Origin of the sequence: Williamsia sp. CHRR-6, from assembly GCF_018474015.1 — a bacterium.
Lineage (GTDB): Bacteria > Actinomycetota > Actinomycetes > Mycobacteriales > Mycobacteriaceae > Williamsia_A.
In genome coordinates this window covers 229612-287282 of sequence record NZ_JAHCSG010000002.1, presented here as the reverse complement: position 1 = coordinate 287282, position 57671 = coordinate 229612, and the positions used below count along the sequence as shown (strand labels likewise).

Genomic DNA, 57671 nt, shown 5'->3' with positions numbered 1-57671 from the left:
TTGATCATCAGCCGCACCAGGACCACGGCGGCGGCCACGCCGAACAGTCCGGCCAGCCCGCAGCCGGCGCTGCGCACCGCGGTCGGCGCCCAGTCGGGAAGCCCGAGGCGCTGCGCGATCGCCCGGCCACGGCCACGCGCCACCCCGATGACCGCACCCAGCCCGTGCACCGCTGCCGTGCACGCCAGCGCAAGGGCCACGTTGGGTGCCCGTACGGTGACCGCCGACGACCCGTCCATCACCAACGCCGAGGCCAACACGGTCAACACCAGCGGGCCACCCACTGCCGCGCCCACCACGGCGCGCAACTCGTCGGGGGTGCGCCCCCGCGCGGCGCTCGCGGTCATCCGGGCCACCGCGGCGACCACCGCGATGGTCGGGGCCAGCGGAAGGACCCCGATGGTCACCTCCGACACCGACAGCGGTACCTGATGAACCGCGAGCCAGATGGCACCGATGGCCGCGGTGAGCCCGGTCAGGTCGCCGTCGGCGGTGACCAGGGTGAGCAGCGCGACCACCGCGACCAGTAGGAACACCGCAACCGGCACCCCGAAGGCGACCACCACCAGCTCGCGCGTCGAGCTGACGGTGCGCGCGGCAGCGGAGCGCTGCACGCGTCGCAGCTCGCGCAGGCGGGTGGAAAGGGACTCATCGGTCGACACAGCCATTGTCCATCGAGGGTGACATCTGCGGCGCGTGCCCGGAATCAGGCGCGCCGCACCACCGCCGTGTTGTGACCGACCGGGCCAGTTGTGACCGACCGCGAGTCGTGACCGGCAGCAACGACGAACCCCGCCACCTGACGGTGACGGGGCTCAGTCGAATGCTCGATCCGGCTACTGTCCGGACTTCTTCTCCTGGCTGGGGAACGCCGTGGTGGCGTCGTACGCCGAGGGGGCTGAGGACTGCTCGCCTGCGGTGGGCAGCCCTGCGGCACCGGCCGACTCCGCCGACGCGCTGGGTGCGGCCGGGGTCGGGGTCGGGGTGGACGGTGTGGGAGCGGCGGCCGGGGTCGGGGTGGCCGGTGTCTGATATCCGGACTGCTGGTAGCCGGCGTGCTGCTGGTAGCTCTCCGCCGATCCGTAGGACGCCGACGAGCCGTACCCCTGCCCGTAGGCGGCGGCCGAACCGGCGGCATCAGCCTGCTGGCCGGCCTGTCCGTAGCCGTAGGCCGCTGACTGGTTCTGCGCAGCGGCAGCATCGGTGGTGCTCGGGTAGGCGGTCGCGGTAGCGGCCGCAGAAGTGGAGTCTGCGGTCGGCGTCGCAGTCGCGCCGTCGGCCGGCGCAGTCTTGAGGACACCGCCGTCGACCAGCAGCCAGGTGATCGCGACCGCAGTCTGGATGAGGGCGAATACCAGCACAAGGATGAGGCCGATCCCCGCGCTGGCCGCACCGGGCACCGTCACCAGCAGGAAGGCCGACACCAGCAGACCCGTGACCGAGAGACCGGCGACGATCGGGCTGTAGGTGGACGAGGTGAACTTGGGCAGCAATGTCGCGAGCGCGATGAGACCGGCCGCAGCCAGGACCACCACCGCCGAGCTGCCGCTCGTGTTGAAGACCGATTGGCCGTCGGCGCCACCGTATTCCGCAGCGCCGTCGTACTTCCACCCGGTGACGAAACCGAGGAACAGGTTGATCAGGCCGAGTGCGCCGACGCCGTAGGTGAGATAGGTGGTGATCTCGGCAGGTAGGCCCTGGCGAGGCGGCTTGGGCGCGGGTGCGGGCTGCCCGTAGCCCTGCTGGCCATACCCCTGCTGCGGGTAGCCGCCGTACTGCTGGCCGTACCCCTGCTGGGGGGCGGCCTGCTGGCCGTAGCCCTGCTGACCATAGCCCTGAGCGGCCTGCTGCTGACCGTAGCCCTGCTCGCCGTACCCCTGCTGGCCGTACCCCTGCTGCGGGGCGGCCTGCTGACCCTGGCCTGGCTGCGCGTAGCCGTGCTGGCCCGATCCGTACTGGCCGTAGCCGGCCTGACCCTGCTGCGGGTAGGAGCCATAGCCCTGTTGCGCCTGCTCCGACCCGCCCTCGCCACCGGGCGAGTAGGAAGGTCCGCCGGACTGATACGTCATCGTGTCTCCTCACGGTGTAAGCGCTGGCAGTCGCCGATCTCACGTCCCTGACGTCCGACCGGCAATCTCAGTTGTCCACGCTAACCTACCTGCGACCTCTGGCAACCCCCCACGCCCGGCGTGGGGGGGTTGCCACGGGCCGATCAGCTGTACCAGGTGGGTTCGGGCAGCTCACCGACGAGAAGGTGGCGGCCCACCTCGCGCCGCTTGTAGGCCACCGGGTCGTGCAGCGAGTGAGTGCGGACGTTGCGGAAGAACAGATCCAGCCCCACCGACGAGGCGGTGGCGCGCGCGCCAGTCACCTCGAAGATCCGGGTGGTGATGTCCAGCGCCACGTCGGTCGCCTGGGCTTTGACCGCCGCCACCCGCACCTCGTGCACGCCGCGTTCCTCGGCGGTCACGTCCCAGGCGTTGTCGTGGATGATCTGCTGCTCGGCCGCCACGGCGTCGGCGAGCGCCTCGACCGCCCACAACTTGCTCAGCAGGTCGCCGTAGGTGTCGATCACGTACGGCTCGTCGGTCGCGCGCTCGTGGCCGCCGTGCAGCCAGGGCCGCGTGGTGGATCGGGTGTAGTCCACCGCGGTCTCCAGCGCGCCGCGGGCGATGCCGAGGTAGAAGTTGACGAACACCAACTGGATGATCGGGACGTTGAGGGTGTTGTAGACGCGCGGGGTGAAGACCTTGTCGACGTATCCCGCGGCCGACGCCCAGTCGGTGGTGACGTTGTCGATGGTGACGCTGCCGCTTTGGGTGAGGCGCTGGCCGAGGTTGTCCCAGTCGTCGTGGAAGACGAGTCCGTCGCTGTTGCTCGGGACGATGGCGAAGATGTGCTTGTCGGTGCCCTCCAACACCCCTTCGAGCACGGTGACGTCGGAGATCCCCGATCCGGTGGAGAACGACTTGCGCCCGTTGTAGCTGATGGTGTCGCCGTTGTCGGTGATGACCACGTCGGCATCACGCGGGTTGACCGCCCCGCCGAAGAACCACTTGTTCTGTGTGGCCGCGGTTTCCACCGCCTCGATCTGCTCGCGGGTACCCACCAGGCGCGCCGCCCAGAACCACAGCAGGTGATAACCCAGCAGCTGGCCGATGGAGCCGTCGCCGGTCGCGACCGCGCGGATCACCTGGTAGGCGGTGACCCAGTTCTGTCCGCCGCCGCCGTGCTCCACCGGCCCGAGCAGGGTGACCAGGCCGGATTGTTTGAGCAGGTCGACCTCGGCGTGCGGTGCGGCGCCGGCCCGATCGCGTTCCACCGCATCGGCGGCGAGGATCGCGGCCACCTCGTGGGCGCGTGCGATCCAGCCGGCGGCGTCGGTGGGTGTGGTGGTGGCCCAGTCGGACCGGTCGACGGTGAGTGTGGAATTGAGTGTGGATGTCATGGCGGTCATGTCACCAGGGGTGCGGGGCCGTGTGACCCCTTGGGACCGCGATGGTTTCAACTCTGGGGTCGGCTCACCACGAGTGGTCGGCGCCGCGGGCGGCGTACCAGTCGATCAGCGAGGCGTCGTCGACCGAGCGGGGATCCAGGGACACGTCCGTGCGGCCGGCCAGGATGCCGGTGATCGGCACCTCCAGCTTCTTACCGGTCCGGGTGTGCGGGATACCGGGCGCGAGGATCACCTCGTCGGGCACATGCCGCGGCGACAGCCGCGCCCGGATGTCGGTTCGGATGCGCGACACCAGGTCTGGATCAAGCGTCGCATCGTCGTGTCGGGCGGCGGCGGCGGGGACGAGGGTGACGAACAACGGCATCCAGTAGGCGCCGTCGGGGCCGTCCACCCCGACCACGAACGCCTCGGCGATCTCGTCGATGGCCTCGACCACCTCGTAGATGTCGGCCGACCCCATCCGAATACCGTTGCGGTTCAACGTCGCATCGCTGCGTCCGTGGATGATCACCGAGCCGCGGTCGGTCAGGGTCACCCAGTCGCCGTGGCGCCACACATTGGGCACCACACCACGGCCGGTCCACTCGTGATCGAAGTAGGCACTGCGGTATCGCGTGCCGTCGCCATCGCGCCAGAACGACACCGGCATCGAGGGCATCGGGGTGGTGATGACCATCTCGCCCACCTCGCCGACGAGGTCGCGACCCTGCGGCGACCAGCTGTGCAGGTCGACACCGAGATAGCGCACCGACAACTCGCCGGGCACCACCGGCACGCCCACCGACCCGCCGGCGAACGCGGTCGACACGTCGGTGCCACCGCTGATCGAGGAGACGGTCACCCCGACATGGTCGGTCACCCACTCGAACAGATCGGGGACCAGCGTGGAGCCGGTGCTGCCGACGGTGGTCAACGCGGCGAGGTCACGCGTGGCGCCCGGGGTGAGGCCGGCTTTGCGGGAGGCCTGCAGGTGCCCGGGGCTGGTACCGAAGTAGGTGACCCGCTCGGATTCCACGATCTCCCACAACCGGTCGGCACTCGGGTGCAGCGGATGTCCGCTGTAGCTGACAATTGTTGCGCCACAGAGCAATCCACTGGTGCGGTAGTTCCACATCATCCAGCTCAGCGCGGTGTGCCAGAAGAAGCGGTCCGCGCGCCCCAACCCCGCGTGCAGGGTCATCGACTTGACCAACTCCAGGGTCACCCCGCCGTGGCCGTGCACGATGCCCTTGGGCTTGCCGGTGGTGCCGGAGGAGAACATCACCCACAGCGGATGGTCGAAGGCCACCGCCACCGGCTCCGGGGCCACCGGGGTGGCGACGATGTCGGCCATGGCCAGCACCGTGCGCCCGGCCAGGTCGCCGGAGAAATCCGGCCCGCCGGGCTCGGCGATGGTGATCACCGTGCTCACCGAGTCGATGGCGGCAGCGAGTTCGGTTGCGTCCCCACGCTTGTCCACCCAGGAACCGTTGAACCGATAACCGTTGGCCACCACCAGCACGGTGGGGTCGAGCTGTCCCAGTCGGGCGGCGGCCCCATCGGGGGCGTAGTCGGCACCGCACGCCGACCACAGGGCGCCCAGGCTCGCAGTCGCCAGGAAGGCCGTCACGGCATCGGCGACGTCGGGCAGGTAGGCGACGACCACGTCGCCGGCGCTCACCCCGGCCGCGCGCAGAGCCGCAGCGGTGGCACCGACGCGCCCGGGCAACTCACCCCAGGTGATGACCGTCCGGGTCCCGGTCTCGTCGACGGCGATGATGGCGGGGCGCTGCGGGTCTCGATCACCGTGGTGCGCAGCATGATCGAGGATCAGGTCGACGTAGTTGAGCTCCACCCCCCGAAACCAGCGGGTGCCGGGCATGTCGCGACTGGCCAACACGTCGGTGTCGGCGTCGCCGAGCGGGGTGGCGGCGCGGTTACGGATCCCGGAGTGCTCCCACACCGCACGCCAGAACGCGGCCGGGTCGTCGACCGACCACCGCCAGACACTGTCGTAGTCCGGGCCCACCCCGTCGGGCAGCGACGCCGCGAAGTCGGTGAAGGCCGCCAGCCGGCGGGCGTCGGTCTCGGCTCGCCGATCCACGTCGTTGTTCACAATCCCAGCATCTCCGTCGCTTGTTCCCGCATGGCCACCTTGCGCACCTTACCGGTGACCGTCATCGGGAACTCGTCGACCACGTGCACGTACTTCGGGATCTTGTGCCGCGCGATCTGGCCGGTCGCGAACTCGCGCAACGATTCTGCAGTCAGTTCCGCTGATCCCTCACGCAGGCGCACCCACGCCATCAGCTCCTCGCCGTAGCGTTCGTCGGGCACCCCGATCACCTGGGCGTCGAGGATGTCGGGGTGGGTGTAGAGGAACTCCTCGATCTCGCGCGGATAGATGTTCTCCCCGCCGCGGATGACCATGTCCTTGATGCGCCCGGTGATACAGACGTAGCCCTCGTCGTCGATGACGGCGAGGGCGCCGGTGTGCATCCAACCGTCGTCGTCGAGCACGGCTGCGGTCTTCTCCGGCTCGCCCCAATAGCCGGCCATGACGCTGTATCCCCGGGTGCACAGTTCACCGGTGTCACCGCGACGAACAGTGGCACCGTCGGCGTCGACGACCTTGATCTCCAGGTGTGGACCCACTCGTCCCACGGTGGCGACCCGGCGGTGCAGGGGATCGTCGACCCGGGTCTGGGTGGACACCGGCGAGGTCTCGGTCATCCCGTAGCAGATGGACACCTCGGGCATGTGCATCCGCGAGACCACCTGGCGCATAACGTGTTCCGGGCATGGCGAGCCGGCCATGATCCCGGTCCGCAGGCTGCTCAGGTCGTAGTTCGCAGCGTCGACGCGATCGAGCAGGGCGAGTTCGGCGATGAACATCGTGGGCACCCCGTAGAGGCTGGTGCAGCGTTCGTCACTGACCGCGGCCAGCGTGGCCGCCGGATCGAAAGCGGGTGCGGGGATCACCATCGCGGCCCCACACGAGGTGGCCGCAAGGTTGCCCATCACCATCCCGAAGCAGTGATAGAACGGCACCGGCAGACAGATCCGGTCGGTCTCGGTGTAGCCGAGCAACGACCCCACGACGTAGCCGTTGTTGCCGATGTTGGCGTGGGTGAGGGTGGCACCCTTGGGGAAACCCGTTGTACCCGAGGTGTACTGGATGTTGATCGGGTCGTCGTGGTGCAGACCGGCGGCGATGTCGGCCACCTGCTGCAGTTCCTCGGCGGTCGGCGTCGCGGTCAGCTGCGCCCAGTCGGGGGAATCGAACACGATCACCTCGCGCAGGGCCGGACACGCCGCACGCGCGGTGTCGAGCATCGCGGCGTAGTCGGAGTCCTTGAACGACGGCGCTGCCACCGCCACGCTCGCCCCGGACTGGTTGAGTGCGTACTCCAGCTCGGCTTGCCGGTAGGCGGGGTTGAGGGTGACCAACACGACGCCGATCTCGGCGGTCGCGTACTGCACCAGTACCCACTCGTGGCGGTTGGGCGACCACAGACCCAGTCGGTCACCGGGTCGCAGGCCACCGCGCAGCAGGCCGGCAGCCAGCCCACGCACCGCGGTGTGGAACTCGGCGTAGGTGAGCCGAACGCCCGACGCGCGGTCGACGAGGGCGTCGCGCTGCGGCACCCGGGCGGCGGTGGCGGCCAGTACAGCGCCGATGGTGTCGGTGAGCAGCGGCGGGGAGTCGGGTCCACGGGTGTGCGCGGCAACGGCGGCATCGACGGTTGTCATGACGTCCATCATGACCGCCCCGAGGCGCTTGTGACAGCTGGATCACAGTGCGCGGCAGATGTGCTCCACGTCTCAGCAGACGCTAGGGTTGAGGACACAAATCCACATCGTTTCGCGCCACCCACCACCCCCGGGGGCCCGAACCCAGAGAAGTCCAGGTGACCCCATGACCCTCGCCCCCGATCGACCCGCCTCGAATCGTCAGAGTTCGGAGCCGTTCTCACTCGACGACCGCTACACCCGTACCGACGGCTCGATCTATCTGTCGGGCATCGCCGCGCTGGTCCGCATGGTCGCCGACCGCGCCCGCCTCGATCGGGCCGCCGGGTTGCGCACCGGGTCGTTCATATCCGGGTACGAGGGGTCACCGCTGGCCGGTTACGACCTCGAGATCGCTCGACGGCGACGCCACCTCGACGGTCTCGACGTGGTGCACCGCCCCGCCCTCAACGAGGAACTCGCCGCCACCGCCATCATGGGTTCGCAGGTGGCGGCCCGCGTGGCCCACCTGGCCCCCGACGCCGACGGCCATCCGCGCGACGGTGTGGTCGGTTACTGGTACGGCAAGGCACCCGGACTCGACCGCGCCACCGACGCCCTGCGCCACGCCAACCTCATCGGCACACATCATCGCGGCGGCGCGGTGGCGCTCGTCGGCGACGACCCGGGCGCCAAGAGCTCGACGGTTCCGTGTGCATCGGAGATGTCGCTGGCCGACCTGTATCTGCCCACGCTGTACCCGGCCGAGTCCCAGGACATCCTCGACTTCGGCGTACACGCGGCGCTGATGTCACGGGTGTCGGGACTGTGGACGGCGTTGAAGATCTCCGCGCACGTCGCCGACGGCGCCTCCACCGCGGTCCTCGCCCCCGATCGGATCTCACCGGTCTACGGCGACCTCGGAACCAGCCCACACATCCCGAGCGGAAAACTGTTGGGCGCCAACCTGATGGAGCTCGAACAGAATCAGCTGACCATACGCAAGCCGCGGGCATTGGAATACGCGCGGCTCAACGGCCTCAACCGCATCGTGGTGCGCAGCGGCGACGACCGCATCGGCATCGTCGCCGCGGGCAAGACCTACCTCGATGTTCGCGAGGGGCTGCGGCTGATCGGCATCTCCGATGCCGACCTCAGGGCGCTGGGAATCCGAATCCTCAAGCTGGGCATGGTCTACCCCTTCGAACGCTCCATCCTCGATCAGTTCGTCGACGGTCTCGACGAGGTGATTGTCGTGGAGGAGAAGCGCGACTTCATCGAGACGATGATGCGCGAGATCCTGTTCGACCGGGCCCGGGCGGGAACCATCGGCCGGATCGTGGGCAAAGAACACGAGGACGGCTCCACGTTGTTCTCCCGATTCGGTGAGCTGGACGTAGACGCGGTGACCGTGGGCCTGGCGCAACGACTCTCACGACATCCCGGGATGGACGCGGCCCGCACCTGGCTCGATCGACGCAATCGCCGTCGGGTCCGTATCGATCTCCCGCTGGCCGTGCGCAGCCCGTTCTTCTGCTCCGGATGCCCACACAACAGCGCCACCAAGGTCTCCCCCGACACCCTGGTCGGCGCCGGGATCGGTTGCCATGCAATGGTGTTGCTGATGGACCCAGCGCAGGTCGGCGACATCACCGGAGTCACCCAGATGGGCGGCGAGGGCACCCAGTGGCTGGGGATGGCGCCCTTCGTCGACGAGAAACACTTCGTGCAGAACCTCGGCGACGGGACGTTCATGCATTCGGGCTCGCTGGCGCTGCGCGCGTCGGTGGCCGCCGGATCGAACGTGACCTACAAACTGCTCTACAACGGCACCGTCGCCATGACCGGCGGACAAGACGCGGTGGGTGCACGCGGCCTACCCGAACTGGCCGCGCTGCTGCAGGCCGAAGGGGTGGCGCGCATCGTGATCACCAGCGACGATCCGAAACGAACTGCCGCCCTTGGTCTTCCCAGCGGTGTGCAGGTTCGCCACCGTGACGACACCCTCGCGGTGCAACGTGAGCTGGCCGCGGTCGCCGGCGTCACCGTCCTCATCCACGACCAGCACTGTGCCGCCGAGAAGCGCCGTAAGCGCAAGCGGGGCGACTACCCGGTGGCCACCCAGCGCGTGATGATCAACGAACGCATCTGCGAGGGCTGCGGCGACTGCGGCGAGAAGTCGAGCTGCCTGTCGGTGCATCCGGTGGCCACCGAGTTCGGCCGCAAGACCCGCATCGACCAGAGTTCCTGCAATGTGGATCTGTCGTGCCTCAACGGCGACTGCCCGTCGTTCGTCACCGTCACACCCGGTCAGACGCCTGATCGGACCGGCACCGCTCGTGCGGTGGTGGCCGATCTGGCCGCCGACGCGATACCGGCCCCACGATCGACGGCTCTGTTGCCCAACGGCTTCCGGCTACGTGTCACCGGCATCGGCGGCACCGGTGTGGTGACGGTCAATCAGATCCTGGCCACCGCCGCAGTCATCGACGGTCACGACGCCCGCACCGTCGACATGACCGGCCTGGCTCAGAAGGGCGGGGCGGTGGTCAGCGATCTGAAGGTCACCGCCGGCCCGACCGGGCACCGGGTGGAGCAGGCCGCCAAGATCGCCACTGGCGACTGCGACCTGTACCTGGCCTGCGATCCGCTGGTGGCCACCGACCCGGTGCACCTGAAGGTGGCCACCGCCGACCGCACCGTCGCGGTGGTCTCGACCAGCGAGATCCCGACCGGGGCGATGGTGGTCGACACCTCGGTGGGATTTCCCGCCGCCACCGCCATCCATCAGCGGATCGACGAAAACAGTTCGCGCGCAGTGTATCTGGATCCGGCGCAGCTGAGCACCGCACTGTTCGGTGACGAGCAGTCGGCCAACATGATGATGGTGGGTGCCGCGGTGCAGACGGGGTCGATGCCCATCTCGGTGTCGGCCATCGAACAGGCCATCGAGGTCAACGGGGTGGCCGTGGACGCCAACATCCAGGCGTTCCGACGCGGACGTCAGGTGGTGGCCGACCCGGAGTCGTTGCGGGCTGCGATCGCCGCGCTTCACCCGGCCGACACCACCTGCGAGCCATCGGCCGTCGCGGTCAGCATGGTCGATCGGCTCGGCGGGCTGCCTGAGGAGCTGCGCGATGCCCTCCTGGTGCGCACCGACGAGCTGATCGCCTACCAGGATCAGCGATACGCACGCCGCTACGTCGATGACGTCGCGCGGGTCCTTGACGCCGAGAGAGTATGTGGCACATCGAGTCTGAGTTTGGCTGTGGCCCGTAATCTGTTCAAGCTGATGGCCTACAAAGACGAGTACGAGGTAGCTCGCCTGACGTGCGATCCCGCGTTCTCAGCGCAGGTGGCCGAGCAGTTCGGCGACGACGCGAAGGTCGCGGTGCGGCTGCATCCGCCGACCCTGCGGGCGATGGGCATGCGCAACAAGCTGTCACTGGGCGGCTGGGCGCGCCCGGCGCTCGTGGGCCTGGCGCGGGCGAAGAGGTTGCGGGGCACCCGGTTCGACCCCTTCGGTCGAGCGCAGGTGCGTCGCACCGAACGCGACCTGATCGTCGAATACCGCGGCGTGGTGGACGGGCTGATCGAGGCGCTGGCGTCCGGGGCCATCGATCGTGACCGCCTCGAGGCCGCGGTGGCACTGGCTGAGCTGCCTGACATGGTCCGGGGGTACGAGTCGATCAAGATGGCGAACGTCGAGCGCTATCGTGACGAACTGTCACGGAAGCGAGATGCGTTGGGGGTCTGAGCCCTATCGCACCGGATGGGTGGTGAACACCTGCCCGGTGTCTCGGTGGGTCCAGGTGATCGAGCGGTGACACGAGAAAAGCCTGTCGATGCCTAAGACAACTCTGCCCACGCAAAGACAACGCACCCCGACACGTCAGCCGACGTAGCCACTTCCGTTCCAGCGCAATATCTTCGAGGTGATGGTACCGGCGGCGCAGGCCGGGTTGCAGTCGTTGCTCGACGCCATGATCGGGTACTGACCCGATGCGTCTGGACCCTGCAGCACCGCGTAGTAGTACCGCAATGGCCCCCGGCATAGCCGGTTGCGACCCGGTGACCTTTCTGCCGGTGCACGCGGCAGGGGCGCCCTCGGTCGGTGGGCGGTCAGGCAAACCGCCCAGTACCGCCGGGGTGTCGGATCTCGGGGTGTCAGGGGCGGTTCCGGCGTCGGTCCCAGCAGAGGATGGCTGGGCGGTGTGCCGTAGCGTCGCGGTCATGCCGTCATCTGCGGGACCCGCCCCGGTCGCCACCGGCGTCACCGACGCCGCACTGGCCGGTGTGCGGCGCTGGAACATCGGGTTGACCGTTGTGCACGCCGCCCAAGCAGCGGCCGTGCTGCTGCTGGCCAACGGTTTCGCCATCACCGTCACCTCCACGTTCCCGGTCGGACCGCCCGGTACCGCAACACCTGCGCCGCAGCGTCTGGTCGATGTGGCCATCGGTCCGGCCATCGCGGTGTTCCTCGCGCTGGCCGCCGTCGACCACCTCGTCACCGCGACCGTGGGTCGCAGCGTCTACGACAACGATCTACGCCGCGGGATCAACCGGTTCCGCTGGATCGAGTACTCGCTGAGCGCCTCGATCATGATCGTGATGATCGGCTTCTACTTCGGCGTCACCAACATCGACGCGGTGATCGCCGTGTTCGGCGCGAACGTCGCGATGATCCTGTTCGGTTGGCTTCAGGAACGCGCGAACCCGCCCGGTCGCGATCGCACCACGATGCTGCCCTTCTGGTTCGGGACCATCGCCGGTGCCGTGCCGTGGATCGTCATCGTGGTGAACTTCGTCGGCGCCGGCAGCGGTGTGCCCGGGTTCGTCATCGGCATCTTCGTGTCACTGCTGATCTTCTTTTCCACCTTCGCAGTCAACCAGTGGTTGCAGTACCGCGAGATCGGCCCGTGGCGCAGTTACGCCTTCGGGGAGAAGACCTATCTCGTGCTCAGCCTGGTCTCGAAATCGTTGCTGGCGTGGCAGATCTTCGGTGGTTCGCTCGCGGGCTGAGCCCACCCACCGCCGAGGTGTCGTGCGAGAACTGGCACCAACCGCCGCCCGAGCGCGTCCTTAGTGGCGGTGCCGTGACCAACCGATGACACTTCGCGACACAAACGACATCTGGCGCCCGTAACGTCGAAGACGCAAACATCGTTGCCGGTCCGGGCGGTGGGACGAGGTACGAACGGCCCGTCTGTCCACCGGTAAGCCCCCTGACGTACCGACAGGGGAATACCAACAGCACATCGTTGTTCAAAGTATGTAGTTTTGCTAACCAATTTACCCTTTTCCGATCGTCGAGGTGCCTCATGGAACAGACGTCAACCCTTGCTCGCTGGCGTGCGAAGTTCAGCCAGTTGCCTGGCAACCTTCAGGTCATCACGCTGCAGATGTGGATGCCGCTGCTGTTCGTCACGATGTTCGCGTCGGTGTACCTCGCGGCGTTCCACGCGCCGAAGTTCCAAGACGCGCCGGTCACGATTGTCAACTCTCCGGCGGCGTCGCAGTTCACGGCCCAACTGAGCAAGGCGTCGCCGGGAACCTTCGACTTCCAGTTCGAGACCACCGCCGATGAAGCCGTCGGCAAGGTGCGCGATGGCTCCGCCGCCGCCGCTGTCGAACTCCCCACTGCTCGGGGCGACAAGGCCGAGATCACCATCGCCAGCGGCCACCAGTACCAGGCAGCCCGGCAGCTCAAACTCACCTTCCAGACCGCGTTCGACCGCGCCGGGCAGCCCTACGCGATCACCGACCTCGCACCGCTGCCCAAGAACGACGCCTACGGGATGTCCTCGATGTATCTGATGCTCACCTGGTGTGTGGGCGGCTACATCTCGGCCATGATGGTCGGCATGTTCGGCAACGGACTGCGCCACCGCCTGCGGGTCGCCATCATCGCGTGCATGGCCGTGGTCTCGTCACTGATCGCCATCATCATCGCCGGCCCGATCCTCGGGATCTTCCACGGCGCCGAGGTCTGGAAGCTGATCGGCATCTCCATTCCGTGGGTCTTCACCGTCGGGCTCACGGTGAACGGTCTGGCCTACTTCTTTGGTCGCTTCATAGCCGCGCCCGCCATGGCCATCTTCGTATTCCTGTCGATTCCGTCATCCGGGGCCGCCTACCCGGTGTGGATGATGCCCGGCTTCTTCCAAGACCTGCATCCGTTCGTCGTCGGCGGCGGCATCACCGAGCAGATCAAACAGATCGTCTACGGCGTCGGCCAGCCGATGTGGAAGGGCTGGGTGATGATGGGCTGCTACCTGGCGTTCGCGATCATCGCCTCGGTGGTGGGCAAACGGTGGCGCGAGGCCAAGGACCTCAGTCGAATGCTCAACGGCACGTCGACGATGATGGCTGTCGCCCAGGCGAAGATGAACGCAGACGCCGTGGCTCGACGCGAGGCCACACTCGCCCGATTCGGCCTCGCCGACCCGGCCGACAAGGACCCCAACACTGCCCTGGCCGAAGCCGAAACCGAGTCGGACACTTTGTATCTCGACTCCGAGATGGACGGTCGCCCCGCGTCCGGCCGCTTCGTTCCGCGCCGGTCACCGACGCCGTCGACATCCTCGCGGCCCAGCGCGTCGAGCTCAGCCGCAACCGCGGTGCTCAGCGCGGGCGCACACGAGTGGACGCAGGCCGATCGCACCGACAGCGGCGAGATCCCGGTGGCCGACGAGGACACCCCCGCATCGATGCCGAGCCGACCGATCGTCACCGCCGAGCTCGAGCGCAACGTCGAGCGCATGATCCGTCGTCCCCGGACACACCCCGAGGACTGATCGCACCGCTTCCGACGCGATGCGTCGGCCAGCCGTCCGTGGTCGCTACAGACCACCCGCGTTACCGAGCGCCCCGGAGATCACTCCGGGGCGTTCGACGTCTGCTCGATCGCTACAGGCTCTGGTAGATCTCGCGGGCCAATGCTGCGGTCTCCGACGGGGTCTTGCCCACCTTCACCCCCGCAGCTTCAAGTGCATCCTTCTTGGCCTGCGCGGTGCCTGAGCTGCCGGACACGATGGCGCCGGCGTGGCCCATCGTCTTGCCCTCCGGCGCAGTGAACCCCGCGACGTAGCCGACCACCGGCTTGGAGACGTTGGCCTTGATGTAGTCGGCGGCACGCTCCTCGGCGTCGCCGCCGATCTCACCGATCATCACGATGACCTTGGTGGCCGGGTCAGCCTCGAACGCCGCGATGGCGTCGATGTGGGTGGTACCGATGACCGGGTCGCCGCCGATGCCGATGGCGGTCGAGAAACCGATATCGCGCAGCTCGTACATCATCTGATAGGTCAGCGTGCCCGACTTGGACACCAGCCCGATCGGGCCGGTGCCTGCGATGTTGGCCGGGGTGATGCCCACCAGCGACTCGCCGGGAGTGATGATGCCCGGGCAGTTGGGGCCGATGATCCGGGTCTTCTCACCCTTGGACTTGTTGTAGGCCCAGGCGTACGCGCTGTCCTGTACCGGGATTCCCTCGGTGATGACGACCAGCAGCGGAATCTCGGCGTCGATGGCCTCGATGATGGCGTCCTTGGCGAACTTCGGCGGCACGAACGCGATGGACACGTCGGCGCCGGTCTTCTCGATGGCCTCGGCCACGGTGCCGAACACCGGCAGCTGAACGCCGCCGTCATGCGAGACGGTGGTCCCGGCCTTGCGGGCGTTGACACCACCGACCACCTGGGTGCCGGCTTTGAGCATCAGAGCGGTGTGCTTGGTGCCCTCACCGCCGGTGATGCCCTGGACGATGACCTTGGAGTCCTTGTTGAGAAAAATAGACATGAGTCAGCAGTCCTTTACTTGCTCGCCAGTTCGGCGGCCTTGTCGGCGCCTTCGTCCATGGTGTTAGCCAGCGTCACCAGCGGGTGCGCGGCCTCGGCGAGGATCGCCCGACCCTCGTCGACCTTGTTGCCGTCCAGGCGCACCACCAGCGGCTTGGTCGCACTGTCGCCCAGCACCTTCAGCGCACCTACGATCCCGTTGGCCACCGCGTCACACGCGGTGATGCCACCGAAGACGTTGACGAACACGCTCTTGACCTGGCTGTCGCCCAGGATCACGTCGAGGCCGGCAGCCATCACCTCAGCCGAGGCGCCACCACCGATGTCGAGGAAGTTGGCGGGTTTGACCCCACCGTGGTTCTCGCCTGCGTAGGCGACCACGTCGAGGGTCGACATGACCAGACCCGCACCGTTGCCGATGATGCCCACCTCGCCGTCGAGCTTGACGTAGTTGAGGTCGTTCTCCTTGGCCTTGAGCTCCAGGGGATCGGTGGCGTCACGATCCTCGAACTCTGCGTGCCCGGGCTGACGGAAATCGGCGTTGGCGTCCAGGGACACCTTGCCGTCCAACGCCAGGATCTGATCGTCGGGCGTGCGCACCAGCGGGTTCACCTCGACCAGCAGTGCGTCCTCGGAGATGAACACCTCCCACAGCTTCTGGATGGTCACCGCGGCCGCGTCGAGGACCTCCGCGGGCAGCTTGCCTGCCTCAGCGATGTGACGCGCGAACGCGAGGTCCACACCGGTCACCGCATCGACCGGGATCCGGGCCAACGCGTCGGGGTTCTCCTCGGCGGTCACCTCGATCTCCACGCCACCCTCGACCGAGCACATGGCCAGGTAGGTGCGGTTGGTGCGGTCGAGCAGGAAGGAGATGTAGTACTCCTCGGCGATCTCGCTGGCCTCGGCCACCAACAACTTCTTGACCACGTGGCCCTTGATGTCGAGGCCCAGGATGGCCTCAGCGTTGGCGGTGGCCTCGGCGACGTCCTTCGAATACTTGACGCCACCCGCCTTCCCGCGGCCGCCCACCTTCACCTGGGCCTTGACCATCACCGGCTTGCCGATTTCCTCGGCGATGGCGCTCGCCCCGGCGACCGTGTCGGTGACACGTCCGGCCGAGGTGGGTACCTGGTGCTTGGCGAAGAGTTCCTTCGCCTGGTATTCGAAGAGATCCATTCAGCTCACCATCTCGTAGGTTTGCCTGCGGTGTCTGTGTGCGGTCGCAAGCTCCGGGTCGACCTTATATCTGCAGGATTGACCGTCGAGACGGCCCGACACCCGCGCGAGAGACGTCGCCCGTCCGAGCGATCGCTCCGGAGCTGCGCAGGTTCACTGATCGTCACTTTCTCGTGACCAATTCGACAGTGATGCGAATCACAGAAGTGGCGACATCTCTCCAACCGGTTGCACACACTGCGATCGTTTCGTTACCGTCGTCACCAGCCACAGATCACGGCGTGGCCAACCTCCGATAACGGATGGTTAACCAGAGACTCGGCGGGCTTTCACCACGGCCTGTCAGCGCGTGGCGACATCCGGGGTGTCGCGCCAGATGCGAATCGAAGGGTGCGATCTTGTCGGTACGAGGCAACGCTGTCGGGTCCGGACCGCTGCTCGCCACGCACGATCACGAGACCGACGAGTACCGATCTGAGGTCACCTCGGTCATCACCCGGGAATGGGACGCGCCCAACCCCGAGCGAGACCTCTTCGAGCGCGATCAGCCCGCTCGGGAGCGAACCCGACGTCGCGGCCCGCGGACCGCCGAGGTCACCCAAGACATTCTCATCGCCGAGTGCGAGTTCGACGAGACCGCACATCACCACCCGTTCGCCGTCTCCGGCGCCGTTCTCGACGACTACCGCCGCGACCCCGACGCACTGCTGCCCTCGGTGGCGCCGCGGCCGGTCAAGACCGGCGGGCGCCATCGCATCGCAGCCCCTCCGGGTGCCCTCAAGGGCCGTGCCGCCCTGATCGCCATGGCCGCAGGCGCCGCGGTGGTCGCGGTGACCGGCCAGATCGACACCACCCCGGCCACCGACCAGACGGTCGAGCCCGCCAAGCAGGAGGTCAACCCGGCCGCCGCGGTTGCCCCCACCGACCCGTCGATCAATGGCGACGCAGGCCTGGCCGACAGCCCGGCACCGGCCGACATGTCTGCCTTCACCGGTGGGCTGCAGACCGGCGCCAAGATGGCCGCCGACGCCAAGGCCGCCGACCGCGCCTCACGCATCCCGCTCTTCGCCTCGCCGGTCGCCCTGGGCGAGTACCAGTTCACCTCGTGCTTCTGCAATCGCTGGGGCACCTTCCACGGCGGTATCGACTTCGCCGCCCCACTGGGCACCCCCATCCACGCCGCCACCGACGGCATCGTGAAGGAAGCCGGACCCGCGTCGGGCTACGGCAACTGGGTGCAAATCGAGGCAGCCGACGGCACCGTCACCATGTACGGCCACATGGCCTCCAGCGGGGTGCTGGTCTCCAAGGGCGACCGGGTCACCGCTGGGCAGACCATCGCGCAGGTCGGCAACGAGGGATACTCCACCGGCCCGCACTGCCATTTCGAGGTGTGGAAGAACGGCACCACCAAGATCGACCCGATGCCGTGGCTGGCCCAGCGCGGCGTCCAGGTGTCGGCCTACACCGGCTGACCACCGGCCGTCACTGGTGGTAGTCCACGCTCGCTAGAGCTTGTCGACCGGAAGCCCACCCAGCGACATCAGCGTGATCCGACCGGCACTGCCGAAGTCGAACGTCACCCGCTCGGTGGCACCCGAGCCCTCCTTGGCCACCACCTTGCCCAACCCGTACTTGGCGTGGTTGACCCGATCACCGACGTCGACCGACACCTGCCGGTTGCGGCCACGGGTGGGATCGCTGGAGTACGACGAGCGGCCCCGCATCCCCGATGACGCCTCACCACGGTGTGCCGGACCGGAATCGTCCGAGCGGTACGACCCGCCGCCGAAGAACCCGCCGGAACTGCCGAACGACCGCTCCCGCCGCCGCGGCTCGGTGCGCCGCCAGTCGATGAGGTGCTGTGGAATCTCCTGCAGGAAGCGCGATTCCGGGTTGGACACCGGCTGTCCCCACGCCGAACGCACCATCGAACGCGTGAGGTAGAGGCGCTTGCGCGCACGGGTGATGCCGACGTAGGCCAGCCGACGCTCCTCGCTCAGCTCCGCCGGATCGCCCAACGCCCGCAGGTGAGGGAACTGCCCGTCCTCCCAGCCGGTCACGAAGACCACCGGGAACTCCAGACCCTTGGCGGTGTGCAGCGTCATCATGGTCACCATGCCGGCATCGGAATCGGGTACCTGGTCGGCGTCGGCCACCAGCGACACCCGCTCCAGGAAGGCGGCCAGTGATCCGGGCTCGGGTTCGCCGTCGGCCGGATCGGGGCGGTCGGCCTCATCGATCGACGCGGCCTCGACACTGAACTCCCTTGCCACCGAGATCAATTCGTTGACATTGTCCAGCCGAGCCCCATCCTGCGGGTCCGACGATCCCTCAAGCTCGTCGCGGTAGCCGGATCGAGATGCGATGGCCTCCACCAGATCACCGATGTCGGCGGCGGCCTGCCCGGCGTCGGCGGCGGCGGTGTCGGCATCGGGACCGTCGGCGGCACCGAACGCCACCAGGAAATCGTTGCGCAGCCCCTCGATCAGCTCGACAAAACCGGAGATCTGTTTCACCGCACGGGTGTTGAGCAACGGCACCGCGCCGTCGGCGGCATCGATGAGGGCCTGATAGAAGCTGACCCCGGAGTTCTCCGAGTACACCGCCACGCACGCCTGCGCCCGGTCGCCGATACCACGCTTGGGGGTGTTGACGATGCGGCGCAGGCTCACGGTGTCGTCGGGGTTGGCCACCACCCGCAGGTAGGCCACGATGTCACGCACCTCTTTTCGCTCGTAGAAGCGCACCCCACCCACCACCTTGTAGGCGATGCCGAGCCGGATGAACACGTCTTCCAACGCCCGCGAGCCGGTGTTGGTGCGGTAGAAGACGGCCACGTCGGAGTAGTTGAACTCGCCGGTGTCGGCGAGTGCGTCGATCTCGCCGGCGATGAACGACGCCTCGTCGTGCTCGTTGTCGGCCACGTACCCGACGATCAGGTCACCGTCTCCGGAATCGGTCCACAACTTCTTCTCACGACGGTTGGCGTTGCGCGCGATCACCGCGTTGGCGGCCGACAGGATGGTTTGGGTGGAGCGGTAATTCTGTTCCAGCAGTACGGTTTCGGTGTTGGGGAAGTCCCGCTCGAACTCTTCGATGTTGCGGATGGTGGCGCCCCGGAACGCGTAGATCGACTGATCGGCGTCGCCGACCACGCACAGTTCCGACGGGCTGACCGCGCCCTCACCGGTGCCCACCAACTCACGCACCAGCACGTACTGGGCGTGGTTGGTGTCCTGGTATTCGTCGACCATCACGTGGCGGAACCGACGTCGGTAGTACTCGGCCACCTCCGGATGCGCCTGCAACAGCGTGACGGTCTCGCCGATCAGATCGTCGAAGTCGAAGGCATTGGCTGCGGCCAGCCGACGCTGGTACTGGGTGTAGATGTCGGCGAGGGTGACGACGGTGTCGTCATCACCCTCGGCGGCCTGCACAGCGGCCTGCGCTGGGGTGATCAGCTCGTTCTTCAGGTTGGAGATGTGTACCCCCACCCCACGCGGGCTGAACTTCTTGGGGTCGAGGTCGAGATCACGGATGATCATGGCCAACAAGCGTTTCGAGTCGTCGGCGTCGTAGATGGAGAAGTTGGAGTTGCGGCTGGCGATGAGGGCGGCCTGGGCACGCAGGATGCGCACGCAGGTGGAGTGGAAGGTCGACACCCACATCCGCGATGCCCGCGGGCCGACGAGGCCGATGACCCGCTCGCGCATCTCCGCGGCGGCCTTGTTGGTGAAGGTGATCGCCAGGATCTCCCCAGGCGACACGTCGCGCTCGGCGAGCAGGAACGCGATACGACGGGTGAGCACCGCTGTCTTACCCGACCCGGCACCGGCCACGATCAACAGCGGACCGCCGGAGTGCATGACGGCGGCTCGTTGCTGGGGGTTGAGTCCGTCGAGGAGTTCACGACCGCGGGCGGTCAGGGATTCACCGTCGCGGGCGGTCAGGGATTCACCGTCGCGGGCGGTCAGGGATTCACCGTCGCGGGCGGTCAGGGATTCACCGTCGCGGGCGGTCGGTTCAACAGTGGGTTCGAGGTCGAAAGGCAACGTCATCGTGTATCGACGTTACCCCGACGGTCGGACAGGGTCGGCTCTCCTCACCGGGGGTGGCCGATCGTCGGCCGTCGGTCGTCGGTGCGGTTACGATTCTTCGCGATGCGAACGGGTCGCACACCTGGGCGCGTGACCACGACACGGGGCTGATCGAGGTAGCGAGGACGGCAGATGAAGGACACCTATCGGCGGCCGGTCACGTCGGCGACGATCGCGTCGGTGGCGTTGGTGGTGGTGGCGGTGATCGCACTGCTCCCCAACGGGACCGACGGGTCGGCCCGAGCCACTGCGGCGTTTCAAGCCACCGAGGCCCTTGACCGCGCGGGTGCGGCAATCACGTCGGCGCCCGGGGTGCGCTACACCGGCGCGATCACCGTTCGCACCGATCCCCCAGCCGCCGATCCGTCCGCGCGCATCACCGTCCGGTTGTCGGTGACCGACCTTGTGGTCACGGCATCGGGTGACGTGCGCGGACAACTGGGTGCGCAGAGCTCGGCGCCGGCGGACTATCTGCAGGTCGGTGCAGCCGCGATAGCGCGAGGGCCACAACCGTTCTGGCGCGGCGTGATCACCGATCCGGCCCTCACCGCCACCCCGGACGGCCAGACCTGGGGTGCACCCGATCCCCGCGTGGTGCCCGACCTCGGTGCGCTGCTGCGCCCGGCGAGTCTCATCAGCGGGCTGGCCGGTGTGCGAGCCGGCGCGAGTCCGGCGGCACGCCGCGGCGACGTGACCCCGGATACGCGGCGGGCGGCCACCTCCGACCCCGCGGTGACACGGTCTGGGTCCAACGGCCTGGTCGTCGGTGGCCCGATGGGCCCGTTGCGCGTGGGGCTGGACCGCGATGGCACCCGCATCACCTCGCTCAGCGGTCGGCTCGACGAGCGGATCAGCGTCGAGTTGACGATGCAGACGGTGGGGGTGGACGAGGTGAAGGCTCTCTACCGGGCGGCCACCGAGTCCGCAGGCAACCTGGCCCATGCGGTGGCGCCGTACGCGTCGGTGTCGTTGGCGCGCAGCAGCGCTCGCCCGGTACCGGGTCCGTGCGGTCCGCCCAACTGCGACCTCGAGGTGACGGTGGTGGCCGATGGTCCGGCTGCCCCCGGGCCGTTGACGGTGGTGGCCACCACCACCATCACCGCGGGGCAGGGGCCGCGGCAGGTCGGGCGGCCCTGCGTGCGCAGCATCGCCGCGGCCCGCAACAGCACCACCCGACTGCGGTGCACGGTCACCTTCTTGCCGCCAGGTCCCATCGGATACCGGCCCACATTCGCCGCACAGGTCTTCGCCGACACCGCGCCCGCGGCGATCACCGCCGCCATCACCGCGAATCAGGCGATGTGCACCAGCCCCGCGCCGGGGCGCTACAGCCGCGTGGGGACCAGGGCCGAGTCGGCGGCCAGCGACTACGGAACCCAGATCACCGGGTTGGCCCGCGACTACGGCTTCCGCGTGGGCGAGGTGGTGTTCGACGGTCGCGCCGCCGACGGCGTGTTGCTGGTGACCCGCGGTCCCGGGTACGCCACCCACGTCGAGCGCAGCGGCGCCTTCGATCCCACCTGGCCGGGTACCGCTGCCCTGACCGTGGCGGCCACGGCGTCGGTCGCCGGGGCGAAGGGGGCGCCGCTACGCTGGGTCTTCGCTGAGCCGCCCGCCGCCGATGCATTCGCAAAGCTGTTGGCGGCCAACAAGATCACCGGCATCGACGTCGTGACCGTGCCCGTTCAGGCACCCTGATCCCACCCCGACAAGCTGAGCCGGTTCACCCGGCCGGCACCACCAGCCCCACCTCGCCGCCGGCGAGATGGACCTGCGTCGACTGCGCGGTGACCTGCAGGGTGCTCCCGGTGCCCCGGATCTGTACCCAAACCTGCCCCAGCCCGGCACTCACCGGGACCCGTACCGGTGGCCCCGACCCCAGCGACACCACCAGCGCACCGGCCCGGGTGGCGCAGTAGGGCAGGCGGGCGGTCCAGGTGTAGGTGATCATCGGCCCCGACAACATGATCACGCGAGGTGGCCCCGCGCCGATCTCCGGCCGCGCGCAGTCCCCGAGCCCGGCGGCGAAGGTGCGCAGCGGGAAGACGACCGCGTCGCGGGTGCGTCCACGCTCGTCGATCAACCGCAGCCGATCGGTGTAGGGCGCGAACGCCGATCGGTGGGCCAGCGGTCCGACGACCCGACTGAGCTGGTTGTCGGGGTAGACCACCGGCAGCAGCACGCTCAGTGGGACGGCCTGGTCGAACAGCGGCGAGGTGGGGTGTGCGGTGACCGAGGCACGCACGTTGCGCAGATACTCGCCGGTGGGGTTGTCGCGCCACTGCCGGACGAAGGCGACGGTGGACACGATCGAAGCCACCACCACGGCACTCACCACGGCTGCGGCGATCAGCCGATCACGTTGTGGTCCGCTTGATCTCAACCCCGGCGATCCCGAGCTGCTCCGACGTGGCGCGGCCACCGCCAGCGCGGCCGCCAACGCCAGCACCACGGCGGTGTCGGGCAGATACCGCAGTGTCTGCGACAACTCCAGTGCCGTCTGTGCGCTGCTGCGCGACCAGCTCACCGCGGCCTGCGCGGCGATCACGTAGGTGCCGGCCGCGACGATGATCGCCCCCGCACCGCGTCGGCGACGCACCGTCGCCACCACGACGGTGATCATGGCTGCCCACCCCGCGAGCACCACCGGCAGCGACGGCACCACGAACGGCGGGCTGGGATTCCACCGCTGCCAATCCCATTGGGCGCCGATGAGACTGGGCATCACCCCGTCAGAGACTGCGCGCCACAGTAGTTTGATGGTTTGGCGCACCGTGTGGTCTCCGGCGGTGCCGGGCACCCACGCCACATATCCCGCCGCCCAGGCCCCGCAGATCGCGAACAGCGCGACCAGCAGCCATCGGACACGCTGGCGCGCCGGGTCGGATCGGAGAGGGCGCCCGCGCGCCAGCAGCAGCACCGTCACCGCGACCACCGGTGCGATGACGACGGACTTCTCGAAGAACAGCAGTGCCACCACGGTCACCCCGAGGGACCGGATGAGCAGCACCGACGGGCGGGGAACGTCGCCGCGCGTGAGTCGGATCGCATCACCGACCACCCAGGCCAGCGCGGCACACAACGGCAACGCGTTGAGTCCGGCCGCCCACCACGCGGCGGCGGGCACCGTCATCGGGGTGAACAGGGCCAACGCGATCACCGCGAGACCACCCGGTCGGGGGCCGGTGATCAACCACACCATCCGCACCAGCGCCATCGACGCCAGCAGCTGACCGACGAGCAGTGTCGCCGCCGCCACCGACCAGCGCAGCGGGGCCACGTCGGTGGCCACCGCGATCACCAGCTTCGCCGCGGGCATCAGGTGTCCGTCGTGCCCGGCGAACAGACCGTCACGGTGCGTACGAGCGATGAGGATCAGGTCGTCCCAGTAGAAGTTGCCCGTACCGAGGGTGAGCGCGCGCAGCGCGAGTTGGCCCACGATGAGCGCCGCGACGCCGATCCACCAGCGCGACAGCAGTCGGCGCGCAGGGGTGGACCGGTGCCCGACCGCCGGAGCGCAGACGTCGACGGTGGGTGCGGCCATGGCTCTTGCCTACCACCTCTGCCCTCCGAACTCGCGTGGCAAGATCGCAGCGTGGACTCTCCCGACAGCACTCCCGCGCACAGCATCCCCGCGGATCTGCAGGCCCTGCACCTGTCCCCCGACGTCGACGACCTGCCGGACGAGATCGAACAGCTGCGGTTGGAGATCGATCGGCTCGATGCGATCATCCTCGGCGCGATCAAGCGGCGCAGCGCGGTGTCGAAGAAGGTGGGTCGCGCTCGGATGGCCTCGGGTGGACCGCGACTGGTGCACAGCCGCGAGGTCAAGGTGCTCGAGCGTTTCTCCGAGCTGGGTCAGGAAGGCCACACGTTGGCGATGTTGTTGCTGCGTCTGGGCCGCGGGCCGCTCGGTCGCTGACGCGTCGGCGGTTCGCATCACCCAGGCCCCTCGCGGCGTTCGGTCGGTCGGTCTGCGAACGCGAGAACCCCGCCCACTAAGCTGGGTCGCAGTGTTTCACCGTCACGGGTGGCGACCCTCACGCCCGACGACGTTCACGGCGACGACTGTGCTCGGGAAGGCCGACCATGACCATCGACTCGCGTGACCACGACATCACCGCCGCACACGCCTGGCAGGAACTGTCGGCTCACCACCCGCACGTCTTCGCGATGCATCTGCGCGAGATCTTCGCCGTGGACCCCGACCGGGGGGCAGAGCTGACCATCGACGTGGGCGATCTGCACATCGACTACTCCAAGCATCGCGTGCTGCGGGAGACGCTGGAGCTGCTGTTGCAGCTGGCCCGTGAGGTCGACCTCGAGGGCAAGCGCGACGCCATGTTCTGGGGCGAGCACATCAACACCTCCGAGGATCGCGCGGTGTTGCACACCGGCCTGCGGCTGCCGTCGGAGGCCACGCTGAAGGTGGACGGTCAGGACGTGGTGGCCGACGTGCACGCGGTGTTGGACCGGATGGGAGAGTTCACCGACCGGCTGCGCAGCGGGGCGTGGACCGGGCACACCGGCAAAGCAATCCGCACCGTGGTCAACATCGGTATCGGCGGTTCGGATCTCGGTCCGGCCATGGTGTACCAGGCGCTGCGTCACTACGTCGACACCGGCATCAGCTGCCGATTCGTCTCCAACGTCGACCCCGCCGACCTGGTGGGCACCCTGGGCGAGTTGGACGCCGAGACAACGCTTTTCGTCGTCGCCTCCAAGACGTTCACCACGCTGGAGACGCTGACCAACGCGACCGCCGCGCGCCGCTGGCTGCTGCGCTCACTGGGCGCGGGCGAGGAGGCGGTGGCCAAACACTTCGTCGCGGTGAGCACCAACGCCGAGAAGGTGGCCGAGTTCGGCATCGACACCGACAACATGTTCGGGTTCTGGGACTGGGTGGGCGGGCGCTACTCGGTGGACTCGGCGATCGGGCTGTCGGTGATGGCCGCGGTCGGCAAGGAGGCGTTCGCCGACTTCCTGCACGGATTCAACCTGGTGGACAAGCACTTCCGGACCGCGCCGCTGCACCAGAACGCACCGGTGATCCTGGGCCTGATCGGGCTCTGGTACAACAACTTCTTCGACGTCGACTCGCGCGTGGTGCTGCCCTACTCCGACGACATGGCCCGGTTCGCCGCCTATCTGCAGCAGCTCACCATGGAGTCCAACGGCAAGTCGGTCGACATCCACGGACACCACGTCACCGTCGACACCGGCCAGGTCTTCTGGGGTGAACCCGGCACCAACGGACAGCATGCGTTCTATCAGCTGCTGCATCAGGGCACCCGGATGGTGCCCGCCGACTTCATCGGATTCGCCACGCCCACCGACGATCTGCCCACGGCCGACGACGGATCGGGCTCGATGCACGACCTGTTGATGAGCAACTTCTTCGCCCAGACCAAGGTGTTGGCCTTCGGCAAGACCGCTGACGAGGTGGCCGCCGACGGCGTGGACCCACACGTGGTGGCGCACAAGGTGATGCCGGGCAACCGGCCCTCGACCTCGATCCTGGCACCGAAGCTCACGCCGTCGGTGCTCGGGCAGCTCATCGCCCTCTACGAGCATCAGGTGTTCGTCGAGGGTGCGATCTGGGGGATCAACTCGTTCGATCAGTGGGGGGTCGAGCTGGGCAAGGCCCAGGCCAAGGAGCTCCTCGGTGTCATCGAGTCCGCGCAAGCCCCTGCTGCACAGGAGGATTCGTCCACAGACCGCCTCGTCCGCTGGTATCGCGAACACCGCGGACGCGCAGTCTGACGCGGTGAGGACAGCGGTACGTCGCTTCGACGTCCTCGACGACATCTTCTATCGCGGCCACCACGGTCGCGGCGCGGCGGAGGTGATGCAGGGCATCTGGCGGTTCGACTCGACCGTCAGCGCCGCCGAAGTGGCGTTCCTGCATGCGTTTCTGGCTGCTGGTCCGCTGAACCGACGGGTCCGTTCACCCCGGATTCCCTGGGCTCGGCGGTACTTCACCACCGGCGGCGCGGTGGCGCCGGTGTACGCCGAACCCGAACCGATCGCGGTCGATGAGGTGGTGGCGTGGGCTGACCGACGGGCCGCGGCGCCATTGGACGTGGACAACGGTCCGGCGTGGGAGTTGTCGGTGGCCCGGGTGGCTGATGGCAGCTCGGTCATCACCCTGACGTGTTCGCATCTGGTGTCCGACGGTCTGGGCATGATCAGTGCGGCGAGAGACGCGTTGGGACCCGACGGTTCGGCGGGCAGCGAGGCTGCCCGGGTGCGCTGGCGCGATGACCTCGCCGACGCCGTCGCGCTGTGGGTTCGGGTGATCTGCGGGGTGGTGGCCAGCCTGGCGCGTGGCTGCGTGGACCGCCAGGTACGGGCGGAGTTGTTCGCCGCGCTACGCGGCCGTCACGACGCTGCCGACCAGCCGGTCGGTGCGCCCCGGCATCGGGTGCCCGGGGTGCGGCCAACCGCGGTGCTCAGCGTGGGGGCCGACGACTGGGCGCAACGGGTGCTCACCGCCGACGCTACGTCCACGGCGCTGACCGCCGCGATCGTGGCCGACATGGTGGCTCGGATCCGGTCGGCCGGCGGGCACGGTGGGTGCGGCGCCCCGGTCGACATCACCGTTCCGGTGGCGCCGGCGCTGCACTCCTCGATCGGTTCACCGGGCATGCTGCGGATGGCTGAGGTGCAGATCATGCCCACCGTCGACCGCGCCGGCTCGGTGCGTGAGGTGGCCGACACCCTGCGCGCGGGGTATCAAGATCTCGACGGCGACCACGGCGGCAACATGGGTCTCGGTCCGCCCGGCGGGATGCCTGCGGAGTTGCTGCAACTGCTCGGTGACCGGTGGGCGCACGCGATCGTTCCGGTCCCCGGCGCGCGCGAGGCGCTGGTGTCACCGCTGGGTGACATGGGACCGATGTTCGACTCGATCGCCGGTCACACATCCACCGGCATGGCGGTCCGGTCGGTGACGGTCACCGCACCTGCGACACCCGGCCACGGTGCGGGCGAACAGGATTCGACCGTGACGCTGCGGTGCTGGACGGCGATCGCCGCGGGCCGGTTCACCCTGACTTTCGACGCGGCGCCGTGGGCGGCGAGCGACGCTCATGCACTGCGTCGCCTGGCACAGACGACGCTGGCCGACTGGGGACTCACCGCGCAAGCCTGGTGAGCGCGGTCGTCAGGCGGTACCGCGAGCCCCGGGACGGATGGTGGTCGGGCGCACGACCGGCGCCGGACTGGGGGCGCCGTAGTTGTGCCCGCGAGTACGCACCGTGTTGCCACCGGCTCGTTTCGCCTCGTACATCGCGGCATCGGCGAGGTCGGTGAACAGCACCGTCGACATCAGCGACTTGTTGGTCGGGATGACACCGGTGAAGTGCACGACACCGACACTGGCGGTGACCGGCGGATCGCTGACGGTGGAAATGGTGAGCAGCACGGTGTTGGCCAACCGGACGGGGTCGTTGAAGCGCAGGCTGTCGGCGATCACGAACTCGTCGCCACCGATGCGGGCCACCACACCCCCCACCCCGACGGCCACCCGCAGCCGTGCGGCTATCTCGGCCAACACCCGATCGCCGTAGCGGTGCCCGTAGTGGTCGTTGATCTCCTTGAAGTTGTCCAGATCGGCAACCATCACCGCCAAACCGTGCGAGTTCTGCCGGTCCATCGCGGTGAGCCGCTCCAGTGCCCGCTCGAGTCCGCGTCGGTTCAACACGCCGGTCAGCGTGTCCATCTCCGAGGCCGCCGCATCCGAGGCCAGCACCTCCAACATGAACTGCGTGGCAACCGGGATCGCGATCCCCACCGCTGCGGCCTGGATGATGCCGATGACGACGGTCGACAGCGATGCGGTGTCCGCACGCATCAGAAGCACCGACAGCAGGCATGCCACCACCAGCGAGAACCCGATGTGGACGGCCAGCATCCGCGCCCCGTGGAAGAACGCGATGTACCCGCTCACCAGCCCGAACACTGCACATCCGGCAACTGCACCCACGTGGTGGATCTGGGCCAGACAGCCCAGCAGAATCGACAGGTCGGCCACGACGACCCAGCTGCGCGATCGGGTGGCGCTGGGCCACGGCAGCAGCAGCCACATCACGGTCATGCCCACGCCGATGACCCCGGAGGCCAGCGCGGCATACCGTTGCAGCACGTTCTCCGGGCCGCCGGCGTCGAGCAGGATCACCCACGGCACCAACGACGCCGTACCGCAGGTGATGCCCAGCAGGATGCGGGTGGGCTCGACGAGCTGGCGATCGGACAGGTAGCTGCTGAACCACTCGAACTGATCTTTTCGATTCCACCAGTGCGAGATGGCCCAGCCCAGTTGCCCGAGGCCTACAGCGAAACGCGTCATCGTGACACCAACGATCAACTCCCCCAATGCGGCGGTTGGTTGCACCCTATGTCCGATTCCGCCCCCCGGCGGGTTCGACCCACGATGTGAAGATCGTGATCTGAGACGGTGCAGCGCCGCGATCGATCTCTATGCTATCTCAAACTATCTTTCGGACCACCGGAGCGGGCAGCAAGCGCAGCGCGGTGCCGACCAGGGTCCACGGCCACCACGGCACCGACGCTCGGGCCGGTTCGCGCTCGATCGCCGCGACAAGGGCGGCCACACCACGGTCGCGGTCGACCTTCAGCTTCGTCTGCACGCCGGCGTTGATCGCGGTCTCGATGTAGCCCGGCAGCAGGATGGTCACCCGGATCGGCGAGTGCGCCAACTCGGTCTGCAGGCTCTGCCCCAGGGAGATGAGGCCCGCCTTGGACGCCGAGTAGGCCGCCTGGGCCTTGGGCAGTCCACGGACTCCGGCGATCGAGGCCACCAGCACCAGGTGGCCGGACTGTTGAGCTCGAAAGATCGCCATGGCCGCCTCGATCTGGGCCAACGCTCCGACGAGGTTGGTCGTCACGGTGTCGATGTTGTGGTGCAGTCCGCCGGTGCCCAGCACCGCACCGGCACCGGATCCGGCGTTGACGATCACTCGGTCGAGGCCGCCGAGACCAGCGGCCAGGTCGTCGAACACCGGGGCCACGGTGTCGACGTCGGTCACGTCGAGCGCGCTGGTGACCACCTGCTGCGCCGAGGCACCGAGTTCGGTGGCCAGTGCGTCGAGCCGATCCACCCGGCGGGCACACAGGGCCAGCGCCCGACCCTCTCGGGCGTACGTGCGGGCCATGCCCTCACCGAGACCGGAACTGGCACCGGTGATCAGGATCCGCTGTCGAGTCATGCGCCGAGCGTACCGACGGCCGCCGGACTCATTTGAGCAGCCGCGACATCCGCCGGTCAGCCAACACCTTGCCGCCAGTCTGGCACGTCGGGCAGTACTGGAACGACCGGTCGGCAAAGGACACCTCGCGCACGGTGTCACCGCACACCGGGCACGGCATCCCGGTGCGGGCATGTACCCGCATCCCAGATCGCTTCTCGCCCTTCATGGTTGCGATCTCCTGCGCGGACTGCCGGGTGATCGCGTCGAGCAGTACCGAGCGGATGGCCGCGTGCAATCGATCGACCTGGGTGGCGGAGAGTCCCTTGGCCGGGGCGAACGGGGACAGCTGCGCGGTGTGCAGGATCTCGTCGCTGTAGGCGTTGCCCACACCGGCGATGGTGCGCTGATCGGTCAGGACGGTCTTGATGCGCGCGCCGGTGGCGCCCAGGATCGCACCGAACGCCTCGCGGTCCAGCTCCAGCACGTCGGGGCCCAGGGTGGCGATGCGGTCCACCTCGCTCACGTCGCGAACGATCCAGACGGCCAGCCGTTTCTGAGTACCGGCCTCGGTCACGTCGAACCCCTCGCCGGGCAGACCGCAGTGCACCCGCAGCGCGATGGGACCTTTGCCGCCGGGGCGTGGCGGGGTCTGCGACAGGTTCGACGACCAGCGCAGCCACCCGGCCCGCGACAGGTGGATCACCATCGCGATGGTCGGCGGTTCGGCCGCCGAATCGGGTCCCGGCTCGGTGGTGATGACCAGGTACTTGCCCACCCGGCCGACGCTGGTGATCACCCGCCCGGCCAGGGCGGAGTACGGCGGGTCGGCGGTCTTGAGCACGGCCAGCGACGCCACGTCGACACGACGGATGGGCAATCCGGCGGCACGGCCGTCGACGTGGTCGGCGATCGCCTGCACCTCGGGCAGTTCGGGCATGGCCTCTAGTCTGCTCTATGTGTACCGGGATCTGGGCTGGTCGGGCTCATCGACGATGACCGATGTCGACCTGGCCGCGGCCATCGCGGTCGGGGCCGGACGCATCCTGGTCGCGGCCCGACACGACGCCCTGCTCACCGGACGCCGGCTCGGTGATCTCGGCGACTCGCTGGCCCAGGACTGGATCGCCGGGGTGCTGGCCGCACACCGCCCCAAGGATGCGGTGCTGTCGGAGGAGGCCACCGACAGCCGCGCCCGGCTCGATGCCCAGCGGGTGTGGATCATCGATCCACTCGACGGCACCCGCGAGTATGCGGCCGGGACCGCGGACTGGGCCGTACACGTGGCGCTCACCGTCAACGGGCAGCCCACCGACTGCGCGGTGTCGTTGCCTGAGCGCGGTGAGGTGTTCCGCACCGACACCGTCGACACCCCGGCCCACGCGGCCGGGGCCCTGGTCATGTCCCGGTTCGGTGGCTCGTATGAGTCGATGTGGGTGGCGGCGCGGCTGGGCCTGCGGGCGATCGTGATGGGTTCGGCCGGTGCCAAGGCGATGGCGGTGGTGCGTGGCGACGCCGACGCCTACATCCACGGCAGCGGTCAGTACGAGTGGGACAACTGCGCACCGGTCGGGGTGGCGCGGGCGGCAGGCCTGCATTGCAGTCGACTTGACGGGTCGCCGCTGCGCTACAACCGACCCAGCCCGTACATGTCGGACTTCCTCATCTGCCGTCCCGAGCTGGCCGAGCCGATCCTGCGTTCGCTGGCCGAGATCGTCTGAGCACGCGGGCTCGGACACTCAGGCCGGACGCCAGGTCGACGACAGCTCGACCGCACGGGCCCAGGTCGCGACCTGCCGGTCCCGTTCGTCGGCGGGCATCTGCGGTGACCAGCGGGCCGCGGCCTGCCAGTTGCGGCGCAGTTGTGCGGGGTCGGTCCAGAACCCGGCGGTGAGGCCGGCCCCGTAGGCCGCGCCGAGCGCCACGGCCTCGGCCATCCGGGGACGCACCACCGGCAGCCCGCAGATGTCGGCGATCATCTGCATCAACAGGTTGTTGGCGGTCATCCCGCCGTCGACGACGAGCTCGGTCAGGCGGGTCGCGGCGTCGGCGGCAGCCAAGTCGTCGTTGACCGCGGCGATCATGGCCTGAGCCCCGAAGGCGTTGGTCTCCAACGCCGCTCGCGCGAGGTGGCCACGGGTGACGTAGGCGGTGAGACCGACGATGAGTCCGCGACTGCCCGAGACCCAGTGTGGCGCATGCAGACCCGAGAACGCGGGCACGATGTAACAGCCGCCGTTGTCCTCGACGGTGCCCGCGAGGGTCTCGATCGCGGCTGCGGTCTCGATCAGCCCGACGTTCTCCTTCAGCCACTCGACCAGTGCGCCGGCGGTCGGGTTCGAGCCCTCCAGCGCGTAACAGAGGGGTTCGCCGTCGATCTGGTAGGCGACTGTGGTGATCAGACCGTTGCGCGAACGCACCAGCTCGGCACCGGTGTTGAACAGCAGGAAGCCACCGGTGCCAAGGGTGTACTTCGATTCACCGCTGTCCAACGCGGTCTGCCCCACCAACGCCGCCTGCTGGTCTCCGATCATCGCGGTGATCGCGACCCCGGGCACCGGGTCGGTGCTCACCCCGACTTCGGTCAGCGAGGGACCGATCTCGGGCAACATTTGTTCGGGGATGTCGAACGCCGCCAACAACTCCGGGTCCCAACGGCCGGTCTCGATGTTCATCAGCATGGTGCGGCCTGCGTTGGTGGGGTCGGTGACGTGCAGGCCGCCGTGGGGCCCTCCGGTCAGGTTCCACACCAGCCAGCTGTCCATGGTGCCGAACAGGACACGGCCCGCCCGTGCCCCCTCGCGCGCCCCGGGGACCGTGTCGAGGAGCCAGCGCAATCGCGGCGCAGAGACGTAGTTCGACAGCGGTGCACCACTGCGGCGGTGGAGTTCGTCGGCATGGCCGTGCGACCGGAGGTACTCGACGAGATCGGACGTGCGGGTGTCTTCCCAGACGATCGCCCGGTGCAGCGGGGTCCCGGTCTCGCGGTCCCAGATCACCGTCGTCTCACGCTGATTGGTGATCCCCAGCCCGACGATCTGTTCGGCCGTCGCGCCCGCCGACCGCAGCGCCTCGGGGATCAGCAGGCGCACCAGTGACCAGATCTCGGTGGCGTCGTGTTCGACCCAGCCCGGCCGGGGAAAGTACTGGCGGTGTCTGCGCTGGGCGACCGACACCAGCACTCCCCCGCGGTCGTAGACGATGCAGCGGGTCGAGGTGGTGCCCTGGTCGATCGCGGCGACATAGCGGGTGCTCATCGGTTCCCTCCGGGTACGGCGAGGCCGTGTCCGAGTTCGCGCGAGATGGACCGCGCCGCGGCGATCACGTTGTCCACGAGAGCGGTTCGTGGCATCTCGCCGCGACCACAGATGTCGTCGACCGCGCCCATCACGCCGACCGCGGCCATCACCGTGCCGCCCGCGTCGCGGATGGGTGCGGCCACGGTGGCCTGGTCGTGGACGAGGTCGCCGATCGCGACCGCCCACCCCGTGTCGCGCACGCGGGCGAGTTCACCGGCGAGGACTCCCGCGTCGACGATGGTGCGGTGGGTGTGCGCCGCCAGCGGCGACCGCGACACCGATCGCGCGAGGTGGGCGTCGTAGGCCAGGTGCACGCGCCCGAGTGCACCGGCGTGAGCGGGCACCGTCGCCCCGGTCATCAGGGGTCGGGCGCCGGCTCCGCGGGTGGCGAGCACGTCGTGCACCACCCGCACCACGCCGCCACGCACCACCGTCACCTGCGTGGCCAGCGTCGACCGCGACGCCAGCGCGTCGGTCCAATTGAGGGCACGCGAGCGGATCTCGTTGACGTCCCACAGGTTTCGGCGCGGCCCGAACGGGTCGTCGGCCAGGCGGTATCGACCGGTGTCGGCGTCCTGATCCAGCATCCCGCCGGCCACCAAGGTTCGGACCAGACCGTGGGCGGTGGACTTCACGACGCCGACGGCGGCGGCGATCTCGGCCAGGGTCATCGGCTCGTCACGTGCGGCCAACAGGTGCATCACCGCGGTGGCACGTTCGACCGACTGGATGAGACCCGGCACCGAGCCACGTTAACTCGCGTGCGCCGTTCGACAATGCCGAACGGCAGAACTACTCATCGGTCGTGAGCGTGCCTAAGGTCGAGGACACGGTGAGACACAGATCACCGATCACGTGTTCTTCCAACGGCGGAAAAGGACCCATGACCAGCTACGTAGGCGCCATCGACCAGGGCACGACAAGTACCCGATTCATGATCTTCGATCACTCCGGCGCCGAGGTCGCGCGCCACCAGCTCGAGCACGAACAGGTGATGCCGCAGGCCGGCTGGGTCGAACACGATCCGATCGAGATCTGGGAGCGGACCTCGTCGGTGCTGCAGAACGGGCTGCGCAAAGCCGACCTCACCGCCGCCGACCTCGCGGCGCTGGGCATCACCAACCAGCGTGAGACCACCGTCGTGTGGAACAAGACCACCGGTCGGCCCTACTACAACGCCATCGTCTGGCAGGACACCCGCACCGACAAGATCGCCTCGGCACTCGAGCGCTCCGGCGCGGGCGACATCATCCGCACCAAGGCGGGCATCCCGCCGGCCACCTACTTCGCCGCAGGCAAGGCGCAGTGGATCCTCGAGAACGTCGACGGGGTGCGCGCCGACGCCGAAGCGGGCGAGGCATTGTTCGGCACCATCGACACCTGGGTGATCTGGAACCTGACCGGCGGCGTCGACGGCGGTGTGCACGTCACCGACGTCACCAACGCCAGCCGCACCATGCTGATGAACCTCGAGACCCTCGACTGGGACGACGAGCTCATCGCGCTGTTCGACATCCCCAAGGCCATGCTGCCGACGATCGTGCCGTCGTCGCCGAGCGAGCCCTACGGCCACACCACCCGCACCGGACCGCTGGCCGGTGAGGTCCCCATCGCCAGCGCGCTGGGCGATCAGCAGGCCGCGATGGTGGGCCAGGTGTGCTTTGCCCCCGGCCAAGCCAAGAACACCTACGGCACAGGAAACTTCCTACTGCTCAACACCGGGGAGAAGCTGGTGCGGTCCAAGAACGGGCTGTTGACCACCGTCTGCTACCAGTTCGGTGACCAGGCACCGGTCTACGCGCTGGAGGGGTCGATCGCGGTCACCGGTTCGGCCGTGCAGTGGCTGCGCGACCAGCTGGGCATCATCTCCGGTGCGGCACAGAGCGAATCGCTGGCCCGCGAGGTTCCCGACAACGGCGGCGTCTACTTCGTGCCCGCGTTCTCCGGCCTCTTCGCCCCCTACTGGCGCTCGGATGCCCGCGGCGCGATCGTGGGGCTGTCCCGCTTCAACAACAACGCCCACATCGCCCGGGCCACACTGGAATCCATCTGTTATCAGAGCCGCGACGTCGCCGACGCGATGGAGAAGGACTCCGGGGTGAAGCTGGAGGTGCTGCGCGTCGACGGCGGCGTCACCGCCAACTCGCTGTGCATGCAGATCCAGTCCGACGTGCTCGGCATCCCGGTGAGCCGACCGGTGGTGGCCGAGACCACCGCGCTGGGCGCCGCCTACGCGGCCGGGCTGTCGGTCGGGTTCTGGTCGAACACAGACGAACTCGAGACGCACTGGAAAGAGGACTCCCGCTGGGCGCCGCACTGGACCGAGGACGAACGCGCCGACTACTACGGCCGCTGGCGCAAAGCGGTCACCCGCACCCTCGACTGGGTCGACGTGTGATCTCCACGCTTACGCCACCGTCACATCTGATCGTCAGGAGAACCTTCGCATGACCTTGCCACCCATCGCCCTCAACCCCGAATCACGCCGCGCCGCACTGACATCCATGGCCGCCACCGAGCTCGACGTCCTCGTCATCGGAGGTGGTGTCGTTGGTGGCGGCGCTGCCCTCGACGCCGCCACCCGCGGTCTGCGCGTGGGCCTGGTGGAGGCCATCGACTACGGTGCGGGCACTTCCAGCCGCAGCTCCAAGCTCTTTCACGGCGGCCTGCGCTACCTCAAGCAGCTCAACTTCTCCCTCGTCTTCGAGGCGCTACGCGAGCGCAAACTGATGCTCACCACCGTCGCGCCGCATCTGGTGCGTCCGGTGGAGTTCATCTTCCCGCTCGTCACCCCCGCATACGACCGCGCCTACGCCGGCGCCGGCATCGGCTTCTACGACATCCTCGGCGCGGGACGCGGTGTGCCCCATCACCTTCGGCACATCGGCAAGAAGAAGACGTTCTCGATCTTTCCCGGCGCCAAACGCGGAACCATCCGCGGCGGCGTGCTGTTCTACGAGGGTCAGGTCGACGACGCGCGGCACACGATGATGTTGGCGCGCACCGCGGCGAGCTACGGCGCCCTATGCGCCTCCAGCGCACGGGTCACCAGCTACCTGCGTGAGGGTGATCGCGTCGTCGGCGCCCGCATCGAGGACCTCGAGTCCGGCGAGCAGATCGACGTCCGCGCCAAGCACGTGGTCAACGCGGCGGGCGTGTGGACCGACGAACTGCAGGAGATGGTGGGCGGCGCCAGCGGACTGCGCGTGAAGGCGTCCAAAGGCGTGCACATCGTGGTTCCCCGCGACCGCATCGACTCCGAGGTCGGCCTCATCACCGAGACCGAGAAGAGCCTGCTGTTCGTGATCCCGTGCCCGTGGAGCGAGGACTTCTGGATCATCGGCACCACCGACACCGAGTGGAACCTCGATCTCGCCCATCCCGCGGCGAGCAGTGCCGATCTCGACTACATCCTCGCCGAGGTCAACGTGATGCTTCAGACGCCGCTGGTGCGCGACGACATCGTCGGCGTGTACGCGGGCTTGCGTCCACTGCTGGCCGGGGAATCCGACGAGACCAGCAAGCTCTCGCGTGAGCACGCCGTGGTCCCCGCCGCACCAGGTCTCACCGTGATCGCCGGGGGCAAATACACCACCTACCGGGTGATGGCGGCCGACGCGATCGACGCCGCCGTGCAGGGACAGCGTGGCGTGGAACCCTCACGCACGGCGAGCATCGCGCTCGCCGGCGCCGACGGGTACGAGGAACTGTGGGCCGCGCGGGTGCGTCTGGCCGACGAGCACGGTCTACCCGTGACGACCGTCGAGCACCTCCTACACCGTTACGGCAGCATGATCTCGGAGATCTTCGCGATCATCGACGCCGAGCCGGAACTGGCTGCCCCACTTGCCGAATCAGACAACCGGTACCTCGGCGCCGAGATCCGGTACGCGGCCACCCACGAGGGCGCCCTGCACCTGGTGGACATCCTCGCCCGCCGCACCCACATGTCCATCGAGACCCTCGACCGCGGAACCTCGGCGGCGGTCGCCGTCGCCGACATCGTGGCCGGGCCACTCGGCTGGAACGCCGCGCAGCGGGATCGCGAGATCGCGAACTATCGTGCGCGCGTCGCGGCCGAGATCGAGTCGCAACGCCAGCCCGACGACGCGACCGCCGACGCCGCCCGGATGGGCGCACCTGGTGTCCGCGGTTCGGCTCTCGTCGCGGACGTGTCGGCATGAGCGCGCTGAGCGACGGCCAGATCTGGCTGTGGGAGATCATCGGCACCGCGGTGCTGATCCTCCTGGGCACCGGTGTCGTCGCGGGCAACAACCTGGTGAAGTCGGGCTTCCACAACAGCGGCGGTCTGTTCATCAACTTCGGTTGGGGCCTGGCGGTGTTCGCGGGCGCGTCCATCGCCTGGAAGTCGGGGGCACATCTCAACCCGGCGGTGACCCTCGGGTTGGCGATCGCGGACAAGACTCCGTGGTCGCAGGTCCCGATCTACATCAGCGCGCAGATGATCGGTGCGTTCATCGGGGCCATGCTCTGTTATCTGGCCTACAAGAAGAACTTCGACGCCGATCCGCACCCTGAGGACACCCGCGGCATCTTCTGTACGGGCCCGCAGGTGAAGAACTACTTCTGGAACACCGTCACCGAGGTGATCGGCACGTTCGTGCTGGTGTTCTGGATCCTGCGGTCGCCGGCGATCAGCGGAACCGGAGACACCCTGAACCTGGGCAACTCCGGACTTGGTTACGCCGGAGTCGCTTTCGTGGTGCTCGTGATCGGCAACAGCCTGGGCGGCCCCACCGGGTACGCCATCAACCCGGCCCGCGATCTGGCTCCACGTATCGCCTATGCGCTGATGCCCATCAAGGGCAAGGGCGGCCTCGAGTGGAACTATGCGTGGGTCCCGGTGGTCGGGCCGCTCATCGGTGGCGCACTGGCGGGCGGGCTGTTCCTGCTCACTCAGAACGTCTGAGCATTCGCCCGAGATCGGCTGGGCCGACGCATCATCGACGTTTACGCAGCAGGTAGATGTCCATGATCCAGCCGTGTTCGGCACGGGCTCGGGCGCGACGCTCGGCGATCTGCTCGCCTACCTGGGCCACTGTGCCCGCGATCAGGATCTCGTGGTCCATGCCCAGGTAGGCGCCCCACCAGATGTGATCGTCGGGGTCTGCGGTGCGGCGGAAGGTGCAGTCGGCGTCGAGCATCACGATCTGGTTGGTGTCGGCACCGGGCGGGGTGTCGGCCAGTCGGCGCCCGGTGGTGATGGTGATGGGTTCACCGATCCGGTTGGCCGAGATGCCATGGGCCGCAGTCAGAGCCGAGGCGCTGGTGACTCCCGGGATCACCTGCAACGCCAGGGCCACCTCGCCGCCGGCGGCGATGGCCTCGGCGATGCGCAGGGTGGAGTCGTAGAGCGCCGGGTCGCCCCAGACCAGGATGGCACCCACCCCGCCCTCGGGTAGCTCGGTGCGTAACGCTGCCGAGATCCGTTGGGCCCGTGCGTCATGCCAGCGCAACACCTCGGCGTCGTAATCCACCGGCTGCCGATCTCGCGGCGGGTCGGCGATCTCGACCACCCGATAGGCGCCCACGCCCAGGTGCTCGTCGCAGATCTGGCGTCGCACGGCCACCAGCGAATCCTTTTCCGCCCCTTTGTCCAGGACGAAGAAGGCGTCCACGCCGGCCATCGCGTCGAGGGCCTGGAGGGTGACCTGCCGCGGATCACCCGCCCCGATACCGATGATGCGTAGGGTGCGGGTCACTTTGGGACGGAACGCAATCCGTGGAAGCGGGCCGTCACGGCCAGCATGGCTGCACGCGGCAGCAGCCGACGCAACGCGAACACCACGGGCGCCTTGTTGCCCAACGCATAGAGCGGTTTGGGGTGCTGCGCCAACGCCGCTCGCACGATCAGCTGGGCCATCGGCTCGACCGGTACCCCGTTGTCCTCGTTGCGTCGCGTGGCCGCGGCCACGGTCTCATAGTCGACTCGGTAGGCGGTGTCATCGGCCACCGAGTACACGCGCCGGTCACCGATGCCGGTCGCGATGGTGCCCGGCTCCACCGTCACCATCCCGATCCCGAAAGGCGAGAGCTCGCGGCGGGTGGCGTCGGCGTAGGTCTTGATCGCCGACTTGGTGGCGGCATAGGTGGATCGGAACGGGATGGGGAACGACGCCAACATCGAACCGACCATCACCACCGTGCCGCGGCGGCGCTCTCGCATACCCGGCAACAGCGCCTTGGTCAGGGCGATGGGCCCGAACACGTTGGCCGCGAACACCATCTCGACGGTGTCCATCGAGGTGTCCTCCAGCGGGCCCATGTGGCTGGTCCCGGCGTTGTTGATCAGGATGTCCACCGCGCCCGCCTGAGCCGCGCACCGCACGATGCTGTCCGGGTCGTTGTGGTCGAGGGCGAGGTAGCGCACCCCGGGCACCGGGTGGGCGACGGTCTCAGGGTTGCGGCTGGTCCCGATGACGGTGACTCCGGCGGCGACGAGCAACCGCGCCACCTCCGCCCCGATCCCGCTGGAGGCCCCGGTGACCAGGGCGACGGTCGCGGTGTCGAGCGGTAGCGGTGCAGATGCGTTCACGCGCCCCACTCTAGGACAGTCGGTACCGGGTGTGACCTGCGCGGTGAGCGTTGGACATCCACCGCAGGCGCGGCTACGAATGGAGGTCATGACCACTGTCTACGACTTCACCGCGACCGACATCGACGGCAACGAGGTGAGCCTTGCGCAGTACCGGGGCAAGCCGCTGCTGATCGTGAACACGGCGTCTCAGTGCGGTTTCACCCCGCAGTACACCGGCCTGGAGCAGCTCAACAAGGAGTACGGCGACAAAGGCCTGGTGGTCCTCGGCTTCCCCTGCGACCAGTTCGGCCACCAGGAGCCCGGCGACGAGGAAGAGATCAAGAACTTCTGCAGTCTGCGCTACGACGTCAGCTTCCCGATGTACTCAAAGGTCGACGTCAACGGCAAGAACGCACATCCGCTGTTCGCCTGGTTGCGTTCACAGAAGTCGACCATCCTGGGCAACCGCATCAAGTGGAACTTCACCAAGTTCCTCGTCGACAAGGACGGCAACGTGGTGGACCGCTTCCCGCCCACCACCAAACCCGAGTCGCTGCGCAGCAAGATCGAAGCGCTGCTGTAAGGCTGCGGCAGCAGCCGATGTCAGAGCCCTCGGGTAGACAGTGCTGTCATGGCTGAGCGCTTCCCCGACGACTGTCCCACCCTCACTCGCAACGGCCAGACCGTCGGCTTTGCGCCCGCCCCCAACGGCATGGCGATGCTGGTGTGGTGGCGCGACACCACCGACCACACCACCGACAGCGAGATCATCGGCGTGGTCACCAGCTACACCGACGGGGTACGGGCAGCGTTACGCGCCATCGCCGGCGACGGGATGGATCCCGACGACGAGGAGGTGACGGTCGAGGCCACCCGCCTAGAACGCGACTTCGTCGCCATCGACTGGATGGGCCTGGGTTTCTGACCCGTCGACCGTGCCGAAATTCCCCGTCGACCGTGCCGAAATGCCGGCCGGTGAGCCTCGGTCATGGCTGACATGCCCGAATGTGAGTGCCCTCGGCAGGATTCGAACCTGCGACCTACCCTTTAGGAGAGGGTTGCTCTATCCCCTGAGCTACGAAGGCGGATGCGCATCAGCACGCGCACGCCGAGGAGTCTACCGTCCAGCGCATCGACACCTGCGCTCGCGATCACGACCGGCACGCGATGTCTCCCCCAAACTTCGCCCACTGTTTCCGGCACCAGTGCGGTGCTACGGACTCCCGCTCTGCTGACCCGAACCCAGCGTGGACTCCCGAACGACCAGCGTCGGGGGGAACATCAGCTGCCGCGGCTGGTAAGAGTCCGCGTCTCGATGTCGTCGTAACCGATCAACGCGAACTCACCCGCCAGGGGGACGGTGCGATCGCTGCGGAACGTGATGGGGATGTGGCTCATCCAGAAGTCGTTGCGGCACTGGGCGGCCCATCATCAGCGCGATCTCGAGCTGTTGCTGGCGCAGTCCGAAGTTGATTCCGTGGTGCTAGATTCACGTGCAGCCGCATACGCGCGCGATCAAAGATGCCAGCCGACTCAGCGGTCGGCCGGTCGAGGTGGTGCACGTCGTCGGCGGCGGATCGACTGCTGTGTCAGTTGACCGCAGATGCGACGCGAGTGCCCGTGATCGCCGGACCGGTGGAGGCATCTGCGGTGGGCAACGTGGTGACGCAGGCACGCCGCGCCGGAGCAATCCCCGACGATGTGGCGGCGGCGCGCGCACTCATCGGCCACTGACATCCACCCGTCACATATGTCCCTCGCGTACAGCGAGATCCAGCCTGACGCCACGGTGCCATCATCCGTCGCACGCGATCATCGCCGCGATCTCACGGTCGGTGGGGGTGAAGACGTCGAACACCCCGATCGCCCGTAGCGCCGGCGCGAGTCGGACCAGCTCAGCCCTGATCGCTGCGTGTTCGGCAGATTCGGCTGGACACCTGCGCAGTGCCTGGGCGTTGCGTACGAACGCGGCCACCGTGCCCGTCCGAATACGCTGACCATCACAGATGGCTGAGCTGGCACCGAGCGGGAGTACGTCTGCGGGGCGAACCACCCCTGATTGAGCCGGCATGTCTTCCTTTCTGGCAATTGCGTGCACGATGCACGCTAAAACCACGCTAGCCGATACGCGCGCACGGTGCACGCTTATTGATAGGCTCGACGAATGGCGACACCGACAGCAGGTCAACGCGTGGAGGCGGCGCTGGTCACATTGCTCGCGCGATCGACTCGGGAACAGCTCTATGCACCGGCGCTCGCACCGGTCGCCGACATCGTCGACACGGTGCGTTATCCCGTTCTGAGCGCGGTCGCACGGTTCGGGCCGATCAGCGCCGCCGACATCGCCATCCATGTCGGTACAGATCGGACGGTTGCGAGTAGACATGCCGCGGCGCTGGAGACTGCCGGATTGCTCACCCGCGACGTCGATCCCGCCGACGCCCGCGCCTGGTTGCTACAACTGACCCCGCGCGGCCGCAGCGTGATCCGGGGCATCCGGTCACGGATGGCCGCGACCATCGAGGCGTCGATGGCCGATTGGCCCGACGGGGTGGCCGACGCCTTCGTCGACGGGCTGGAGCGCTTCAGTAGAGCCCTCACCGAGTAACGCTGATCCAATCTTCCGCCCAGTCGACGGGGATTTCCGCCCAACCGACGCCGGTTTTCCGCCCAGTCGACGGGGATTTCCGCCCAGTCGACGCCGGTTTTCCGCCCAGTCGACGGGTTGGGTGGGTGACTCGTTCACTCGCGCGTCGCCGAGCATTCATCAACGCAACGTCGGCACGGGGGGCGCTGTGCGAAGATCGGCCGCATGCCCGGATTCCATGCACTCCAGACCCCCACCGCCCCGTTCGGCGAAGGCGAAGCTCCCACCACCGTGCGTGACATCGGAACCCTGACCGTGACTTCCGGTTTCGTGACTGCTTGCGATCCGTTCGCGGCTCTGGGCGAGGGCGATCGGTTCGCCGTCCCGATCGGACAGCACCCGGTGCGGGTCACCATCGCCGACGTCTCCGACGAGAAGGACGGTAGTCACCTGCGTGAGGCCTACCTCAGCCTCATCCTCTCCGAAGCCGAGATCGTACGCGTGGAGCCCGCCGTGCCCGACGGCGTCGAGGACACCTCCGGCGAAAATCTGTACTGCGTGGGGGTCGACGCGGGCACCGTGGCCTTCGTCGACTCCGAAGCCGCCACCACTGCAGTGGATTCCGACACCGACTGGCAGGAGGTGTTCGAAGAGGGTGACGACGCCTGGTTCGACCTGATGGACTCCCCCGACCACTACTTCGAGGGGGTCGCCAACATCGCACTGCCGACCGCAAACAACGGCGAGAACGTGACCCTGGCCCACTCCGGTTGGGGCGACGGACTGTTCCCGGTCATCGCCAGCTTCGCCGAGAACGGCACCCTGACCGGACTGCACATCGATCTCGAGGTCCTCGGCGAGTACTCCGAAGACGACGACAACGACGAAGACGACGAAGACGAAGCGGATGCCGAGGCCGGTCGCTCCGACGTGGCCTGACGCCGACCGTTGCATGCGCACACGACCCCGTGACGCACCACGCCTGTCACGACCAGATCAGCCAGGCGTACCGTTGAACGATCGACGCCGACCAAGATTCCAAGAAGAAGATCGACAAGCCGCTTGATCGTGGGATCGTCTGGGCTTTCGAGAACAGCCACCACACCACCGGCGGTCCCGGCATCACCCCTGAGCTGGTGGCCAAGAAGTTCGGCGCCTCCTTCGGCGGTCGCATCATCGCCGCCGTGGCCGACTTGATGGATCAGACAGGCCATCTCGAAGACGAGATCGACTGGGAGACCACCAATCTCGCTTCAGCGCAGCGATTCATGGAACGTCGGCTGCAAGAGGTCAACCCCGGGCTCACCCAGCCGGCCGCCAACTGGATCGCCCGGTATTTCAGCTACCAGGTGCGCTGAGGCGACCTGCAGGATCGGATCCGAGGACGCCGGACCCGGCATGGTGATCGCAACCCCGATCGCAGCTGCGGTCGCCACCGTCAGCACCACCGCAGCGATGGCGAACGCAAGGGTGAACGACGACCCCAACACCGGTGCCACCACCAGCGGTCCCAGCATCTGACCCACCCCGTACACCGCGGTCAGGATGGCTGCGGTGCGCGCGACGGGCAGTTGCGCACCGACTGTCATCGCCACCGACACGATCCCGATGAAGGTCCCACCGAACAGGGCGGCCGCGACCATCGCCGCCACCGGCGACGGCGACACCGCAGGCAACACCGCCGCCACCACCTGCACTCCCAGTGCGGCCCCCAACGTCCGGTGCGCCCCCAACCGCTGCGACACCCACGACCAGAACAGCACCGCGGGCACGGCGAACACCCCGACCACGATCCACGCAAGCGGGCCGGCGCCATCGGCGCCCGAGCCGCGTGCCTCCCCGGATATGGCGGCGACCAAGAAGGTGCCGATGACGATGTATCCCAGGCCCTCCAGGAAATACGTGACCAGCAGCAACCGCCACGCCACCGCATGTGATCTCGTGCCACCATGCTGTGGCGCAACAACTCTCGCGCCTTCGGGACGTATCCGCAGCATCGCCACCGGCGTCAACACCAGCGCAGTGATGACCGCGGCCAGCACCCACATCTCCCGCCAAGTCAACACTGGGCCGGCCACCGACGCGACCACACCGCTGATGACTATCCCGACACCCACCCCGGAGAACGCCAGGCTCGACGACGCACCGCGCCGCCGCGCTGCGGCCACCGTCGACAGACACCCCACGAAGATGACCGCACTGGCCACCCCGGCCACCAGCCGCGCCACCGCGAACGCCGCCACGCCACTGACCATTGCCATGGCCAGCTCGCTGGCCACCAACGCCACCGCCCACACACGCAGGTGCGCAGAGGTGTTGATCCCCGGGCGGATCGACAACGCCACCGCACCCAGCAGATACCCGGCGTAGTTGGCGGTGGCGATCATCGCCCCCTGCGAGTGATCGATGGCACCGGCGTCGGTCATCAACGGCAGCAGTGGGGTGAAGGCGAATCGCCCGACGCCCATCGCGGCGACCAGTCCGGCAGCCCCCGCCCAGGCGACCCGCTGTTCGCGAGCAAGAAGTGGATTCACCGGATCGACGCTAACCAGCCTGGACGGGGAACAGAAATGCCGACTGAACATCGACTATGCTCAGCAAGCATGAATCTCGAGTTGCGGCATCTACGGGCCTTCGTCGCCCTGGCCGAGCATCGCAACTACACCCGCGCCGCCGCCGACCTGCACATCGGGCAACCTGCGCTCACCCGCACCATCCAACAGCTCGAACGCCTCCTCGACGCCACCCTGGTCCAGCGCACCTCCCGTTCGGTGACCCTCACCGAGTCCGGCGCCGCGCTGGCCGAGCACAGCCGACGCATCCTCGGCGACCTCGACACGGTCACCACCCAGCTCAAAGCCACTGCGGCCCTGCGCATCGGGTTCGCATGGTTGCTGCCGGAATGGTTCGGTCCCGCCGCCCGCACCCTCACCGATCGCGGCCTGCGCACCGAGATCCGCCGCTGCGACGACCCCACCGACGCGGTGGCCACCGGCGAGGTGGACATCGCCATCACCCGACAACCGTTGCGCCCCATGGCCGAACTCTCGGCCACCCTGGCCACCACCGAACGCCGGATGCTGGCCGTGGCCGCCGACTCAGAGCTGGCCACCCGACCCGATCTGCACTGGGATGATCTCGCCGGCGAACCGGTGGTGGTCAACGTGCGCTCGGGTACCACCCGGGCCGACTCCTGGGAGCACCCGGACCCGAGGAGAACCATCGTGCAGTGCAACAACTTCGACGAATGGATCGAGCTGATCGCGGCCGGCCGCGGGATCGGCGCCACGCCCGAGGTGGCCCGAGACCGAATGCGCCACCCGCAGGTGGCCTACCGCGACATCGATGGAATACCTACGGCCCCAGTACATCTGGTGTGGCGCACGCACAGTGCCCGCCTACGCTCCATCGAGGCCTTCGTCGAGGCCGCGCGGGCAGCGATCGCCGACCTCGCCCCAAGCGTCTAGACTTCGGTTTCCCGCGTGATTCGCTAGCGCTGCGAACAACTTTCGGTTCGCTGCGTATGCCGCCGACGCGTCGATCGGCCACGTTTCATGGGCGTCACATGTCCGAAACGCCCCGGCGACACCACACCCATACCGTCACCTGAGCTTTGCCTCACGAGAATCCTTCCCAACCGGGGGGATCGGATATCCAGGAGTGACCCATGAGTGGCAGCCTTTCCCGCCGTCAGGCCATCGACGCGGTGACCAAGTTCAAGGTCGCGGCGACCGCGACCGACGTCCCGCTGGCCGACCTGTTCGGCATCAATGTCTTCAGCAAGTCGGTCATGAAGGCCCGGCTGCCCAAGAACGTCTACAAGAAGGTTGCCGCCACCATCGACGAGGGCGCGCCGCTCGATCCCGCCGTCGCCGACGCCGTGGCCAACGCCATGAAGGACTGGGCCATCGAGAAGGGCGCCTCACACTACGCGCACGTCTTCTATCCGCTCACCGGTTTCACCGCCGAGAAGCACGACTCGTTCCTGGAGCCCGACTCCTCCGGCGCGTCGCTGGCCGAGTTCGCGGGCAAGACACTGCTGCAGGGCGAGCCCGACGCCTCGAGCTTCCCCAACGGCGGCCTGCGCGGCACATTCGAGGCGCGCGGCTACACCGGCTGGGACGTGACCAGCCCCGCGTACATCCTGGAGAACCCCAACGGCAACACCCTGTGCATTCCCACCGTCTTCATCTCGTGGACCGGTGAAGCCCTGGACAAGAAGACCCCGTTGCTGCGCAGCCAGCAGGCGATGAGCAAGCAGGCCATGCGGCTGCTGAAGCTGTTCGGCCACAACGACGTCGACACCGTGGTGTCCTACGCCGGTGCCGAGCAGGAGTACTTCCTCATCGACGAGCACTTCTTTTACGCGCGCCCCGACATCATGACCAGCGCGCGCACCCTGTTCGGCGCCAAGCCGTCCAAGGGTCAGGAGTTCGACGACCACTACTTCGGCGCCATCCCCGATCGGGTGCTGGCGTACATGATCGATCTGGACCGGGAGTTGTTCAAGTACGGCATCCCGTCCAAGACCCGACACAACGAGGTTGCCCCCGGCCAGTTCGAGCTGGCCCCGGTTTTCGAGCGCTCGGTGCTGGCCCACGATCACCAACAGCTGATGATGACGCTGATGAAGAAGGTGGCCGAACGCCACGGCATGACCTGTCTGCTGCACGAGAAGCCGTTCGCCGGCGTCAACGGCTCGGGCAAGCACGTCAACTTCTCCCTCGGCAACGGCAACCAGGGCAACCTGCTCAACCCCGGCGACACCCCACACGAGAACGTGCAGTTCCTGGTGTTCTGCGCGGCGATCATCCGCGGCGTCCACAAGTATGGGGGCCTGCTGCGCGCGTCGGTCGCCTCGGCCAGCAACGATCACCGCCTCGGGGCCAACGAGGCACCGCCGGCGATCATCTCGATCTTCCTCGGCGAGCAGTTGATGGATGTCTTCGATCAGATCGCCAAGGGCGGCGCCACCGGATCCAAGCAGGCCGGAGTTCTCGAACTCGGTGTCGACTCACTGCCCCCGATGAAAGCCGATCCGGGCGACCGCAACCGCACCAGCCCGTTTGCGTTCACCGGCAACCGCTTCGAGTTCCGAGCACCCGGTTCCAACCAGTCGATCTCGGACCCGATGGTGGCCATCAACACCATCCTGGCCGACTCGATCGACTACCTGGCCACCGAGTTGGAGAAGGCCACCGCCGACGGCACCGAGTTCAACGCGGCCGTGCAGAAGGTGTTGCAGCAGGTCATCCTCGACCACGGTGCGGTCATCTTCAACGGCGACGGCTATGCGCAGGCCTGGCAGGACGAGGCCGCCGCGCGCGGGCTGCTGAACCTGCGGACCACCGTCGACGCCATCCCGTTCATGGCCGAGAAGGAGAACGAAGAACTCTTCGAGCGCTACGGCGTGCTCTCAGCGCGTGAACTCGAGGCCCGCAAGGACGTCATCCTCGAGCAGTACGCGCTGTGCCTGCTGGTGGAGGCCAAGGAGACCGCCGAGATCGCGACCACGATGATCCTGCCCGCGGCCCTGCGCTACCAGGGTGAACTGGCCGGCATCGCCGCCAATCTCACAGCGGCCGGCATCGACTCGCCCACGCCGCTGCTGGGCGAGCTGACCGAGACCATCGGCGCGCTCACCTCCGCGCTGGCGACCCTGAACGCCGGGATCAGCGGATTCCACGGCGAGGGCGAGTTGGAGGAGGCCACGTACGGTCTGGAGACCCTGATACCAGCCATGGCTGCGGTGCGCGCGGCCGCCGACACCCTGGAGGGACAGGTCGCCGACGACCTGTGGCCGCTGCCCACCTACAACGAGATGCTGACCATCCTGTAGAGCAATCGACTCGGTCGACTCGATCACCGGCGGCGGGCAGGGATTCCTGCTCGCCGCCGGTGTGGTGGTGAGCCATGTCGGAATTATTGCCGCCGTTGCAGACTTGAGCCCACCATGACCCTTGTCGATTCGAGCCCCGAGACCACACCCCGCACCATCGCACGTGTCGCCCTCGGTTCGTTCATGACCTTCGCCGGCATCAGCCACCTCACCTTCGCGCGCGAGGAGTTCTCCGCGCAGGTACCCGACTTCGTCCCGCTGCCCACCGACGTAACCGTGCTGGCCTCGGGTGGGGTGGAGATCGCACTGGGTACCTCGCTGATCTTCCTGAAGAACCGGCGCGCGATCGTGGGCCTGCTGCTGGCCGCCTTCTTCGTCGCCATCTTCCCGGGCAACATCGCCCAGTGGGTACACCACCGCGACGCGTTCGGGCTCACCAGCGACCGGGCCCGGTTCATCCGGTTGTTCTTTCAGCCGGTGCTGATCGCGTGGGCGCTGTGGTCTAGCGGCGCCTGGTCTGCGCTGCGCGCCGCGCGCTGACGGCCCGCGGATCGATGGCGGGAATAGCGCCCGCCACCACCGAGGCAACCGAACTCGCCTCGCCACCAACGGTTTCCATCGTGCCATCGAGGTTCCAGCGGGCTTGGGCTCCGGTCCGGTACATACGGCCGCCAGGACGGAACGGATCGGCCACGAAGCGTTCTGCGGTGTGGGCGCGTCGATCGGTGTAGCCGCGCGCCAGGTGCGGGCTGGCCACGTACAGGTCACCGGCCACGCCGCCGGGCACCGACCGGAGCGAGGAGTCCAAGATGTAGACCGCCGTGTTCCACGTGGGCCGGACACGCCCACTGGCGGCCACGTGCACCGCGCCACCAGACATCTCGGCCACTCCATGAGTGGCGCCGGCAGGATCGGCCACGCACTCGGCCGTCGGTTCGGTGAAGATCACCCCGGCCCCGGCCGCCAACGGCGCGATGATCTGCCAGGTCCAACAGGCCGCACCAGCATCGACCCCGATCACGGTGTCGGCGCCGGCAACCAGAGGGGCACCGAGGGTCTGGATCCGATGCGCCAAGGCCGCGTGACTGAGACCGGCGGTCCCGTAGGCGCCGTCGAACACGAACGCCAGATTCTGCAGCCGCAGCGGCGCCGACAGTTCCCCCGCCACCACCGGGTCGTCGGGGAACTCGCTGAGCTCCACGGGATCGATGGAGACCACGTCCACCCACGGTGGAAGCACATCGGCGCGAACATCGAGCAATCGGTCGATGACGGCGTCGATCGGGTTGCTCGGGACCCCGGACGGCGCTGTGGCCTGGCCACCGTCGGGGTCCAGTGCCGAACCCGCGGGAAGGCAATCCGAGACCAGCACGGTCACCCCGGCCGCCCGTACGGCCGCGACGATCACCTCCGGCGCCGAGCCGGCAGCGATGGGGACCACCACGCCTCCAGCCCGCAACACCGCCAGCACCGCGACCGTGCCGGCCACGGGGTCGGCGACCAACACACCGACAAGCGTCTCGGGGCCGATACCTGAGCACAGCAGCCGCCGGGTCAGCTGGTTGACGTGGCAGTCCAGCTCGCCGTGGGTGAGCTCACGCGGGTAGAGATGACCTCGAGCAGGACCGGGACGCCGATCGGCCACGGCCAAACGGTCGTCGTCTCGGGTCAGGCCCACCGAGATCAGGTCCTCGAGGGTCGCGGGCACCATCAGCTCATCGGTCGCGTTGATCGCATCGACCATGGCGGTGTGCTCGGCGGCGTGTGCGGACGCGATCGTGTGCAGCGCAGCGTCCGGGTCGGCGTCGAGAAAACGCGCCAGGTACGCGGTGAACTGGTCTGCGCCGCCCACTCGGTCGACGTCCACGCCGCAGACGATGCCGTCGACCACGACAACGACCACGGTGGGCACGACACTGGGGTCGGCGGTGGCGTTGCCGCTGAGCAACCGCATCTGCGCCGAGACCGCAGCCAGCGCATCAGCCACCGTCACACAGGTCTCGGTGGACAGTTCCACATCGGTCTTCACACCACTGCACGTCTGCACGCGGACCCTGACCACCGGCGCATCGGTCCCGCCGACCATCCAGGCCGCGAACGCGGTGGCGACGAAGTCGACGGGGTCGATTCGAACCGATTGCGCGATCGCGAACACGGCGGCGGCGGTGCGATCCGGCAGCTCCCGGACCTCGGCACTGGTGCCGGATGCGGTGAACTCGGCACGCAATTGCGCAGCGACGACGCTCGGGTCGAGACGCGGTTTGTGGGCGTCCGGCGCCATGGACACCTCTCCTCACTGTCGGCCGATCTGTGACGCGATCGGCAACTGTGTCGACGCAGCAAAACACCTGAACACGGCCGGTCGATACAAGGTAGTTCGGAGACCAAAGTAAGCCGGATTGGTCGGGAACACGATATGGAAATCCTCCCAGCGACACGCCAGAGCCGCTGGGATCGTTCATGTCATCGCTGCTCAGGGCGCGATCGTTACCTCGGTCAACGCCCGGCGGCGGCCACGCGGATCTGGATGGCGTCGACGAAGACCGACGGGATCTCTGACGGGTCCTTGGTGATGAAGCTGGCTCCCGCCCGTCCGGCGTCGGCGATCTTCTGCAGAGCATCGGCGTCGACATCGGCCGAGATGCCGATGGTGATGATGTCGATGGGCCGCGCGGGGTCCTGCAACGACTTCAACTCGGCCAGCAGCTTGTTCAACCCGATGCTGGCGGGGTCCTCGTCGCGGCCGTCGGTGAGGATGATGACGCTGTTGGAGTAGTTCGGATCGTAGGTGTCCTGCACCTTCTTGAACGCGGCCAGCGTGGTGTTGTACAGCCCGGTGCCGCCACCGATGTAGCGTTCGAATCCGTTCGCTTGGCTGTTGAGGAACTCGCGTTGGGTGCGGCCGTCGGGACGTACCGAGTCCTCCCGCGCGATCGGGGCCACCTCCACCCACGGCTGCCCGGGGCCCCCCTTGTCGATGGAGAAGAACCACATCCCCAACGCAGTGTTGTTGGGGAACAACTTGTTTCCGGTCAGCGCGGCCTGAACCAGCAGTTCGGCTCGGGTCTTGCCACCCACTTTCTCGTTCATCGACCCCGACACGTCCATGACCACCAGGGTGCGGATCGGCTCGCCGAGCACGGTCCACTGGCGCAGGGTCTTGGTCTCGAGGTCGGCGTCCTTGAGCGCGAGCCGAGGCGGCTGTCCCACTCCGCCCGAGGGCAGCGGCGCCGAGGTGGGTCCGCGGAAACCGGCCGCGTTGAGCCGCTCGATTCCGCTCGCGGCGGCCGCCCGCTTGGCGAAGACCTCGGCGGCGGTGCGGGCGGCATCACGCTTGGCCGCGCTCGCGGTGACCACCATCGGATAGTCCAGATAGGTGGTGCCTTCCGGCGGCACCTCGGCCTTGAGTTTCGAGGAGGGATGCGCCGCCACGTAGCTGCGCAGCACCTGCTCGGTGGTGACGATCGGGGTGGTGCCCTGATCGGCGGCCAGCACGCGAGCGTCCTCGCTGTCGTCGGCGCCACGCAGGTTGCCCTGCTGCACCGCCAAGATGGTCATCGCGTCCAACAGGTCCTTGCGGGTCAGCGTGCCCTTCTCCACCGCCGACAGCGATCCGACGATCGGGGTACTGCCCACGCTGGACTCCACCGGACTGCCGATTCGCAGACCGGGCAGCTTCATCACCTGCAACCAGCTCTCGACCTTGGGCAGATCGGTGCCGGCCACGACCACGGGGCTCGACGCGATGGATTTGACGACGATGTCGGTGGGCAGCCCGGCCCGCTTGGTCACCGAATCGGCGCGATCAGTCGAGTCGGCCACCCACAGGTCGGGGGCTTGATCGCCGCGGGTCAACTGCCCGGCGATGTTGGCGCCAGAGATGGCGACCACCGAGTAGTCGTAGCAGGTGTCCGAGGAGATGTCGGTGGCCAACGACTTGAGCGGTTCGGTCATGGCGGGGTCGGACGCGATGGCGATGGAGGTACGTGTGGAGCAGTCGGGGCCCGAGCTGTCGAACACCGTCTTCCACACCACGCCGCCCGCCACCAGCACAACCACCACCAGCAACGCCGCGAAGATCGCGCCGCGGCGCGGTTTCCGTTGGCGGTAGGAGGCACCCGCGAACGAGCCTGTCGGAGGTCCACTCGAAGGCTCACCGGCAGCGTGATGGCGTCCCATGAAATCAGTACCCGTCTGTCTTGTTTGTCCGGATCGTAGCGGAGTCGTCTAGGCGTCGAACAATTCGCGGAAGCGCCGCAGGGAGTCGTCGAGGTCCGAGCGCAGCATCTTCGCCGCCACCCGCCCCGCGGGACCCATCAGCGGCAATCCACCCATGTCGACATCGAACTCGACCTGCGAACCCGAGCCCTCCGGACGCACCTTGAGAGCCAGCTTTATCTTCACGCCACCCTTGCCGTTGCCGATCAGGGTCACCGTCCGGGGAGGGTCGAAGACGTCGATGACCCACTGCACCCGAACCCGGGTGCCTTTCACCGACACCACCGAGACCACCTCGAGCCCCTTCTCGAGTTCGCCTGGAGCAGGAACCGCACTGCGCCAACCATCGTGGATGGTCAACCACTCGTCGAAGCGGGTCAGGTCCGACACGTGGTTCCACGCCTCGTCTGGGGTCTGCGTCAACGTGACGCTGTCTTTCACCGAAGCCATGTCGACGAGATTAGGCGACCGCACACGTCGATCGCGCCGGTCTCCCCGCAAACCTGTCCCCGATCCAGCCGACGGCGGCCGGACCCTGACCGAGGTTCGAATGTCCCCGACCACGCACCAACGCCGAGTCGATCACGTCGCCCTGGGCGCAGGCCCGTCGAACCGCTGCGGTGGTCCAGGCCGAGGTGATGATCTCGTCGGCGTCGCCGTAGGCCACGAACAGCGGCCCACCCGCCCGTCGCGTCGGCAACGCCTGCGCGGCCAACATGTCGTGCAGGGTCCGCAACGCCGCTGGAGAGGTGATGGCCGCATCGCCGGGACGAAACGCGCTCAGCGCAGCCGCCTTGTCCGCGAAGCTGTTGGGGCCGCACGTGGTCAGCTTCGCGGCGTTCGCCGCCAGGCCACCGCGGACGTAGTCGCCCACCCGCAGGTCGGGATACACCGCGCGCAATCCGTCGACCAGCACCGGGATGAACGCCAACTGGAACAACGTGTAGCCCGGCGCCACATACGGTCTCGCGTCGTAGCCGGCGGCGATCGGCGAGATGTCAGCGGCCGGCGCCAGCGCAGCGGCACCGACGAACCGCAGGCCCGACCCGTAGTCGGCGGCCCGGTCGGCGGCGGCCCAGGCGGCCTGTCCGCCCTGCGACACCCCAAGCGCGGCCCATCGGTCTCCGGCGGCCGGAGCCACCACCCGCGCCGCACGGACCATGTCGATCATGTTGTAGGCGACGGTGGCCGCGTTGATGTAGGGATGAGGCTGCGTCGCGTCCGCGCTGCCCCCGATACCCCTGGGCAACAAAGCATCTGGACGACCCAGCCCCTGATAGTCCGAGGCGGCGACCACGTAGCCTGCGTCGAGCAGAGAGGCCACCTGGCCGTCGTAGCCGAGCAGATCGGGGTGCACCGACGGGCCGCAGTCCGGTGCAGTGCCGGTGGTCCCGTGACCATAGGTGACGATCGGCCAGCCACCGGGCGGCGCAGACCCGGGCGGCACGGCCACGATCCCCGAGACCGCGGTACCGAAGCTGCCCGACGGGTCACCGGGGGCGTACCCGGCGGTCGAGCGATAGACGATGCGGGTGATGGTGGCCCCGTCGGCGACCGCGCGCGCCAACGTGCCACCCGCCTGTGGCGTGAACGCTGTACGCGCCAACACCTGACCGCGCTCGGCCGGGCTGGGCGCAGGGGGCAACGCGGCCCCCGAGGGTGAACCCGGAACTGACGAATCCGGGGCCGAAGAGTTCGCGGCGGCCGACCCTGCCGTCGAACGTCCGGCACCGGAATCCGACGACGCGCACCCGGCCAACAGTCCCGCCCCCAGCACACCTGAAAGCAGGACCGCGCCGACCATCAGAAAGATGGCCGGCGCGGTGCGGTGTATGCGGGCGATCGTGTGCTACTTCTGGCCGTCGAGCTTCTTGGCGGCGTCCTTGAGCGCCTCGGCACCCTTGTCCACATGGCTGGAGTACTTGCCCTTGGTCGCCTTGTCCACGGCGTCAGCACCCTTGTCGATGATGCCCGGGTTCTTGCTGATGGCCGATTTCGCCTTGTTGATCAGATCCTTGAAGTTCATGGCAAACCCCTCCTGGAGACGTTCTGACGTGCGGGCCGTTAGTGTATCTCCCTCCTCACACCCAATTTCGCCTCGCGGATCTCACCCGATCAGCGCCGACTGCCCACCCGATGCCACCAGTTCGCGTGCTCGATTCCGCGACCGGTGCGTGCCACCACATCGATCCGGGTGCCGGGTGCCGGGGTCGCGGTGGCCACGCCCGAGCGTTCGGCGGCGGCCAGCGTCCGCCGAATCGGTTCGTCCCAGGGATGTAGGGCCAGGTTGAAGGTGGCCCAGTGGATGGGTACCAGCAGCGAGTCGGCCACCGAGTCACCGGCGAGCAGTCGGTGCAACGCCACCGCCTCCTCGGGGTTGACGTGGATGTCGGGCCACAGGTCGCCGTAGGCACCGATGGGGACCAACGTCAGCTCGTAGGCGCCGCGGGCCGCGGCCTCGGCGTAACCCTCGGTGAAGCCGGTGTCACCGGTGAAAAACGCGCTGCGGGTAGCACCCCGGATCCCCCAGCTGGCGTACTGGGTGAGGTTGCGAACCAATCCCCGACCCGAGAAGTGGCGCGCTGGAACACAATCGAACTCCAGGTCGGCCACCGTGACTTGCTGGCCCCAGTCGGCGTCGGTGATCCGATCGGCCGCGACACCCCAGTACTGCAGATGAGCTCCCACCCCGATCGGGACCACGAACCGAACCTGCGGCTGGCCTCGGGCGATCTCGACGACGGTCTGCATGTCGAGGTGGTCGTAGTGGTCGTGACTGATCAGCACCACATCCAGCGGCGGCAGTTGGGCGACGGTGCACGGCGCACCGTGCAGCCGCGACGGCCCGATGTCCTGCGAGGGCGAGCACCGACGGCTCAGCACCGGGTCGGTGAGCACACGCCTGCCATCGATCTCGATCAGCGCGGTGGCGTGCCCGAGCCAGGTCACCGCCAACTCCCCGGGTTCGTCGATGCGCTGCAGGCCGAACACGGGCACCGGCCCGGCCGGACGTCCGCGTCGCCGTTGGGAGATCATCGCCCCGGCGTCACCGCGCGACGGGTCCACCGGGGTCGCCGGTTCACGGTTGGCGAACGCACCGTCCACGCGGTGCACCGAGTGGGCGACGTGCGGTTCGATGGCTTGCGCCGACGCCCCGAACGCCCGACCGGTGGCCAGCCCGGCCGCAGCCAGCGACGAGGTGACCGCGCCCACGGCGCCGACCGCAGCAGATCCCAGTGCCGACCGGATCACGATGCCCTCGCCACGCTGTCCGCGATCGGGGTGTCGCCGCCGGTGAACTCGATCATCCGGCCGACGGTGGAACCCTCGGCGAGCACCGCGACGATGACCGCAGCCACGTCGGCTCGAGCAACGGTGACGCCACGCTGCGCCCCGTCCTGGCGGGTGCGGATTCGCCCGGTCGCAGGATCGTCGGACAGCGTGCTCGGCGCCACGATTGTCCACGCCAGATCCGACGCCCGCAGGTATTGGTCGGCGTGGGCCTTGGCCTCGGCGTAGGCGTAAAACGAGTTGTCTTGTGGCACACGGTGATCCACCGAAGAACCGAAGTAGGACACCATCACGAATCGATCTACCGAGGCCGCCGATGCGGCGTCGATCGATCGCATGGCGGCCTCGCGATCCACCGCGAAGGTGCGCTCGGGGTTGCCGCCGCCGGCACCGGCGGAGAACACCACGGCGTCGTGGCCGGTGATGATGTCGGCAATCGCACTGCTCGAGCAGTGTTCGATGTCAGCGATCACCGGCGTGCCGCCCACCGCGGACACGTCGTCGCCGTGATCAGGGTTGCGGATCAGCGAGGTCACCTGGTGACCAGCCGTGGTGAGCAGCCGCGTCGTCTCCAGTGCGATCTTGCCGTGGCCGCCGATGATGGCGAAGCGTGACATGCGCGGAATCTCCATCTCCGTGGGCCACGCGGGTGGCCGACGATCGGCGTCAGCTGCGCCGGGACGTGACGACGCGCACTGTCAACCGTAGCAATTGCCCGCGACCCGTACCGTTCCGCTCGCGCGACCACGGCCCCGGATCTGCGACGGGTCACCCATCGACAAGAGGCGCGCAGATGAACACCCCTGTCTGACAGCGTCTCCGGCGCGCTGTGGGGCGTCACGCTGCCGATAGACCGTGAACCCGGCCGTCGACCCGCACAATTCGCGCCTACGCCGCGCTCGCGCGGGGTCGAAACGGATACCCGCCTAGGAGGATCCGAAGTTGAACAGCCCGGTCAGCGGGATGGCGCGGGTGAAGGTCAGCTTGTCGAATTCCTTGCCGTACTCGTCGATGGCCGAGATGACCATCGTGCTCTGGGTGAGCCCTGGGATGCCCGGGGTCACGTCGATGCTGACGAACGAGTAGTTGCGGAATCGCACCCGCGACCATTCGATGGCCTCGGTCTGCTTCTTGCCGTCGGGGGTCCACACATAGCTGTTGACGGAGGTGTCGTTGGCCACGTTGCCGCGGTAGCTCTCGGACTCGCCGGGCTGGAAGCCGTAGCGGGGCCGACCGCCGCCACCGACGGTGTAGTACACGGTGCCGTCGGTCTTGCTCGACACCGTCGCGCCGTCGGGAGCAGGCTTGCGCGGCTGGTTGTTCCGGATGGGATCGGTGCGTTCGAAGATGTGGTTGTGCGCCTGGAACACCGCGTCCACCTGGTACTGGTCGAACAGCTTGGTCCACGCCGCGCGCACACCGCCGTCACTGGCGTGGGAGTCGGTGGTGGAGTACGCACAGTGGTGGAAGAACGCGACGATGAAGTCGATGTTCGGGTCGGCGCGGTACTGCGCCAACGTGGTCTGCACCCACGAGTTCTGCTTGCCACCGCTGTAGCCGGTGTTGGCGGTGATCTCGTAGGAGACATCGTTGGCGTCGAGGGAGAGCACCGCCACGTTGCCGTAGACGATCGAGTACACCGACGGACAGCCCGCCGGGCCGTTGCTGGGCAGATCGAGTCGTTTGGCATGCCCGCCATAGCCGTTGGGGCTGTAGATGGCCTCCATGTCGTGGTTGCCGGTGGCGAACATCCACGGCGCGACCGACGCACTCTTCTCGATCGCCGAGAGGTAGCCGTCCCACACGAACGGGTTGTACTTGTCAAAGCCGCTGGGCGCGCTGCCGCTGGGCACGAATTGGTTGGGCTTGCCACCGCCGGAGGGGTCGGCGTAGGCGATGTCGCCGGCCAGGATGTGGAAGGCGGGCTTACGCGCGGCAATCGCGTTGACGACGTTCTGTGTGTGTTTGACCGTCGGGTCGTTGTCGGGCTTGTAGTACAGGTTGTCGTAGTCGCCGGCCTTGAGACCTGCGGGCTGCGTGGGGGTTTCGTCCACTCCCTGATCGCCCATCATGGTGAATCGGAACCCTGCGGTACGTCCGCGCGGCAGGGCGGGCGCGGTGCTGCGCACATCGGTGCTCGCGCCCCCTTCGACCCGCCAGCGGTAGTAGTGCGGCAACGCCGGCGGCAGACCGTTGACCGCGGCGTGCACGTAGAACTGCTCGGCACCGAGGATGCCGCCGGTGCTGATGGGCACCTGCGAGACCAGGTTGCGCACCTCGGCCACGGTGGTGGCGCCCAACGCCGGGGTGGGACCGTGGTCGAGGAACACTTTGGTGGCGCCGGGGTTTCGGGACAGCTGCGCGGAGAACCGCAGCTGGGTGGACGCGTCGTTGCCGAAGGCGACGTGGCGGCCGCCGACCGCGATCGGGGCGTCGGCGGCGTA

47 protein-coding genes and 1 tRNA gene (2 of these 48 only partly in view) are annotated in these 57671 nt (G+C 68.0%); 20 read left to right on the top strand and 28 right to left on the bottom strand.

The genetic code is table 11. The annotated features are described in order from the left end of the window. The 5 genes from KIK15_RS07220 to KIK15_RS07200 all read right to left on the bottom strand — a co-directional run. On the bottom strand, positions 1 to 668 hold the 5' portion of the coding sequence (locus KIK15_RS07220) for a DUF6350 family protein (protein ID WP_214243514.1). 826 nt of this gene lie to the left of the window's left edge; only the first 668 of its 1494 coding nucleotides appear in the window; the start codon lies at positions 666 to 668; its stop codon lies beyond the left edge, outside the window. A 168-nt stretch (positions 669 to 836) separates the two neighbouring features. Further along, entirely contained in the window at positions 837 to 2069 is a 1233-nt protein-coding gene (locus KIK15_RS07215; protein ID WP_214243513.1) for a DUF5336 domain-containing protein, read from the bottom strand. A 143-nt stretch (positions 2070 to 2212) separates the two neighbouring features. Further along, the gene (locus tag KIK15_RS07210; protein ID WP_214243512.1) at positions 2213 to 3448 is read right to left on the bottom strand and encodes an acyl-CoA dehydrogenase family protein; all 1236 of its coding nucleotides are present in this window, start codon (positions 3446 to 3448) and stop codon (positions 2213 to 2215) included. Between the two features lie 73 nt (positions 3449 to 3521). Then, positions 3522 to 5555: an acetoacetate--CoA ligase gene (locus tag KIK15_RS07205; RefSeq protein ID WP_374222836.1), complete on the bottom strand. Its 2034-nt coding sequence runs from the start codon at positions 5553 to 5555 to the stop codon at positions 3522 to 3524. Next, positions 5549 to 7189 (bottom strand): AMP-binding protein, encoded by a 1641-nt coding sequence (locus KIK15_RS07200; protein WP_214243511.1) that lies wholly within the window; start codon positions 7187 to 7189, stop codon positions 5549 to 5551. Before KIK15_RS07200 ends, KIK15_RS07205 begins: the two co-directional genes overlap by 7 nt. A 166-nt stretch (positions 7190 to 7355) precedes the next feature. On the opposite strand from KIK15_RS07200, the gene KIK15_RS07195 reads away from it, so the two are divergent. The 3 genes from KIK15_RS07195 to KIK15_RS07185 all read left to right on the top strand — a co-directional run bounded on the left by KIK15_RS07195 (position 7356) and on the right by KIK15_RS07185 (position 13965). After that, positions 7356 to 10925, top strand: coding sequence for an indolepyruvate ferredoxin oxidoreductase family protein (locus tag KIK15_RS07195; protein WP_214243510.1), 3570 nt, complete (start codon positions 7356 to 7358; stop codon positions 10923 to 10925). Between the two features lie 476 nt (positions 10926 to 11401). Beyond that, positions 11402 to 12190: a heliorhodopsin HeR gene (gene heR / locus KIK15_RS07190; RefSeq protein ID WP_214243509.1), complete on the top strand. Its 789-nt coding sequence runs from the start codon at positions 11402 to 11404 to the stop codon at positions 12188 to 12190. A gap of 299 nt (positions 12191 to 12489) precedes the next feature. Continuing rightward, positions 12490 to 13965 carry an ABC transporter permease gene (locus KIK15_RS07185; RefSeq protein ID WP_214243508.1) on the top strand — a complete coding sequence of 492 codons (1476 nt, stop codon included), beginning with the start codon at positions 12490 to 12492 and terminating at the stop codon, positions 13963 to 13965. Positions 13966 to 14077: 112 nt separating this feature from the next. Here KIK15_RS07185 and sucD read toward each other — a convergent pair whose 3' ends face one another. Together sucD and sucC are read right to left on the bottom strand one after the other, a co-directional pair. Beyond that, on the bottom strand, positions 14078 to 14968 hold the full coding sequence (gene sucD, locus KIK15_RS07180; RefSeq protein ID WP_214243507.1) for a succinate--CoA ligase subunit alpha: 891 nt from the start codon (positions 14966 to 14968) through the stop codon (positions 14078 to 14080). 14 nt (positions 14969 to 14982) lie between these two features. Continuing rightward, positions 14983 to 16146 (bottom strand): ADP-forming succinate--CoA ligase subunit beta, encoded by a 1164-nt coding sequence (gene sucC / locus KIK15_RS07175; protein ID WP_214243506.1) that lies wholly within the window; start codon positions 16144 to 16146, stop codon positions 14983 to 14985. Positions 16147 to 16541: 395 nt separating this feature from the next. On the opposite strand from sucC, the gene KIK15_RS07170 reads away from it, so the two are divergent. Beyond that, entirely contained in the window at positions 16542 to 17621 is a 1080-nt protein-coding gene (locus KIK15_RS07170; protein ID WP_374222835.1) for a M23 family metallopeptidase, read from the top strand. Between the two features lie 33 nt (positions 17622 to 17654). Here the strand turns inward: KIK15_RS07170 and KIK15_RS07165 are convergent, their stop codons facing one another. After that, positions 17655 to 20207, bottom strand: a complete 2553-nt coding sequence (locus KIK15_RS07165; protein ID WP_214243504.1) for a UvrD-helicase domain-containing protein — start codon at positions 20205 to 20207, stop codon at positions 17655 to 17657. A 171-nt stretch (positions 20208 to 20378) separates the two neighbouring features. Between KIK15_RS07165 and KIK15_RS07160 the strand changes: the two genes are divergently transcribed. Continuing rightward, the gene (locus KIK15_RS07160; protein WP_214243503.1) at positions 20379 to 21944 is read left to right on the top strand and encodes a hypothetical protein; all 1566 of its coding nucleotides are present in this window, start codon (positions 20379 to 20381) and stop codon (positions 21942 to 21944) included. Between the two features lie 25 nt (positions 21945 to 21969). Here KIK15_RS07160 and KIK15_RS07155 read toward each other — a convergent pair whose 3' ends face one another. Continuing rightward, positions 21970 to 23790: a hypothetical protein gene (locus KIK15_RS07155; RefSeq protein WP_214243502.1), complete on the bottom strand. Its 1821-nt coding sequence runs from the start codon at positions 23788 to 23790 to the stop codon at positions 21970 to 21972. 51 nt (positions 23791 to 23841) lie between these two features. On the opposite strand from KIK15_RS07155, the gene KIK15_RS07150 reads away from it, so the two are divergent. From KIK15_RS07150 to KIK15_RS07140, 3 genes are all read left to right on the top strand, one after another. After that, complete coding sequence (locus tag KIK15_RS07150) at positions 23842 to 24168, top strand: chorismate mutase (protein ID WP_374222828.1); 327 nt, start codon at positions 23842 to 23844, stop codon at positions 24166 to 24168. 167 nt (positions 24169 to 24335) lie between these two features. Beyond that, positions 24336 to 26009: a glucose-6-phosphate isomerase gene (gene pgi, locus KIK15_RS07145; RefSeq protein ID WP_214243501.1), complete on the top strand. Its 1674-nt coding sequence runs from the start codon at positions 24336 to 24338 to the stop codon at positions 26007 to 26009. 4 nt (positions 26010 to 26013) lie between these two features. Continuing rightward, positions 26014 to 27402, top strand: coding sequence for a hypothetical protein (locus tag KIK15_RS07140; RefSeq protein ID WP_214243500.1), 1389 nt, complete (start codon positions 26014 to 26016; stop codon positions 27400 to 27402). 9 nt (positions 27403 to 27411) lie between these two features. On the opposite strand, the gene KIK15_RS07135 is transcribed toward KIK15_RS07140, so the two are convergent. The 3 genes from KIK15_RS07135 to KIK15_RS07125 form a co-directional block, all read right to left on the bottom strand. Then, positions 27412 to 28596 carry a GGDEF domain-containing protein gene (locus KIK15_RS07135; RefSeq protein WP_214243499.1) on the bottom strand — a complete coding sequence of 395 codons (1185 nt, stop codon included), beginning with the start codon at positions 28594 to 28596 and terminating at the stop codon, positions 27412 to 27414. 139 nt (positions 28597 to 28735) lie between these two features. Further along, positions 28736 to 29476, bottom strand: a complete 741-nt coding sequence (locus KIK15_RS07130) for an SDR family oxidoreductase (RefSeq protein WP_214243498.1) — start codon at positions 29474 to 29476, stop codon at positions 28736 to 28738. Between the two features lie 28 nt (positions 29477 to 29504). Further along, positions 29505 to 30395, bottom strand: a complete 891-nt coding sequence (locus tag KIK15_RS07125; protein ID WP_214243497.1) for an Fpg/Nei family DNA glycosylase — start codon at positions 30393 to 30395, stop codon at positions 29505 to 29507. Here KIK15_RS07125 and KIK15_RS07120 point away from each other — a divergent pair. Continuing rightward, on the top strand, positions 30394 to 31176 hold the full coding sequence (locus KIK15_RS07120; RefSeq protein WP_250324284.1) for a 3'(2'),5'-bisphosphate nucleotidase CysQ: 783 nt from the start codon (positions 30394 to 30396) through the stop codon (positions 31174 to 31176). The genes KIK15_RS07125 and KIK15_RS07120 overlap by 2 nt on opposite strands. An 18-nt stretch (positions 31177 to 31194) precedes the next feature. On the opposite strand, the gene glpK (KIK15_RS07115) is transcribed toward KIK15_RS07120, so the two are convergent. After that, positions 31195 to 32712, bottom strand: a complete 1518-nt coding sequence (gene glpK, locus KIK15_RS07115; protein ID WP_214243496.1) for a glycerol kinase GlpK — start codon at positions 32710 to 32712, stop codon at positions 31195 to 31197. Continuing rightward, positions 32709 to 33497: an IclR family transcriptional regulator gene (locus tag KIK15_RS18730; RefSeq protein ID WP_214243495.1), complete on the bottom strand. Its 789-nt coding sequence runs from the start codon at positions 33495 to 33497 to the stop codon at positions 32709 to 32711. The genes glpK (KIK15_RS07115) and KIK15_RS18730 overlap by 4 nt, the downstream gene beginning before the upstream one ends. A gap of 140 nt (positions 33498 to 33637) precedes the next feature. Between KIK15_RS18730 and glpK (KIK15_RS07105) the strand changes: the two genes are divergently transcribed. The 3 genes from glpK (KIK15_RS07105) to KIK15_RS07095 are packed head-to-tail and all read left to right on the top strand — an operon-like array spanning position 33638 to position 37684. Then, positions 33638 to 35152 (top strand): glycerol kinase GlpK, encoded by a 1515-nt coding sequence (gene glpK / locus KIK15_RS07105; protein ID WP_214243494.1) that lies wholly within the window; start codon positions 33638 to 33640, stop codon positions 35150 to 35152. 49 nt (positions 35153 to 35201) lie between these two features. Beyond that, entirely contained in the window at positions 35202 to 36938 is a 1737-nt protein-coding gene (locus KIK15_RS07100) for a glycerol-3-phosphate dehydrogenase/oxidase (RefSeq protein ID WP_214243493.1), read from the top strand. Between the two features lie 5 nt (positions 36939 to 36943). Beyond that, positions 36944 to 37684, top strand: a complete 741-nt coding sequence (locus KIK15_RS07095) for an MIP/aquaporin family protein (protein WP_374222834.1) — start codon at positions 36944 to 36946, stop codon at positions 37682 to 37684. Positions 37685 to 37715: 31 nt separating this feature from the next. On the opposite strand, the gene cobF is transcribed toward KIK15_RS07095, so the two are convergent. Further along, the gene (gene cobF / locus KIK15_RS07090) at positions 37716 to 38477 is read right to left on the bottom strand and encodes a precorrin-6A synthase (deacetylating) (RefSeq protein WP_214243491.1); all 762 of its coding nucleotides are present in this window, start codon (positions 38475 to 38477) and stop codon (positions 37716 to 37718) included. Beyond that, entirely contained in the window at positions 38474 to 39310 is an 837-nt protein-coding gene (locus KIK15_RS07085) for an SDR family oxidoreductase (protein WP_307851776.1), read from the bottom strand. Before KIK15_RS07085 ends, cobF begins: the two co-directional genes overlap by 4 nt. A gap of 88 nt (positions 39311 to 39398) precedes the next feature. Between KIK15_RS07085 and KIK15_RS07080 the strand changes: the two genes are divergently transcribed. After that, positions 39399 to 39875, top strand: coding sequence for a glutathione peroxidase (locus KIK15_RS07080; RefSeq protein WP_214243489.1), 477 nt, complete (start codon positions 39399 to 39401; stop codon positions 39873 to 39875). Between the two features lie 48 nt (positions 39876 to 39923). Further along, entirely contained in the window at positions 39924 to 40217 is a 294-nt protein-coding gene (locus KIK15_RS07075; protein WP_214243488.1) for a hypothetical protein, read from the top strand. Between the two features lie 87 nt (positions 40218 to 40304). Here KIK15_RS07075 and KIK15_RS07070 read toward each other — a convergent pair. Beyond that, positions 40305 to 40377 (bottom strand) — tRNA-Arg (locus KIK15_RS07070). Between the two features lie 436 nt (positions 40378 to 40813). On the opposite strand from KIK15_RS07070, the gene KIK15_RS07065 reads away from it, so the two are divergent. Then, positions 40814 to 41026, top strand: a complete 213-nt coding sequence (locus KIK15_RS07065) for an FGGY-family carbohydrate kinase (RefSeq protein ID WP_214243487.1) — start codon at positions 40814 to 40816, stop codon at positions 41024 to 41026. Positions 41027 to 41087: 61 nt separating this feature from the next. On the opposite strand, the gene KIK15_RS07060 is transcribed toward KIK15_RS07065, so the two are convergent. Continuing rightward, positions 41088 to 41363: a hypothetical protein gene (locus KIK15_RS07060; RefSeq protein ID WP_214243486.1), complete on the bottom strand. Its 276-nt coding sequence runs from the start codon at positions 41361 to 41363 to the stop codon at positions 41088 to 41090. Positions 41364 to 41456: 93 nt separating this feature from the next. Between KIK15_RS07060 and KIK15_RS07055 the strand changes: the two genes are divergently transcribed. Beyond that, the gene (locus KIK15_RS07055) at positions 41457 to 41900 is read left to right on the top strand and encodes a MarR family winged helix-turn-helix transcriptional regulator (RefSeq protein WP_214243485.1); all 444 of its coding nucleotides are present in this window, start codon (positions 41457 to 41459) and stop codon (positions 41898 to 41900) included. 204 nt (positions 41901 to 42104) lie between these two features. Continuing rightward, a complete protein-coding gene (locus tag KIK15_RS07050) occupies positions 42105 to 42818 on the top strand; it encodes a DUF4241 domain-containing protein (RefSeq protein WP_214243484.1) in 714 nt (237 codons plus the stop codon). Between the two features lie 46 nt (positions 42819 to 42864). On the opposite strand, the gene KIK15_RS07045 is transcribed toward KIK15_RS07050, so the two are convergent. Then, on the bottom strand, positions 42865 to 43056 hold the full coding sequence (locus tag KIK15_RS07045) for a hypothetical protein (protein ID WP_214243483.1): 192 nt from the start codon (positions 43054 to 43056) through the stop codon (positions 42865 to 42867). A gap of 76 nt (positions 43057 to 43132) precedes the next feature. Then, positions 43133 to 44413 carry a YbfB/YjiJ family MFS transporter gene (locus KIK15_RS07040; protein ID WP_307851775.1) on the bottom strand — a complete coding sequence of 427 codons (1281 nt, stop codon included), beginning with the start codon at positions 44411 to 44413 and terminating at the stop codon, positions 43133 to 43135. Between the two features lie 69 nt (positions 44414 to 44482). On the opposite strand from KIK15_RS07040, the gene KIK15_RS07035 reads away from it, so the two are divergent. The 3 genes from KIK15_RS07035 to KIK15_RS07025 all read left to right on the top strand — a co-directional run bounded on the left by KIK15_RS07035 (position 44483) and on the right by KIK15_RS07025 (position 48258). Next, a complete protein-coding gene (locus KIK15_RS07035; protein ID WP_214243481.1) occupies positions 44483 to 45346 on the top strand; it encodes a LysR family transcriptional regulator in 864 nt (287 codons plus the stop codon). A gap of 200 nt (positions 45347 to 45546) precedes the next feature. After that, positions 45547 to 47718, top strand: a complete 2172-nt coding sequence (locus KIK15_RS07030; protein WP_214243480.1) for a glutamine synthetase III — start codon at positions 45547 to 45549, stop codon at positions 47716 to 47718. 114 nt (positions 47719 to 47832) lie between these two features. Continuing rightward, the gene (locus KIK15_RS07025) at positions 47833 to 48258 is read left to right on the top strand and encodes a DoxX family membrane protein (RefSeq protein ID WP_214243479.1); all 426 of its coding nucleotides are present in this window, start codon (positions 47833 to 47835) and stop codon (positions 48256 to 48258) included. Here the strand turns inward: KIK15_RS07025 and KIK15_RS07020 are convergent. From KIK15_RS07020 to KIK15_RS06985, 8 genes are all read right to left on the bottom strand, one after another. Next, positions 48221 to 49999: an AMP-binding protein gene (locus KIK15_RS07020; RefSeq protein ID WP_214243478.1), complete on the bottom strand. Its 1779-nt coding sequence runs from the start codon at positions 49997 to 49999 to the stop codon at positions 48221 to 48223. The two genes, KIK15_RS07025 and KIK15_RS07020, sit on opposite strands and share 38 nt — an antisense overlap. Before the next feature lie 215 nt (positions 50000 to 50214). Continuing rightward, positions 50215 to 51897 carry a substrate-binding and VWA domain-containing protein gene (locus KIK15_RS07015; protein WP_214243477.1) on the bottom strand — a complete coding sequence of 561 codons (1683 nt, stop codon included), beginning with the start codon at positions 51895 to 51897 and terminating at the stop codon, positions 50215 to 50217. 48 nt (positions 51898 to 51945) lie between these two features. Further along, positions 51946 to 52386: an SRPBCC family protein gene (locus KIK15_RS07010; protein ID WP_214243476.1), complete on the bottom strand. Its 441-nt coding sequence runs from the start codon at positions 52384 to 52386 to the stop codon at positions 51946 to 51948. 10 nt (positions 52387 to 52396) lie between these two features. Beyond that, a complete protein-coding gene (locus tag KIK15_RS07005) occupies positions 52397 to 53740 on the bottom strand; it encodes a lipase family protein (RefSeq protein ID WP_214243475.1) in 1344 nt (447 codons plus the stop codon). Between the two features lie 45 nt (positions 53741 to 53785). After that, the gene (locus tag KIK15_RS07000; RefSeq protein WP_214243474.1) at positions 53786 to 53962 is read right to left on the bottom strand and encodes an antitoxin; all 177 of its coding nucleotides are present in this window, start codon (positions 53960 to 53962) and stop codon (positions 53786 to 53788) included. 89 nt (positions 53963 to 54051) lie between these two features. Beyond that, on the bottom strand, positions 54052 to 55188 hold the full coding sequence (locus KIK15_RS06995; RefSeq protein WP_307851774.1) for an MBL fold metallo-hydrolase: 1137 nt from the start codon (positions 55186 to 55188) through the stop codon (positions 54052 to 54054). Next, a complete protein-coding gene (locus KIK15_RS06990; protein ID WP_214243473.1) occupies positions 55185 to 55844 on the bottom strand; it encodes an SDR family oxidoreductase in 660 nt (219 codons plus the stop codon). Before KIK15_RS06990 ends, KIK15_RS06995 begins: the two co-directional genes overlap by 4 nt. 309 nt (positions 55845 to 56153) lie before the next feature. Then, positions 56154 to 57671, bottom strand: partial view of a metallophosphoesterase gene (locus KIK15_RS06985; protein ID WP_214243827.1) — the 3' portion only. It continues 210 nt past the right edge of the window; 1518 of the gene's 1728 nt are visible here — the last part of the coding sequence; its start codon lies beyond the right edge, outside the window — the gene reads right to left on this strand; it ends in the stop codon at positions 56154 to 56156.

Coding starts and splice junctions, on each gene's coding strand:
- KIK15_RS07195 (WP_214243510.1), top strand. CDS start 7,356: ATGACCCTCGCCCCCGATCGACCCGCCTCGAATCGTCAGAGTTCGGAG.
- glpK (WP_214243494.1), top strand. CDS start 33,638: ATGACCAGCTACGTAGGCGCCATCGACCAGGGCACGACAAGTACCCGA.
- KIK15_RS07075 (WP_214243488.1), top strand. CDS start 39,924: ATGGCTGAGCGCTTCCCCGACGACTGTCCCACCCTCACTCGCAACGGC.
- KIK15_RS07120 (WP_250324284.1), top strand. CDS start 30,394: ATGGCCTCTAGTCTGCTCTATGTGTACCGGGATCTGGGCTGGTCGGGC.
- KIK15_RS07210 (WP_214243512.1), bottom strand. CDS start 3,448: ATGACATCCACACTCAATTCCACACTCACCGTCGACCGGTCCGACTGG.
- KIK15_RS07050 (WP_214243484.1), top strand. CDS start 42,105: ATGCCCGGATTCCATGCACTCCAGACCCCCACCGCCCCGTTCGGCGAA.
- KIK15_RS07135 (WP_214243499.1), bottom strand. CDS start 28,596: ATGACGCGTTTCGCTGTAGGCCTCGGGCAACTGGGCTGGGCCATCTCG.
- KIK15_RS07020 (WP_214243478.1), bottom strand. CDS start 49,999: ATGGCGCCGGACGCCCACAAACCGCGTCTCGACCCGAGCGTCGTCGCT.
- glpK (WP_214243496.1), bottom strand. CDS start 32,712: ATGAGCACCCGCTATGTCGCCGCGATCGACCAGGGCACCACCTCGACC.
- KIK15_RS07125 (WP_214243497.1), bottom strand. CDS start 30,395: ATGCCCGAACTGCCCGAGGTGCAGGCGATCGCCGACCACGTCGACGGC.
- KIK15_RS07165 (WP_214243504.1), bottom strand. CDS start 20,207: ATGACGTTGCCTTTCGACCTCGAACCCACTGTTGAACCGACCGCCCGC.
- heR (WP_214243509.1), top strand. CDS start 11,402: ATGCCGTCATCTGCGGGACCCGCCCCGGTCGCCACCGGCGTCACCGAC.
- KIK15_RS07065 (WP_214243487.1), top strand. CDS start 40,814: ATGCCAGCCGACTCAGCGGTCGGCCGGTCGAGGTGGTGCACGTCGTCG.
- KIK15_RS07130 (WP_214243498.1), bottom strand. CDS start 29,476: ATGACTCGACAGCGGATCCTGATCACCGGTGCCAGTTCCGGTCTCGGT.
- sucD (WP_214243507.1), bottom strand. CDS start 14,968: ATGTCTATTTTTCTCAACAAGGACTCCAAGGTCATCGTCCAGGGCATC.
- KIK15_RS07030 (WP_214243480.1), top strand. CDS start 45,547: ATGAGTGGCAGCCTTTCCCGCCGTCAGGCCATCGACGCGGTGACCAAG.
- KIK15_RS07005 (WP_214243475.1), bottom strand. CDS start 53,740: ATGGTCGGCGCGGTCCTGCTTTCAGGTGTGCTGGGGGCGGGACTGTTG.
- KIK15_RS07155 (WP_214243502.1), bottom strand. CDS start 23,790: ATGGCCGCACCCACCGTCGACGTCTGCGCTCCGGCGGTCGGGCACCGG.
- sucC (WP_214243506.1), bottom strand. CDS start 16,146: ATGGATCTCTTCGAATACCAGGCGAAGGAACTCTTCGCCAAGCACCAG.
- KIK15_RS07185 (WP_214243508.1), top strand. CDS start 12,490: ATGGAACAGACGTCAACCCTTGCTCGCTGGCGTGCGAAGTTCAGCCAG.
- KIK15_RS07035 (WP_214243481.1), top strand. CDS start 44,483: ATGAATCTCGAGTTGCGGCATCTACGGGCCTTCGTCGCCCTGGCCGAG.
- KIK15_RS07010 (WP_214243476.1), bottom strand. CDS start 52,386: ATGGCTTCGGTGAAAGACAGCGTCACGTTGACGCAGACCCCAGACGAG.
- KIK15_RS07200 (WP_214243511.1), bottom strand. CDS start 7,189: ATGACAACCGTCGATGCCGCCGTTGCCGCGCACACCCGTGGACCCGAC.
- KIK15_RS07100 (WP_214243493.1), top strand. CDS start 35,202: ATGACCTTGCCACCCATCGCCCTCAACCCCGAATCACGCCGCGCCGCA.
- KIK15_RS07015 (WP_214243477.1), bottom strand. CDS start 51,897: ATGGGACGCCATCACGCTGCCGGTGAGCCTTCGAGTGGACCTCCGACA.
- KIK15_RS07080 (WP_214243489.1), top strand. CDS start 39,399: ATGACCACTGTCTACGACTTCACCGCGACCGACATCGACGGCAACGAG.
- KIK15_RS07060 (WP_214243486.1), bottom strand. CDS start 41,363: ATGCCGGCTCAATCAGGGGTGGTTCGCCCCGCAGACGTACTCCCGCTC.
- KIK15_RS07025 (WP_214243479.1), top strand. CDS start 47,833: ATGACCCTTGTCGATTCGAGCCCCGAGACCACACCCCGCACCATCGCA.
- pgi (WP_214243501.1), top strand. CDS start 24,336: ATGACCATCGACTCGCGTGACCACGACATCACCGCCGCACACGCCTGG.
- KIK15_RS07160 (WP_214243503.1), top strand. CDS start 20,379: ATGAAGGACACCTATCGGCGGCCGGTCACGTCGGCGACGATCGCGTCG.
- KIK15_RS06990 (WP_214243473.1), bottom strand. CDS start 55,844: ATGTCACGCTTCGCCATCATCGGCGGCCACGGCAAGATCGCACTGGAG.
- KIK15_RS07045 (WP_214243483.1), bottom strand. CDS start 43,056: ATGATGCGACCGCCGAAGGAGGCGCCGAACTTCTTGGCCACCAGCTCA.
- KIK15_RS07055 (WP_214243485.1), top strand. CDS start 41,457: ATGGCGACACCGACAGCAGGTCAACGCGTGGAGGCGGCGCTGGTCACA.
- KIK15_RS07215 (WP_214243513.1), bottom strand. CDS start 2,069: ATGACGTATCAGTCCGGCGGACCTTCCTACTCGCCCGGTGGCGAGGGC.
- KIK15_RS07000 (WP_214243474.1), bottom strand. CDS start 53,962: ATGAACTTCAAGGATCTGATCAACAAGGCGAAATCGGCCATCAGCAAG.